We start from the raw sequence: 56,086 nt of genomic DNA, 5'->3' as shown, positions 1-56,086 counted from the left end.
GGTCAGGGTGAACAGTTGCCCCTCGGTCTCCAGCGAGCGGGAGTCGGTGCCCATCTTCAGATAGGGCCCATAACGACCGTTCTGCGCGGTGATCGGGACGCCGGTCTCCGGGTGCTGCCCGAGCGTGCGCGGCAGGGAGAGCAACTGCAAGGCGGTGTCGAGATCGACGCTCGCCAGGTCCATATCCTTCAGCAGCGAGGCGGTGCGCGGCTTTGGCGCCGCCGTCTTGCGGGTCGTGGTCGTCGCTGGCGCCTCGGGCAGGATCTCGGTGACATAGGGCCCGAAGCGCCCGGCCTTGGCGACGATCTCGTGGCCGGTGGCCGGGTCGACGCCCAGGCTGCGGCCGTCGTCGGCGGACATCGCGAGCAGACTGCGAGCCTTCTCCGGCGTCAGGTCCGCGGGCGCGATGTCGTCGGGGATCGAGGCGCGCTTGGGCGCGACCGCGGCGCCCTCGGTCATCTCGCCGGTCGCGGGGTCGACGCCCTCGGGGGCGACCTCCTCGACATACGGGCCGTAGCGGCCGACGCGCACGGCGAGACCATCACCGATCTCGATGGTGGAGATGGCGCGCGCGTCGATCTCGCCGAGGTCCTCGACCAGATCGCGCAGGCCTTCGGCGGAACTCGCCTCGTCGCCGAAGTAGAAGCGGCGCAGCCACTGCACCCGGTGGGCGTCGCCGCGGGCGATGTCGTCGAGGTCGGCCTCCATCGCCGCGGTGAAGTCGTAGTCGACCAGCCGGCCGAAGTGCTCCTCCATCAGCCGGGTGACGGCGAACGCCAACCAGGAGGGCACCAGCGCGCTGCCCTGGGTGGAGACATAGCCGCGGTCCTGGATCGTCCCCAGCGTCGACGCATAGGTCGACGGGCGGCCGATCTTCTTCTGTTCCAGGGCCTTGACCAGGGTGGCTTCCGTATACCGCGGCGGCGGGACGGTCTCGTGGCCTTCGGCCTCGACGCGGGCGACGTCCAGCCCATCGCCCTCGTGCAGCTGGGGCAGGCGGCGCTCTTCCTCGGCGGCGACCTTGGCCGCCTTGCGCCGGCGCGAGTCCTCCTCGTCGCGGCCTTCCTCATAGGCCGCGAGGAAGCCGCGGAAGGTGATCACCGTGCCGCTGGCACTGAACTCGGCAACGCGGCCGTCGGGCAGGGTGCCGGCGACCTTGACGGTCGCGGTCGACCCGGTGGCGTCGGCCATCTGGGAGGCGACGGTGCGCTTCCAGATCAACTCGTAGAGCGCGTATTCGGCGCCCCGCAGCTCACCGGAGACCTGCGCCGGTGTGCGGAAGACCTCGCCCGCCGGGCGGATCGCCTCGTGCGCCTCCTGGGCGCCGGCGTTGCTGGAGCGGTAGTGGCGCGGTGCGTCGGGGACGTAGGCCGCGCCATACATCTCGCGCGCCTGGCTGCGGGCCGCGCTCAGCGCGGCCTGCGAGAGCACCGTGGAGTCGGTGCGCATATAGGTGATGTAGCCGTTCTCGTAGAGCCGCTGCGCCACGCGCATCGACTCCTTGGCCGACATCCGCAGTTTGCGGGAGGCCTCCTGCTGCAAGGTGGAGGTGATGAAGGGCGCGGACGGCCGACGGGTGTAGGGCTTGTCCTGCACCGAGGTGACGCACACCGGCACCTGGGCGATCCCGTCCGCGACGAGTCGGGCACCGGCCTGGTCCAAGTGCACCGCCTTGGCATGGGTAAGCACGCCACGGTCGTCGAAGTCGCGGCCGGTCGCCACCCGGTGCTCGTCCAGCGCAGTCAGGCGGGCGGTGAACTCCTCGCCGGCGGTCGTCGCGAAGTCGGCCTCGACGTCCCAGTAGGACGCCGCCCGGAAGGCCATTCGCTCACGCTCACGCTCGACGACCATCCGGGTCGCCACGCTCTGCACGCGGCCGGCACTCAGGCCCGCGCGGACCTTGCGCCACAGCACCGGCGAGACCTCGTAGCCATAGAGCCGGTCGAGGATGCGCCGAGTCTCCTGGGCGTCGACGAGGTTGGTGTCGATCTGGCGGGTGTTGGCGGCGGCGCGCTGGATGGCGTCGCGGGTGATCTCGTTGAAGACCATCCGCTTGACCGGGACCTTCGGCTGGAGCGCCTCGAACAGGTGCCAGGCGATCGCCTCCCCCTCGCGGTCCTCATCGGTGGCGAGGTAGAGCTCGTCGGCGTTCTTGAGCAGGCGCTTGAGCTCGGCGACCTTCTTCTTCTTGTCTGCGTCGACGATGTAGTAGGGCTCGAAATCGTTGTCGACGTCGACCCCGAACTTGCCGAAGGGGCCCTTCTTGATCTCCGCCGGCATCTCCGAGGGCGTCGGGATGTCCCGGATGTGCCCGATCGAGGCCTCGACGTCGAACTCCGGTCCCAGATAGGCGGAGATGCTCTTGATCTTCGCCGGGGACTCCACAATGACGAGCTTGCGCCCGGCCACGCCCACCACAACCTTTCGACCCGGCCCGAAGGTGCCGGGCGCCACATATCGGGAGCACGGTATACCGAGCCCCCCGGCTCCCGTCGAACCGCACCGACCTCCCCCTACATAGTTGAATCTTAAACTTCAACTGCTATGCTGGGCGGTATGACCGATCGTGCCCCCGTCCTCTACCTCAGCCACGGCGCGCCGCCGCTTGCCGATGACGCCACTTGGAAGGCCGAACTGGCCTCGTGGTCAACACAATTGGCCCGGCCGAAGCAGATCTTGATGGTCTCGGCCCACTGGGAGGCAGCGCCCATCGCCGTCAGCGCCTCCGCGCGGAAGGTCCCCCTCCTTTATGACTTCTGGGGGTTCCCACAGAAGTACTACGAGGTGACCTACGACGCCCCCACCGCGCCCGACCTCGCAGCCGATGTCGACCGGTTGCTGGGCGGGGTGGTCCAGCGCGATGAGTCCCGCGGTCTTGATCACGGTGCCTATGTGCCGCTCGTGGAGATGTACCCCGACGCCGACATCCCGGTGCTGCAGCTCTCGATGCCGACGCTGGAGCCGCGGGCGTTGTTCGAGGTCGGTCGCGCGCTGGCACCCCTGCGCGACGCGGGGACGATGATCGTCGGCTCCGGCTTCACCACGCACAACCTGCGCTGGTTCAACCCGGGTGCGCCGGCCGACGCGCCCGCCCCCGCCGCGTCCGTCGAGTTCGACCACTGGGCGGCCGAGGCGATGGCCACCCAGGACGTCGACGCGCTTCTCGACACCGACCACCGCGCACCCGCTGCGCGGATCGCCCACCCCCGCACCGAGCACTGGGCGCCTCTCTACGTGGCGCTCGGGGCCGCCTATGCCGGCGGGTCGCTGGCCAGCACCAGCGTGGTGGACGGTTTCTGGTACGGCCTGTCTAAGCGGTCCTGGCAATTCGCGAACTGATCGAGCGCCCCGGCTCCTGACGTATCACGCGTGCCGGACCGGCCTCTCTTCGAGTGAGGCAGACCACCCCGGGCCGCTGGCCGGAGCGCCTCCCCGGCGGCCCGGCCGGGCAGGCCTACCATCGCCCCCATGGGGGTCATTCATCGATCGGCGCTCGCGGCTGCCGCGCTGGCGGTCGGCCTGGCGGCCTGCACCGGTGGGGGCAGCGGCAGTGGCGGCACCGCGGGGGCGCGCACACGGCATACGTCCTCGGGAATGGGGAGCGACGGACCGTCCGACACACCCACACCGAGCACACCGGAGCCCGTCTCAATCACGATCGGGGCGAGCGGCGACCTGTTGACGCATGTCGCCGTCCGCCGCAGCGCCGAGGCGTATGCCGGCCGCCCCGGCCACTACGACTTCAGCCCGATGTTCGCCAAGGTGGCGCCGCTGATCAAGGGGGCCGATCTCTCCTTGTGTCATCTGGAGACCCCGCTGACCTCGACGGACACCAACCTCTCCCGGCCCGGCATCTTGGTCTTCAACACCCCTCACGAGCTTGCGGACGGAGCCGTGGCCGCGGGCTATAAGGGGTGCGACTTCGCCTCCAACCACACCTGGGATCAGGGGCTTGCCGGCCTGAAGGACACCATCGGCGTCTTCACAAGCGTCGGCTTGGGGTATGCCGGGCCGGGGGCGAGCGCGAAAGACCCGATTGAGGTCGCGAGATATGACGTGGGTGGCGTCAAGGTCGCCCACCTCGGCTTCACCTACACGATCTACAACAACTGGGGACCCAACACCGATGTCCCTCCGGAAGCGCCCTGGCTGGCAGACGCCCTGTGGCCGGCGACCGGGGCCGAGGGCATCATCCGCGACGCCAAGCAGGCCCGCGCCGACGGCGCCGACATCGTCGTCGTCAGCCTGCACTGGGGCCAGGAGTATGTCGCCGAGCCCACACCCGACCAGAGCGAACTGGCCAAGGCGTTGTTGGACTCCCCCGAGGTCGACTTGATTCTCGGGACGCACGTCCACCGGGTTCAGCCCTGCCAGGTGATCAACGGCAAGTACGTCTTCTACGGGCTCGGGAACTTCCTGTCCAACCAGTCGCCGCAGGTGGATGCAAGCCTGCTCCCGCAGACCCAGGAGGGCATGTTTGCGCAGGTGACGATCACCCGGGACGCGGACGGCACGGTCACCTCCAGCGCCGCCTATCAGCCGACGCAGGTCAACCTGGCCGGGCATGTCATCGAGCCGGCGACCAAGGCCGGCAACCCGACGACCTTCGACCGGGTGACCAAGGTCTTGACCTCGCTCGGCGACTGCCCGCTAACGCCGTTGACCCCGTAACGTGCGTGCGGACCGGATGACTCAGCCGGTCGCGGCCACGATCAGCCCGTCGGCGATCCAGCCGCGCAGTCGCGGCGTCTGCTCGGCACGCACCTCGTCCGCGTCCAGGTCCAGGAGGGCGGCGATCGCCACCAGCGCGGCGCGGGCGCTCAGGTCGCCGTCGCACACGGACAACAGCGCCGCGCCGACGGTGTCGAGGCGATCCGTCACGCGCAGGCCGCCGCCCTGCCGGGCCACGATGACGCGCGGTTCGGCTTCACCCGGCCGGTAGTGGTGCTCGACGGTGACATCCTGCGCGACCGTCCACGTGGCGTCCAGGACCGCATCATCGTCGTGCTCGGCCAGCCACGACCGAGCCGCAATGCCACGCTCGATCACCGGGCCCATCGGCCCCGTCACGGGGCCGCGCGCGTCGGTGAGTTCGACGAAGGGCGCGCGCTCCACCGTGGGGCGGTGCAGCGTGACCACACCGAACGCGACCCCGCTCACCGAGCGGCTAGCGAAGTCATCGAGCCAACTGGCATACATCCGTGCGTAGTCGGCCGTGCCGCTCTGCTGGCCGCCGTCGCGCGCCCAGGTCTCGGCATACTGCCCGGGGTCCTGGATCTCGCGCAGCACCACCCAGGCGTCGACCCCGGCGCCCTGAGCCCAGGCCCCGATCCTATTGCGCCAGTCGCCGCTGTCGCTGACCTCCCAGTTGGCGAGGATCTGGGCGATGCCTCCGGGCTCGAGGTGCTCACCGAGGCCGGCAACGAGCGCCTGGACCGTGTCGTCACCGTGGCCGCCCGCATCGCGGTATTCGTAGGTCGGCACGTGCGCATCGCGCGGGGTGATCACGAAGGGCGGGTTGCTGACGATCAGCCCGAACCGTTCTCCCGCAACGGGTTCGAGCATCGACCCGGTCCGCAGTTCCCACTCCTGCTCGTTGAGCGCGGCATTGAACGCGGCATACGCCAAGGCCCGGGTGGAGAGGTCGGTCGCGACGACCCGGTCCGCGTGCCCGGCCAGGTGCAGGGCCTGGACCCCGCAGCCGGTGCCGAGGTCCAGGGCGCGGCTCACGCGGGGTCGAGGTGTCCAGGCGGCGAGAGTGGCTGAGGCGCCGCCGACGCCGAGGACGTGATCGGTCCGCAGCGGCGCGCGAGTGGCGATCTCGCCCTGATCCGAGGCGACCCACCAGTCGGTGTTCTCATCGCCGTATGGCTGCAGATCGCATGTCGCGATCAACGCGTCGCCCGCGATCCGCGCCAGCCCGAGCGCGATGGCACCGGCGCTGCCGAGCGATGGTAGCGCGCGATCGGCGTCGCGCAGATCGACTGGGTCACCGAGGATGAAGAGCCGGATGAGGACGGCGACCGGATCGGCGTGCGCACGGGTCGCCCGCTCGGCCGGCAACCGTTGCTCGCGGGCCAGCGCGCCGGCGGCCACCGCCTCGAGGACCTCGTCGCAGCGAGCCGCCGTATAGGGGGCGGCGCGCAGGTCGGCACGCAGGCGCGCGATGGCGTCGGAATCTAGGAGCAGGGGCATGGCCGAAACGCTATCTCTCGTGGCGCGCGAGGAGGATCCGCCTAGACCGGGGCCGGGTGACGAGCCTCGCCGACTGCCGTGGCGCGACGACGGGAGCGGGCGGACGCGCTCTCAGCGGGCGATGGCGAAGTCCGGCGACTCGGCCGTCTCAGCACTCCTCGAGGGGCCGGCCGGGTCAGCGTCGAGGGCAGACGCCGGTGTGTCGAGAGATCCCGGGCCGCTCGTCGGCGATGCCGGCGTCGAGGCGCGCGTGGGTTCAGCCACGGTGCGCGTCGGCCCCGAGCCGGGAGCGGAATCGGCGAGTTCGCCGATCAGCCCGAGCACACGCACGCCTAAGGCGGCGAGGAAGAGCGCGTCGGCGACCAGTTCGAGGCACTCCTCGATCGTCTGCTCCAGGCGTTCGACAGTCATCGGCATGGTCGCCGGGTCGATGGTGTCCATGCCGATGGCGATGGCCGCGGTGAGAGCCCCCAGGCAGAACAGCACCAGCGCGGTCTTGTCGGCGCGCAGCGCACGCAGGACGAAGGGCAGGAAGACCAGCCCGGCGATCGCGACAAAGAGCATCTGGAAGTCCCCGGGCGCCAACCAGCTCAGGCCCGGGATCCGGATGTCGCGTGGCGCGAGGACGCGGTCGCGGATCCGCTCGTGGACGGCGAAGCGGTCATCGAGCGCGAGATAGACCATTCCTGCCGCCAACAGCCAGTGCACGAGGCGCGCGCCCCGTGACCAGCCCCGAAGCCGCCCGACGACGGCGGCGAGGGCCGATGCCGAGGCGGCGAGCACGAGGAAGACCGTCTGGATCCACGTCATCGGCGTCAGTTCGGGCGCGATCCACACCCAATAGCGCGGGTATTGGGCCGCCGCGAGCACCGCAGGAACGAGGACCGAGAGGGCAAGCAGGGCGACGACCAGGCGGAATCGGGCTTTGGTGAGAGAGGGGGTCACGCTCTTCACCTTGCACTACCGGCGAGCTCAACCCGGGCAGCCACCACATCCACCGGCGCGCCGTCCGCAGCGGCCTGGATAGCGGTGGCGAACATGATTGCGCCCCGGGCGAGCACCTCGTCGCGCCACCAAGCGCTGTGGGCGGTTTGGATGATGCGGCCCTCGGCCAACAGCAGGCGATTGATCGGATCGTCGGCGTCGAAGGCGATCTCGTCGACGGCGTAGCCGCGCAGTCGATGCGTGAGCAGGGCGTCGCGCACGGCGCTCTGGTCGACCAGGACCGGGCGCCCGACGTTGACGACGAAGGCATCGGGGTGGAGCAGCGCGAACTCCTCCGCCCCGAGGATGGGCGGCACGCCCGGGCGAGTGGACGCGCATACGGCAACCAGGTCGGCCTCGGCGAGGGCGGAGCGCAGGCCGGCCATCTCGATGCCCTCCGCGCGCGCGACGGCCGCTGCGGACGGGTCGATGTCGACACCCACCACGCGCATCCCGAGGCCACGCGCGAGGCCGGCCAGCCGGGTTCCGATCCGGCCCACGCCGATGACAGCGAGCGTGCGCGAGGTGATCTCGACGCCGCGCAAGGAGACATCTGCCCGGACCCGCCCGCGCGCCTTCTCGTTCGCGAGGTGGACGCGGGTTGCGCTGGCGAAGATCAGTCCCAGGGCGTGCTCGGCGACGGCGTTGGTGGCGTATTCGGGCAGCGTCGTCACGCCGATCCCCCGCGCCGCGAGGGCAGAAAGATCGAGGTGTTCGTAGCCGGTGGCATAGAGCACGATGTGGCGCAGATCCGGCAGCGCGTCCAGGAACTCAGCGTCCAGGACGGGCAGGGTGACATTCGTGGTGGCGAGCACGTGCGCGCCCCGCAGCAAGGCGATCGCCTCCTCGTGGGAGGGGGCCGTATGCCGCTTGGCGAAGACGACCTCGTGCCGCACGCGCAGCGCTTTGGCGGATGCCGTTGGCAGGCTGGCCTCGCCGGCCCGGCTGATGATGACGACCTTCGTGCTCATTGCGGCATACCTCCCCGTATGCGGCCCGCTCGTCGGACTGCTTGTCCCTCCAGACGCGTCAGCCTCGAGAAGGGTTGTGCACATGTCGGCACAAGCTAGGCCCGGTGTGGGCTGCCTCTGGGGCAGCCCACACCGGGCCTGAGCGGATCGTTATCGGGGCGTTAACCGCAGGGCGTGCCTCGCACTGTGGCGGCGCGAAGAACGTCGTGGGATGGCCTAGTGGCGCTCGACGGGCTCGTTCGCGATGGCGTCGTCGGGGCTGATTCCGGCGTGGCCGGGTGCCTGCACCAACTCCGGAGCGACGTGCCGCGCCGGCGCGTTCTCGCCATCGCCACCGTCGGTGATGGAGATGCCGCGCCGCTTGGAGACGGCGACCGCGGCAACGACGATCAGGAAGGCCGTAGCGGCGATGCCGTAACGCACCGCGGCGTTCTCGCCGCCACCGATGGACAAGGTGACGATCGCCGGGGCGATGAGCACCGACACGAGGTTCATGACCTTGATCAGCGGGTTGATCGCCGGGCCGGCGGTGTCCTTGAACGGGTCGCCGACGGTGTCGCCGATGACCGTGGCCGCGTGAGCGTCGGTGCCCTTGCCGCCGTGGTGGCCGTCCTCGACGAGCTTCTTGGCGTTGTCCCAGGCGCCACCGGAGTTGGCGAGGAAGACCGCCATGAGCGCGCCGGTGCCGATGGCGCCGGCGAGGAAGCCCGCGAGGGCGCCGATGCCGAGACCGAACCCGACGGCGATCGGGGTCAAGGCGGCGAGCAGACCCGGGGTCGCCAGCTCACGCAGCGAGTCCTTGGTGCAGATGTCGACGACCTTGCCGTATTCGGGCTTGGCCGTGCCCTCCATGATCCCGGGGATCTCGCGGAACTGGCGACGAACCTCGAAAACGATGGCGCCGGCCGCCCGGGTGACGGCGTTGATGGCCAGACCGGAGAAGAGGAAGACGACGGCGGCACCGAGGATCAGACCGACCAGAGTGTTGGGCGAGGTGACCAGTGCACTCGCGTTGGCCAGCCACTTGGTGGCCTCTTCCTGCGTGGTGTTGCCGGGGTCGCTGATGTCGCGGACCGCGGTCTGCCAGGCGTCGGTATAGGAGCCGAAGAGCGCCGTCGCGGCGAGCACGGCCGTCGCGATCGCGATGCCCTTGGTGATCGCCTTGGTGGTGTTGCCCACCGCGTCGAGCTCGGTGAGGATCTGGGCGCCGTCGCCGTCGACGTCACCGGACATCTCGGCGATGCCCTGGGCGTTGTCCGAGACCGGCCCAAAGGTGTCCATGGCGACGATGACGCCGACCGTGGTCAGCAGACCGCAACCGGCCAAGGCGACGAGGAAGAGCGAGAGGGCCACCGCGCCACCGCCGAGGAGGTAGGCGAGGTAGACCGCGCCACCGATGATCGCGGCCGTGTAGACGGCCGATTCCAGGCCGACGCCGATACCCGAGAGCACAACGGTGGCCGGACCGGTGAGCGAGGTGCGGGCCACATCGCGGGTCGGCTTGTCCTCGGTGCCGGTGAAGTAGCCGGTCAGCCAGAGGATCACACCCGCCAGGGCGATGCCGATGACCACGGCGAGGATCGCCGTCATGCGGGGATTGCCGGTCAGCGCGGCGACCTCTTCGTTGGTCGAGCCGAGCTTGGCGTAGGTGTCCGGCAGGTAGAGGAAGGCGGCGACCGCCGACAGCGCCGCAGAGATGGCGGCGGCGATGTAGAAGCCACGGTTGATGGCCTTCAGGGCGTTCTCGCCGGGGCGCGCCTTGGTAATAAAGACGCCGAGGAGGGCGGTGATCGCGCCGATGGCGGGGACGATCAGCGGGAAGACCAGGCCGTAGGAGCCGAACGCGACCGAGCCGAGGATGAGCGCCGCAACGAGCATCACGGCATACGACTCGAAGAGGTCCGCAGCCATACCGGCGCAGTCGCCCACATTGTCGCCGACGTTGTCGGCGATCGTCGCCGCGTTGCGGGGGTCGTCCTCGGGGATGCCGGCCTCGACCTTGCCGACCAGGTCGGCGCCCACGTCGGCGGCCTTGGTGAAGATGCCGCCGCCGACCCGCATGAACATCGCGAGGAGCGCGGCGCCGAAGCCGAAGCCTTCGAGGACCTTGGGGGCGTCACCCTGGTAGAGCAGGACGACGACAGAGGCACCGAGCAGGCCGAGGCCCACCGTGGCCATACCGACGACACCACCGGTGCGGAAGGCGATCTTCATGCCTTCGTCGCGCTTGCCCTCACGGGCCGCCTCGGCGACGCGGACGTTGGCCTTGACCGCCAGACTCATCCCGAGGTAGCCGATGGCGGCAGAGAACAGGGCGCCGACGACGAAGAAGGCCGATCGGCCGATCTTGATGCCGGTGTCACCCGGCAGCAGGAAGAGGAGACCGAAGACGAGCACCACAAAGATGGCGAGCGTGCGGAACTGCCGAGAGAGGTAGGCCTTGGCGCCCTCTTCGACGGCCGAGCCGATGCTCTGCATATTCTCGGTGCCGGCGCTGTACGCGAGCACCTGACCGCGGAAGACCCAGCCCATGACCAGGGCAATCAGGGCGATGGCAAGAACCGCGATGGTCAGGGTGCGATTGCTGCCGCTCAACTCCAAAGTCGATCCGGCTGCAGGCAGCAGCGATACCAGGCCTGTCATGGGCCCATCCTCCTCGATGGTTTTACGTCAAGAAGTCCCCTGGCCGCAGGTGGAAGCGCCGGGGACACTGAGGTCAGGCTATACCGGTCTACGCACGCGCCAGAACGCGTGTGCCCGGTGTCACGTCACGCCGGCGAGGCGTCGAACGCGCTCAGGGCGCCCGCGACATCCTCGTGCACCGGGAGCACCAGATCGACGCCTGTGACCTTGATCATGCGAAGGATGCGGTCGCTTGCGGCGACCCGTAGGTGGCCGTTGCGGATGCGCAGTTCGCGCAGCCGGCCGACCAGCACCCCCAGGCCGGTCGAGTCCAGGAACGAGACGTCGGTCAGATCGGCGATGACACGATCGGACCCGTGGGCGATGACCGCGGTGAGGGCATCACGCAAGAGGTGAGCCGTGTGGAGATCGACCTCGCCTTCGGCGCGAACGACGGCCACGTCCCCGTGGTGGTCAGTCGTAACGACGAGCATGTGAACCGTTCGCTCCTGCGGTGAAAGTTGAAAGCGGAGCAAAATGCCCCGGAGCAGCGCTTACGGTAAACCACAGATGCCCAGGACACCAGACGACCACTACAGCCCCGAGGATGCGGTCGGGGCACTCGCGGCCGATGCGTCAATGGGGTCTTTGCGGCACTGCCGCACTCTTCCGGCCCGGGCGGCCGATTCTGCGGAGATCCCCGAGTGGGTCGACACGGCGCTGGCCATGGCGCTGCGCGGTGCCGGCATCGAGCGCCTGTGGAGCCACCAATCGTCGGCCGCGTCGCTCGCCCACGCGGGGGGCCACGTGGTCCTAGCGACAGGGACGGCCTCGGGAAAGAGCCTGGGGTATGTCCTGCCGGGCTTGACGGCGGTGATCGAAGGGACCCGAGCAGCCAACGGGCGGGGCGCCACCATGCTCTATCTCGCGCCGACCAAGGCGCTGGCCGCCGATCAGGCGGCCGCGATCGACCGGTTGGCCGTGCCTGGCGTGCGAGCCGCGGTCTATGACGGCGACACAGTGACCGAGGAGCGGCGATGGATTCGAGACCACGCCAATGTGGTGTTGAGCAACCCCGATCTGCTGCATCACTCCTTGCTGCCCGGGCATGCGCAATGGGCCTCCTTCCTGCGAGCCTTGCGCTTCGTCGTCATCGACGAGTGCCATGCGTACTCGGGGATATTCGGATCCAATGTCGCTCTTGTGCTGCGGCGCCTTCGACGTGTGCTGGAGCGCTATCGCGCGCAGCCGGTCTTCGTCCTGGCGTCCGCGACGGTCAGTTCGGCGGGTGCCCACGCGAGTGAGTTGACCGGGCTGCCGGTCAAGGAGATCTCCACCGACGGCTCGCCCCGGGGGCCGGTGACCTTTGCGTTGTGGGAACCGCCGACGTATGTCGATCGCTCGGGTCGCGAGCGTCGTCTCTCGGTCTCGACGGTCACCGCGCGCCTGCTCGGCGAGTTGGTCGGGTCGGGGATCCAGACACTGGCCTTCGCGCGCTCTCGGGCCGGCGTGGAGACGGTGGCCAGTGCGGCCAATCGCGCGCTCGAGGACGCGGGGTTTGCCCAACGGGTCTCGGCCTATCGCGGGGGCTATCTGCCCGAGGAGCGACGCGAGCTCGAGCGGGCGTTGCGATCGGGATCGCTGCGCGGGATCGCGGCGACGAACGCCCTGGAACTCGGGATCGACGTCAGCGGGCTCGACGCCGTCCTAATGGCCGGGTGGCCCGGGCGCCTGTCCTCCCTGTGGCAGCAGGCCGGCCGGGCCGGCCGTGGTGGCGGGCCGTCGCTGGCCCTGCTGGTCGGTGCGGACGATCCCCTGGACGCCTATGTCCTTGACCATCCGGAGGTCATCTTCGATGCGCCGGTCGAACGCACGATCATCTTTCCGACCAACCCACGGTTGCTGCCCCGGCAACTGGTGGCCGCGGCATACGAGCGGCCGATCACGGCAGCCGACGAGGCCTACTTCGGGCCGGCGCTGATGCCGACGCTTGACCAACTGGTGGCCGCGGGCGTGCTTCGGCGGCGCCCGACCGGTTGGTTCTGGCCCTCGGACTCCCGGCCCGATGACATCGGATCGCTGCGTAGCGGCGCCGAGGTCGTCGCGATCGTCGAGGGCGCCAGCGGGCGCGTGATCGGGACCGTCGACGCGGGCTCGGCACAACACCAGGTGCATACGGGGGCGGTGCACGTGCATCAAGGGGCAACTTTCGTCGTCACCGAACTGGACCTGGGGGCAGCCACGGCAACGGTGGTCCGCGGCGATCCCGGTTGGTCGACCTTCGCGCGGTCGACGTCCGTCTTCGAGTTGGGCACGCCGACTACCACGCGTTCCTACGGGCCGGTGAAGGTGCACATCGGCGAGGTCGTCGTGCGCCGGCAAGTGGTCTCCTTCGTCCGGCGGCTGCCCGGCGGGGAGGTGCTCGGTGAGCATCCGTTGGACCTGCCCGTCGGTGTGCTGCGGACCCAGGGGGTCTGGTGGACGATGGCGGCGGACGCCCTGGCTCGCGCGGGTATCGGCGAGGACGCACTGCCCGGCGCAGCGCACGCCGCCGAACACGCGGCCATCGGGATGCTGCCACTGTTTGCGACCTGCGACCGGTGGGACATCGGCGGGGTCTCGACCGCGGTGCATCCCCAGACCGGACTGCCGACGATCCTGGTCTACGACGGCTATCCCGGCGGCGCGGGATACGCGGCGCGCGGGCATGAGATCCTGACCCAATGGCTCGGCGCCACGCTGGCGGCGGTGCGGGACTGCCCCTGCGAGGCCGGTTGTCCGCGTTGCATCCAGTCCCCGAAGTGCGGGAACGGCAACAACCCCTTGGACAAGGGTGGCGCGATCGCCCTGCTCGACCTGGTGACCACGGCTCTCGAGACGCGGCCGAGCTGAGCTTTCCCCGGTCCGGCGCGCGAAGGCGGGTTACGGTAGATGTCGGCCCGCCGGACCGCGCGGCCAGGGACCGTGGCCGGCGCCCGCTGAATGTCAAGGAGTCTGTTACCCATGATCATCTTCGGTTTGCTTCTCCTTCTGGCGGTTGCCGGGGTCGGCACCTGGATCTATCTGGCCCTGAGCGACATGGCGAGCCCTCCGGTCAGTGACCTGAGCGCCCTCGGCGTCACCATCGGCTTCTCTCCCCTGGCGCTATTGGCGATCGGGTTCGGTTTGGCCCTGGCGCTGGCCATCGGTTATGGCCTGATTCGCGCCGGCATCGGCCGCAAGTCGCGCCAGCGCAAGGAGCGCAAGAGTCTCGAACGTGAGGCCCAAGAAAACCGCAAGGTCGCTGAGGAGGCCGCCGCCCGGCGCCTGGAGACCGAACGGAACGCGCCGCGCACCTTCACCGGGCCGGTCGACGACTCGACCGTCGGCTGGAAGACAACCGACGGCGGCACCGGCACCCCTCCCCCGCCGCCCCCGCCGCGCAGTTGACCCCTCCGTGCACGGTCGGCCAGCGAGCGAACCGAGTCAGTCGGCAAGGATGGGCCCGGCGCGCGAACTGGCACTCGCGATCCGGTGACCGAGGATCGGCAGGTCCACTGCGACATGGGCCGTGACGGTGGTCCGTCCGTCGGGCAGGATCAGGCAACCCGCCGGCGAGGCGCGGTTCCGGGTCACCAGGTCCGCGCCTCGGGCGCAACTGCGGGTGGCGTCCACGCCGTGGATGAAGCTGCCCGCGGCCGCGATCGCCCCGAGATCGGCCGCGGCGCGGGCGCGTTGATTGGCCTGGACTGCCGTGACGACAGCCAGCGCCAGAGGCAGCAGGATCAGCAAAGCACCGACAAGCACGACGGTCAGGACCGTGCCCGTCCCCGCCTCGGCGCGGCTTCGGCCGGCCGTAGCAGCCGGCTGGCCATGTCCGACCGACCTCGGTTCCTGACGAGAGAGCCGCAGCGTCGCGATCCGTTTCCCCTGTCGGGCGAGAGTTGAGCGTCCCTCCGACGCCGTGATTCGGGTCGACGGTGTGGCTTGGGTCGACGCTGGGATTCTGATTGACGCTGTGTTGTGGCCTGTTGACGCTGTGTTGTGGCCTGTTGACGCTGTGTTGTGGCCTGTTGACGCTGTGATGTGGACTGTTGACGCTGTGATGTGGACTGCCGTCGCACCCAAGGTGAGCCTCATCGTCCGGGTCATCGGTCCTCCATGGGTGCAACGGACCGGCCAACGGCAGCAACATCCCAGCCGAGTTCGGCGAAGGGTGCGCGGGCCGGCGCGCGGACGGTCACCGTCACGGTGGTGCCGTCGGCCTGGACGGAGACCCGCGAGCCGTCCGGTGCAACCGCAAGCGCGCCGCTGACGATCGCGTTGAGCGGCTCAGACCGAGCGGCCAGCCGAGCACCCACCCGGCTGGCCTCGGAGCACTGGACATGATCGACTCCGGTGGCGATCGCCGTGATGCTCAGCAGCAGAAGAAGGGCGAAACTGACCATGCCCAGGGCGAGTTCAAGGGTGACGATCCCGGCCTCGCGGGCCGCGCGCGGCCGCAGCCGGGAGCCCCCACCCGGCACGTCACGACGACCGTGTCGTCGCACGCGCCCGCGAGGCCAGGATCCGGTCATCCCTAGCCGCCCATCCCGAAGGCCTTGGTCAGGATCTTGCCGATCAGGCCGGCCCCGGTGCTGTTGAGGAAGGCCAGCGCGACCACGGCGAAGGCGCAGACGCAGAGCGTCACCAGAGCCCACTCGGCCGTGGCCATGCCGGCCTCGGCCTTGCGGTGCGCCTCGTCGGCCAGATGCGCCTTGGCCACCACATACCGGGCGGCGAGTTTGTTTGTCATACGGATCAACCCCTTGGTGTGTCGGACCGGCCCAGCGCCGGTCACAGGACCAATCTGTCCGAACCGGGACCGCGGCGAAAGGTCGGCGAAAAACCCTGTGGATCAAGGGATTTTGGCCGAAACGCCTGTGGACGGACCGTCACGAAACACAACCGCCGGGCGGACGTGCGTCGGCCGTCCTCGAAGCGCTTGACCAGGCACTCGCCCGCGCGGCGTGCGAGGGGATCAGGGGCTGGGTCGCCTGCCCGCGCGGCGTTTGACCGGGCACTCGCCCGTACAGTCTGCTGCGTCAGAGATAGGACTGAAATAGCACTCTCGACCGACCGACATTGACCCTGACACGCAAATAGCCAATTCCCCAGCACTGGGAGGTCAAGGCCCGCCCGGAGCCGCTCGACGGCGCGAGGGCGAGCGAGGGCCGTCGGGTCAACCGGCGTCGCGACGAGGTCAGCCGCTCGCGCCCCGGGGCACGAGCGCCATCGTCAGCGGGATCATCGTCGTCAGCGCGAAGGACGGCAAGAACATCACCGCCAGCGGGACCAGCAGAAAGGTCCCTGCGCGGCCGGCGGCGGCTTCGAGGCGGGCGCCCTCGGACGCAGCCAAGCGCTCCCCCGCAGCCGCCACCGCCTCGGCCGGGGCGGCCCCGTGCTCCAGGGCCAGCCCAAGTGCCGAGGCCAGCGGTTGCCAGGCGGGGTCGGCATAGGACCAGGCGTCGCGGTGCGAGCGGCCCCAGCGGTAGGCGGCCACGACGCGCCGCAGCTCGGTCCGGACGCGCGCGATGCTCACATCCGCCACGGCGGCGAGAGCCTCGACAACCCCCGCACCCGAGCGCAGCGACAAGGTCACCAACATCGCCGCGTCGGCGACGTCGTCATAGGTCGCCGACCCGTCGCCGGCGGCTCGCGCGAGCGCGCGCGGTCGCACCGCGCGCCGCAACATGCCGCGCGCCAGGATCAGACCGCCGCCGGCGAAGCAGACGCCGAGCACACAGGAGATGGCCGCGGCCAGCGAACCGTAGAGCTCCCGCGGAGTGACCCCGACCAACGCCCCGATCGGCAGCCCGGACAGCGGCAGGAGCAGCATCAGCCCCATCGAGGACTTCGCGCCGGCCGTGACCGCGTCGAGCCGCTCCTTGGCCGACCGTTTGGCCCGGACCTGCGCCACCGACCAGGTCATCGCCGGGCGCAGCGCCGACCCACTGGCCTCGGTCAGCGACCACGCGCCCGCGACCAACCGCAGAACCGGCAACTGCCGCGTATGCCGCACCCACACCTTCCCGGCCGGCTCACCTCGCGACAGCGCGCGGCGCACCTCCACCAGCACCGCGCTCAACTGCGGATGGGCGTCCCCGGCGCCCGGGCTTGCGCCTGCCGCCTCGATCACTGTCTCAATCGCCTGCAGCGGGGTCAGCCCGGCCTGGAGGCACATGGCCACCGACTCCAGTGCCCGCGCCACCGCCTCCTCGGAGTCCGCCCGCGCCAGGGGCCCGCGCCGGCTCGACGGCCTGCGCGGCCAGAGCACCGCCGCGAAGATCACGGCCAGCAGCAGCAGGAAGATCGCCCCGACGCGCGACATCGTCTAGAGCTCCTCGACGGCGGTGACCATTCGGCCGGCTGGGGTCCGGGCAACGTGCACGACGGTCTTGATCGCGGTGGCGACTTGAGCACGGACGGCGGCGGGCGACATACCGGCAAGGGCGCCGAGCGCTTCCAACCGGGCGGGCACGTCCGCGGGCCGGTTGGCGTGCAGCGTGCAGCAGCCGCCCTCGTGGCCGGTGTTCAGTGCCAGCAGCAACTCCCGGACCTCAGCACCGCGCACCTCGCCGACCACCAGCCGGTCGGGGCGCATCCGCAGCGCTTGGCGCACGAGGTCGACCAGCGTGACCAGCCCCTGCCCCTCGACGTTCGCCGGGCGGGCCTGCAGGCGCACGACATGCCCGGCATGCAAGGGCATCTCCAGGACGTCCTCGACCACCAGGATCCGCTCCGATTTCTCGACCTCACCGAGCAGCGCGGCCAGCAGCGTCGTCTTGCCGGCTCCCGTGCCGCCCGTCACGACGAAGGCCTCACGCTCGGCGACCATGCGGCGCAAGCGCTCGCTTTGCGCGGGCGAACACATCCCCACGCGCTCGAGGTCCTCGAGCCGAACGGTGCTGCGCCGCAACAACCGCAGGCTCACCGTCGTCCCGTCGCTGGCCAGCGGGGGCAGGATCGCGTGCAGCCGGATGGCCCCGGGCAACAGGCCGTCGACCCAGGGCATGGAGTCGTCCAAGCGGCGCCCGGCCAAACCCGCGAGCCGCACGGCGAACCGGCGCACCTCCTCCGGGTTCGCGAAGTCCCGCTCAGGCACCCGCTCCAGGCCTCGCCCACGGTCCAGCCAGGTCAGCCCGTCGCCGTTGACGAGGATGTCGGTCACGCCCGGTTCGGCGGCCACGGGGGCGAGCGGCCCGAGACCGGCGAGCTGCTCGGTCAGCCGACGCTCGGAGCGCCACACCCCGCGCGCGCCTAGTCGCTCGGCGGACGCGTCCACCACGGCGGCAATGCTCTGGCTGTCCGGCACCCGCCCGGACCGGATCGCCTCCTCGATCCCCTCACCGAAGCGCACGGCCGCGTCCTGCCCGAGCCGTATGCCTGCTCGGTTCCGTCGTCGCCGCCACCGTCACCAGCCGCTCAGCCAACCTCCGCAACGGCCCGCGCCGCACCGACCCGGGTGCGGTCCCCCGCCGCTCGGCGGCCCGCACCGAACGGTCGTCCTCGAGGACACCAAGCAAGGGCAGTCCCAGTCGCTCCCCTGTCGCCACGGCGAGCCGGTCGTCGACCTTGGGGGCCCGGGCGATGATGCCGGCGAGGTTGTCGCTGCCGTGCGTGCCCAGCCAGGCCTCGGCATCGGCCAGCCCGCGAGCGCTCAGCCCGACGACCAACAACCCGACTGCGCCGGGAGCGGGCGCGGACCGGCCCCAATCGACCACCACGAGATCGCAGGCGTCGTCGAGACCGGCGAGCACGTCACGCACAACGGGCTCGGGAATCCGTTCCGGGACAAGCGCATCCAGCACATGGCTCATTCGCCCGGCCGACAGCACCGGGCACCCGTCGCCCGCCGCAGGGAGACGCTCCAGCAAGCGCGCTCCATCGACCCGGCCCTCGACCTCGTTCAGGTGCCCCCACCGATGACCGGGCAGATGCTCGACACCGGCCGTGACCTGCAATCCACCCCCCGCAAAGTCCCCGTCAACGGCACAGGAGGCGAGCCCGCGCCGGGCCGCGACCACCCCGAGAGCCACCGACAGGGTGGATGTCCCCACTCCGCCGGAAGCGCCGGCCACGCCGAGAATCGTCATGCCGATCAGCCTTGCCCACGATGGTGATCCCGGCCACCCGATGCCGGCGGGCCTGTGGATAACTCGTAGGGTGGCCCCCGTGTCCGACCCGAATACCGCCCTGCGCGCCCTGACGGAGCACCCTCGCGTACAGGCGGCCAGCGAGCGCTCCCGCGCGGCCTGCACCGAGTTGCGCTGGCATCAGGCGCTGCGCCGCCGCATTCCCGAAGCCGCCGCCGAGTCCCGTATTCGCGGCGCCTGGGCGAGCGCCGAGCTCGACGGGGCCCGGAGCACGGTCGACATCGTGCGAGACCTCATGCGCGGTGCCCGGGCGCGCGCCACCGACCCCGATCCGACCGAGCGCATCATCCACGGCGCGATGGCCGCCACCGCCGAGACCGAGGCCCTGGCCGCGACGGCCCTGACCAGCCCCCGGCAAACGCTCGCCCGACTCCACCTCGCGGCAGCGGCCGAGTTGGTCGCACCGGACCAACTCGGCCGCCCCCGCACCAGCCCCACCAGCCCGGAGTTTGCCGACCTCGGCCCGGCGCCCGGACCCGAAGCGATCGCCGAGCGCCTGGCCCAGCTCGATCACATCCTCACCTCCGACGCCCCGGCCCTGCTCAAGCTGGCCCTCGCCCACGCCGAGATCGCCCACGTCCGACCCTTCGAGCGCGGCAACGGGCTGGTCGCCCGCGCGCTGGACCGGACGCTGCTGCGCGCCACCGGCCTGGACCCGACCGGGGTGGTCGTCCCCGAGGCCGGGCACGGAGCGAAGGGATCGGTGGCCTACCAGGGGGGGCTGCAGGCATACGGGCTGGGGCGTTTGGACGGCCTGCTGCTGTGGCTGGACCACTGCGCGGATGCGGTGGTCGCCGGCGCCGGCGAAGGGCGGCGGATCGCGGACGCCGTTCTCGCCGGCCGCCTGACCTGACTCGCCCTCAGGGCGCGATCACGGTGAGCAGGTCACCGGGCGTGCAGTGCAGGGCATCGCAAATGGCCGTCAGCGTCGAGAAGCGGATCGCCTTGGCGCGGTTGTTCTTCAGGATCGAGAGATTGGCCAGCGTCATGTCGACGCGCTTCGACAACTCGGTCAGCGTCATCTCGCGATCGGCCAGCAGCTGATCGAGATGGCACAGGATGCGGCCTTCGTCCTCGGGAGGCATCTCAGATCAGGCCCTCGAGCTCAGTGCGCATCGCCACGCCCCGCCGCCAGACCTCCGTCAACATCGCCAGCAGCACGCCACCGATGATCGGCAGAAAGCTGAAATGGAAGTCCAACGGCACGATGTCGGCGACCGCGGAGTTGTCCAGCAGCCAGCGCCGCACGAAGGCCCCGCCCCAGGAAACGAGCGTGCCACCGACGAGCACGAGGAAGGTCAGGGCCTGCAGCCGGCGCAGATTCGCCTTGTCGAAGGGGTCCTCCCTTCGGGCCGACCGGAGCATGACCAGGACGATGCCGAGACCGAAGGCCGAGAGCAGGGGGCCGGCCGCCTGCCAGATCGCCCAGGCCCAGCGCTGACCAGCGGTCGGCCCGTCGAACTCGACGGTCGCGGTGATGGGTCGTCCGACGGCTGCGGGCCGCTGGCCGGTGGCCGCGTCGACCGTTCCGGACGTGGTTTCGGTGGTCGTCGGTGCGCCCGTGATCGTCACGTCGGTGTCGAGTTCGGTCTCGACGGTCATCGCGTACTGTCCCGGGCCGATCAGTGGCCAGCTGGGTTTGCCGTGGACCAGGCCGGCGCCGTACGGCCCGATCAGGTAGCCGAGTCCGGTGAGTGCGGCCATGACGACGGCCAGGGCCACGATCGCCTCGACGACGACCTGGGTGAGGCGGTTGCTGCGAGCTGTTGAGCTCATGTTCACTCCTTATCGATTATCGACATATTGACTGTCGATGTATTGATAGTCGATAAGCGTCGCGGTGTCAAGAGGGACATGGCAACCCGCCGCCCGACCGAAATCCGGCCACCTGGTCAGAAAACCGCGCGCAACCGCGCGTCTTCGGTTGCGGATCGCGCTCGCCGGGTCCAACATTGGCACTAGGTCGCTCCCTTCGGGTCGAGCAACCGGCGTTTGGCGCTCACCCCCCGAGAGCACCAAGCGCTCGCGGCCCCGGCTGTTCCCCCCCAGCCGGGGCCGCACCATGTCGGTGGCCGCGTCTAAGGTCTGGTTGCCATGAACCGGTTCGACGTCCCAAGCGCGTTGGTCACGCTGGCCGCCATCGTGCTCGTATGGGGTGTCATCCGTCTCCAGGGCACCATCCGTGGCCGGCATCGCGGCTTCCTCAGCGACGCCGACCGCGCGACCTACGAAACTTTGCACACGGCCGCGCTCGCCGCTCGTCACCTTGACGGCGGCCTGTCCTCACGCAGCAGCGGCAAGGCCGCCAGACACCTGCGCACGCTGCTCGGCACACCGGCCCTGGCCCTGACCGATCTGACGCGCAGTGTGACCTGGGAAGGCACGGGCGGGCATCACGCCGACGTCGCGGCCACCTTGGCGGCGACCACGCTGACCGAGGGATCCATCGTCGTCCTCGACCACGGCGAGGTGACCTGCGCCGATCTCGACTGCCCGATCCGCGCTGCGGTCATCGCCCCCATCACGACGGAGGGGCGCGTCGTCGGTGCGCTCGCGGCATACGGACCGCAGGCCACCGCCGGGCTGGCCCGGGCGACCGCGGAGGTCGCCGGGTGGGTCTCGGCGCAGGTGGAGCTCGCCGAGCTGGGCAAGGAGCGCAGCCGCGCGACGGAGGCCGAGCTCGCCGCCCTGCGCGCGCAGATCTCGCCGCACTTCATCTACAACTCGCTCGGCGCGATCGCCTCCTTCGTGCGCACCGACCCCGACCGGGCCCGCGACCTGCTTCTGGAGTTTGCCGACTTCACCCGCTATGCCCTACGCAAGGGCGGCGCATTCACCACGCTTGCCGACGAGTTGCGCAATGTCGAACGCTATCTCGTGTTGGAGCAGGCCAGATTCGGCGAGCGGCTCCAGGTCTCGCTGCTCATCGCCCCCGAAGTGCTTGCGGTGACGGTCCCCTATCTGGCCATCCAGCCGCTGGTCGAGAACGCTGTCCGCCACGGCCTGGCGCAGAGCGAACGGCCCGGCACGGTCTCGATCACGGCGGCCGATCGCGGCGGCGAGGCCGAGATCGTCGTGGAGGACGACGGCGTGGGTGCCGACCCACGACGGATCCAAGCCGTTCTGGACGGCACCCACGAGAGCGACTCCCACGGGCTGGGCAATGTCGACGCCCGGCTGCGAACGATCTATGGCGATGAGATGGGCTTGGTTGTCGACACGGCAAAGGGAGCTGGCATGCGCGTCAGTTTCCGCGTGCCGAAGTTCCTGCCGGCGGCTCACGGCGCAGCCGACCACCTGCCCTAGGCTTCCAAACGATGACCAGGCTAGAGGAGGGCGGGCTGACCGCCCTGGTAGTCGACGACGAGGCGCCGGCGCGCTCGGAGTTGCGTTTCCTGCTGGAACAAGACGACCGGATCGGTGTCGTCCACGTCGCCGCCTCGGGCACCGACGCGCTGCGCACCCTCGAGAACGAACGCGTCGACGTCGTCTTCTCCGACATCTCGATGCCCGGCCTGGACGGGATGGAGTTGGCGCGCGTCCTCGCCCGCTTCGCCAGCCGGCCGGCCGTCGTCTTCGTCACGGCCTACGACCAGCATGCGGTCGATGCCTTCGCCGTCGACGCCATCGACTATGTGATGAAGCCGGTCCGGCCCGAACGGCTCGCGGAGGCGGTGCGCCGGGTCGTCGCCTCCGTGACGCCCGCGGGCGGGGAGCCGCGTGACGATGAGGAGAAAATCCCCGTCGAACTCGGCGGAGTGACGCGCTTCGTCACCCGCCGTGACATCCGCTATGTGACGGCACACGGGGACTACGCCCGGCTGCATACGGACACCGAGTCGCACCTCGTGCGCATTCCGCTCAACACCCTTGAAGAGCGTTGGGCCGCAGCGGGTTTCATGCGCATTCACCGAAGCACCCTGGTCTCGATGCATCACGTCAGCCAAGTGCGCATGGACCACGGCAAGTGCACGGTGCGGGTGGGCACGGTCGATCTGCAAGTCAGCCGCCGGCACATGCGCGACCTGCGTCAGCACTTGCTCAGCCGCCCTGCGGGTGCCGGATGACGACCGAGCCACGCGGCCCGCGGCACGCGCCCGAGCGCGTTCGGGTGACGGCGTCGCGGCGGCAAGCGCCACGGCATACGACCCGGCCGGTGGCCGAGGAACTGAGCGACCAGACGACCCTCGGCACGATCTATCTGCACGGGCTGATGCGCGCGCAGTTGCGGTTGGCGCTGAGCATCCTGATCGTCGGCACCCTGACAATCGGCATCGTGCCGCTGGCCTTTGCCTTGATCCCGGCCGCCCGCACCCTGCCCGTCGGCCCGCTGCCGCTGCCCTGGCTCGTGCTCGGCCTGGCCGTCTATCCCGCGGCCGTCCTCGCGGCTCGCTTCTATGTGCGGGCGGCCGAAAGGCTCGAGTCCGCCTTCGTCGACGTCGTCAATCGGTCCTGATGCACCCAGCCAGCCTCGTCGCCATCGTGCTGGTCTGCCTCGCGACCCTCAGCGTGGGCAGCCTGGGGTTGCGCATGTCGCGGGCCACCTCGGATTTCTATGTCGCCGGGCGAGCGGTCACGCCGTGGCGCAACGCGAGCGCCATCGGCGGCGAATACCTCTCTGCCGCATCCTTTCTCGGCGTCGCTGGGCTCGTTTACGACCGTGGGCCGAGCATGCTGTGGTTCCCGATCGGCTACACGGTCGGGTATCTCGTGCTCCTGGTCCTGGTGGCCGCACCATTGCGCCGGTCGGGCGCCTACACGCTCTCCGACTTCGCCGAGTTGCGGCTGGAGTCGCCCCGGATCCGGTCGGCGTCCTCGCTGCTGACCATTGCCATCGGCATTCTTTACCTGGTGCCCCAGTTCCAGGCCGCCGGCCTGGCCCTGCGCCAGGCCACCGGTTGGCCGGCATGGGCGGGCAGCGTCGTCCTGGCGGTCGTGGTGTATGCCGGCGTGGCCACTGGCGGGATGCGCTCGATCACGCTCATCCAGGCGATGCAGTACTGGATCAAGTTGTGCGCCATCGCCATCCCCGCGTTCGTGCTGTTGGCGATCTGGCACCGGGAATCCGCGAGCACCCCGTTGGCCTTTCCCGCCTTCGAGGCGCCCGGCGCCACCACCAGTCAGGGGCTCTACTCGACCTACTCGACGCTGCTGGCCCTCTCGCTCGGGACGATGGGTTTGCCGCATGTCCTCGTCCGCTTCTACACCAACCCCGATGGTCGCGACGCGCGGCGCACCACGGTGTCGGTCCTGGGGCTGCTCGGAATCTTCTACCTCTTTCCCCCGGTCTACGCGATCCTCGGACAGAGCTATGCGCCCACCCTGCCGGCGGGGATGCGCGTGGACTCCCTCGTCCTGCGCCTGCCCCAGCTCGTCGCCGATGACACCCTCGCCACGGTCCTCGGGGCGATGCTGGCGGGCGGGGCCTTTGCGGCCTTCCTCAGCACCGCCTCCGGGCTGGTCATCTCCATCTCGGGGGTCCTCGACCAGGACGTCCTGCGGCCCTACCTGCGACGGCTCACCGGCGATGACGCCTTTGGTGTGACGGGTTTCCGGATCGCGGCGATCGCGGCGGTCGTGGTCCCCCTGGTGATCGCGCCCCTACTGCGCCCCGTGGGCCTGGCGACCATGGTCGGCCTGGCCTTCGCCGTGGCCGCCTCGACCTTCGCGCCGCTGCTCGTGCTGGGGGTGTGGTGGCCGCGGCTGACGACCGCCGGCGCCGCAGCGGGGTTGGCGGTCGGAGTCACCGCCGCGGTGGCCGCTATCACCACGGCCTTCCGGGCCGGCGATACGGCAGGCTGGATCGGCCTGCTGCTCACCCAACCGGCGGCCTGGTCGGCGCCCCTGGCATTCACAACCATGGTCGTCGTCTCGCGGCTGACCCCGGAGCGGACGCCGGCGCATACGACCCGAACGCTGGGCCGCCTGCATACGCCAGAGGCCCTGCTTCCCCCGTGACGGGTCACCCCGTCGACGGGGCCCCTCCCGATGCCCGGTGGCACCCGCGGCGTCGACGCACCACCACCCATGACCTGGGGATTCGACCGTTGAGCGCGCTCAAACGACCGCCTGGCGACGCCCGCGAACCCGCCCGGCGAGCACGAGACCCGCCTAGCGAGCGACGGCGTGCCGTCTGTGGCGCCGGCGCCGGGGCAGGCGTGAGGCTGGGCAAACCCAACGGCGGGTGCGCGCTGCCCGCCACCGCACGTCCGATTGAAGAAGGTGACCGTGGCGACCCAGCCTCAGACCGCCGGCGATACCTATATCGCCGTACAACAGACGCCAGAATTCCAGGCGCTCCGGCGCAAGTTCCGCGGCTTCGTCTTCCCGATGACCGCGTTCTTCCTCGCCTGGTACTTCCTCTATGTCCTCTTGTCGATCTTCGCCTCGAGCTTCATGAACAAGATCCTCTTCGGCAAGATCACCGTCGGCCTGATCTTCGGGCTGCTGCAGTTCGTGACGACCTTCGCGATCACCTTCATCTACGCGCGCTGGGCCAACCGCGAACTCGACCCCGCCGCCGAGGCCGTCAGCGCCACCATCGCGCACGAGGCGGGCCGCTGACATGGCATCGCTCACCGCCCTCGCGGCCGCCACGACGGTCGGCAACCCCAAGCTCAACATCACGATCTTCGTCATCTTCGTCCTGGTCACCTTGACAATCGTCATCAAGGTCGCCGGCGGCAAAAAGACCGCCGAGCAGTACTACACGGCCGGCGGCGCCTTCTCCGGCCGCCAGAATGGCATCGCCATCGCCGGCGACTACCTGTCCGCGGCGTCCTTCCTTGGCATCGCGGGAGCCATCGCCCTCTCGGGTATGGACGGCTTCCTCTACTCCATCGGCTTCCTCGTCGCCTGGCTGGTCGCGCTCCTTCTCGTCGCGGAACTGATGCGCAACACCGGCCGCTTCACGATGGCCGATGTGCTCGCCTACCGGCTCAAGCAGCGCCCGATCCGCATCGCGGTGTCGGTCTCGGTCCTGTGCGTCTCGCTCTTCTACCTCCTGGCCCAGATGGCTGGCGCCGGCGCCCTCGTCTCGCTGCTCCTCGGTGTCACGGGCAACACCGCGCAGAACCTCGTCATCGCCGTCGTCGGCGCCGTCATGGTCACCTATGTCCTCATCGGCGGGATGAAGGGCACGACCTGGGTGCAGATCATCAAGGCCATCCTGCTCATCTCCGCGGCGGCGATCATGACCGTATGGGTGCTCGGCAAGGCCGGCGGCAGCCTCTCCGGCCTGTTCGGTGACGCCATCACGAAGTCCGCCGAATCGCAGACGACCGCCAAGGCGGTGGCCGCGGCGGCCAAGGCCGGCACCACGACGACCCCGGACGCGGTCGCGGGCAGCCTGCTGCACTATGGCGCGAAATACGGCAAGACGACGACGAGCAAGATCGACTTCATCTCCCTCTCGATGGCTCTCGTCCTCGGGACCGCCGGCCTGCCGCACGTGCTGCAGCGCTTCTATACGGTCCCGACGAGCAAGCAGGCACGCAAGTCGGTGGAGTGGGCGATCTGGCTGATCGGTGGCTTCTACCTGCTGACCTTGATTATCGGCTTCGGCGCCGGCGCCCTGGTAGGCCCGGACGAGATCAACGGCGCTCCGGGCAAGGCCAACTCGGCCGCCCCGCTGCTGGCCTTCCACCTCGGCGGGTCGTGGATGTTGGGCATCGTCTCCGGCATCGCCTTCGCGACCATCCTCGCGGTGGTCGCCGGCCTGACGATCACCGCGTCGGCGACCTTCGCCCACGACCTCTACAAGGAAGTCTTCAAGAAGGGCGTCAGCACCCAGGATCAAGAGGTCAAGATGGCGCGCATCGCCGCCATCGCCATCGGCATCGTCGCGATCTTCGGCGGCATGCTGGCCAAGAGTCAGAACATCGCCTTCCTCGTGGCCCTGGCCTTCGCGGTCGCCGCGTCGGCGAACCTGCCGACGATCCTCTACTCGCTGTTCTGGAAGGGCTTCAACACCCGGGGCGCACTCTGGTCGATCTACGGCGGTCTGATCTCGTCGATCGTGCTGATCATCTTCAGCCCCGTGGTCTCGGGCAAGCCCGGCGTCCCCACCAAGCTCGCCGACGGCACCACGGTGACCCTGAGCCCGTCGATGTTCACCGACCCGACCGTCGACTTCCATTGGTTCCCGCTGGACAACCCGGGCCTGATCTCGATCCCGCTCGCGTTCTTCCTCGGCTGGCTGGGCAGCAAGCTGTCCACGGAGCACAACGCCGAGAAGTACGCCGAGATGGAGGTGCGCGCCCTGACCGGCCACGGCGTCGCCGAGGCCATCAACCACTGACCGCTCGCGTCAGGTCTGCGTTGGACGCAGGCAATGGACAGGCCCCCCGCCCGGACTTTCGGGCGGGGGGCCTGCCAGGTGGTCACCAGTTGTGAGCGATGTCGATGATCAGGCGGGAGGTGCCGGCGTCGGTCAGTTTGGTCACCCGGAAGGGCGTCCGGGCGCGGACGCCGACGCCGAACTCGCTGGTGCCTTCGAAGGAGCCGAGCCAGCGCACCTGGCGTAGGGCGGCGTAGCCGGTGACATTGACGGCTTCCTTGGGGTTGGCCGGTTGGTAGACGATCTGGCCGTTCCCGTCATACGACGGGGCGTTGACGGTGATCTTGATCTTGGCGCCACCGCGCACCGGGACGATCGTGCCGGAGCCGTCCTGGATGATCTGGTCGACATACTCGACGCGATAGCCCGGCGCACTGCCGCGCACGTCCACGACGAGCCGGTCGAAGCAGGTGTGCTTGCCCGCGCGAAGGTTGGTCAGCGGCCCGGCCACCATCGTGGCGGAGACCTTCGGCAGGGATCCCCAGCCGTAGTGGCACAGCGCCGACGTTCCGGCGGCCGGAGCCGAAGCCGGGGCTGCCGTGGCCGAGGCGCCGGCGAGGGCGGAGACGGCGAGCGCGGCGGCTGCGCCGAGGGTGGTGATGCGGCGGGTGATGGTGGTCATGTCGGCTTCCCCGATCTTGCGCGTATGCGGTGTGGTCGCCTCATCCACGCGCGTACCCATCATCCGGTTGACACGCCCGCGTTTAGGCCCGTCGAGAGGCCGGTTCAGGCCCGTCGAAAGGCCGGTTCCGGCCCGTCGACGTAGGGCGGAGCCGCTCAGCCGGCCAGGCGGGTGAGGGCAGCCGCGGCGTCCAGGAGGGCGGCGTGGGGTGCGGCCAGGCTGCCGTTGAGGGTCACGACATCGGCCACACCGGCATACCGCTCGTGGATGGCGGCTGCGCACGTGGCGGGGTCACCGACCACAGCGAGCGCGTGCAGGAGCTCGTCGTCGACCAGCGCGGCCATCTCCCGCCACTGGCCCCGCACAGAGAGCGCGTGCAACTGTGGGCCCACATCGGCCCGGCCGTGGTGGGCGAGCACGCCGAGATAGGCCGGCGTGCTGCCGTAGAACGCGATTCGCCCCCTCACCGCCGCCGTCGCCTCGGCGATCTCGGCGTCATCGCGACCGGTCGCGATCAATACACCCGCATCCACCGAGAACGGCCGAGCCGTATGCCGTGCCCCCGCCTCCACGGCCGCTGCCCGCGCCCGCTCGATGATGGGCAGCACCTCGGCGCGAAGGTAGGACGCGGAGCCGAAGGGGTGCGTGGCCAGGCCGTCCGCGACCGACCCGGCGACCTCGCACATCTTCGGGCCCACGGCGGCGAGCTGGATGGGCGGCGGGCCTGCTGCCAATGCGGGCGGCACGAAGAGGGGGTTCATCAGGGTGTGCGCATAGAAGTCACCCCGGTAGTTCAGCCTGGCCCCGTCCTGCCAGGCCGCCCAGATCGCCCGCGTGGCCAGGATGAAGTCCCGCATCCGCGCGGCCGGCGCCGACCACGGCATCGCGAACCGGCGCTCGATGTGCGCCTGGATCTGCGATCCCAAGCCGATCACGGAGCGCCCGCCAGCGACGTCCTGGAGCGACCACGCGGCATACGCCAAGGTCATCGGAGTGCGGGCGAAGGCGATCGCCACGCCGGTGGCGAGTTCGACATCGGGGGCGGCCGGCGCGGCATACGCCAATTGGACGAAGGGGTCGGCGCCGGTCTCGGCGACCGTGAGCCGGCCGATGCCGCGGGCCTGGCACTGCGCCGCCGCCTCTCGAATCTCGGCGGCACTGCCGGCCGCCGCAATCGCCACGCGCATCGTCAGCTCACTCCATTCGTCGGGTCGGTCACCGGGCGGCCTCGTACACCGCCCGCGCGACCGCGGGGATCGGGCGGGGCCGCCGGGTGACCCGGTCGACATAAACATGGACCCAGCGGCCGACGGCGGCGACGAGATCTTCGGGACCCGCTCCCGCGGCGTAGAGGGCGAGCGCGAAGGTCACCGACGAGCCACCGACGCGATCGGCGCGGATGCCAACGACCAGGTCAGCGGGATAGGCGAGCTCGCCGACATAACGGCAACCGGACTCCGCGACCAGCGGGATCGCCGCATCCGTCATCGGGTCGGCGTCGATCTCGCGGGCCAGCCAGGCGTTGATGGCGCTATCCCAGAGGGCGTAGTAGACCGAATTGTTCAGGTGTCCGAACATGTCATTGTCCGTCCACCGGGTCGCCACCGGCCAGGCCACGGGAAACTCCCGCACCTGCGGCACGTGCCGCTCGGCCGCTTCGGTCATGCCCGCGAACCTATCGCGCGGCCGCGCCAGCCTCGCCGATGGTCCGATCGAAGAAGCCGAGCAGGTCCGCGGTCACCTCGTCGCGATTGGTCTCGTTCAGGATCTCGTGCCGCGCCTGCGGGTAGAGGTGCACCTCGACATCGCGCACGCCGGCATCGCGATAGCGCTGGCCAACCAACTCGATCAACGCCCCGCCCCCGGCGAGCGGGTCCATATCGCCGGACGCGAGATAGATCGGCAGGTCCGGCCGCACCTTGGCGACCTGGTCGGGCGCGCTCGCCGCAGTCGGCCCCTCCTTGAAGCCGCGCATCGACCCGGCATGCAGTCCGAACCCGCACGCCGGGTCCGCAACATACGTGTCGACCTCGGCCTCGTCGCGGCTGAGCCACTCGTAGCCCGTCCGGTGCTCGAAGGCTCCATTGAATCCGGACAGATCGGGCTCGGCGTCCGGGTCGAGGTCGGCGAGGGCGATGTCCACGGCCGTCGTGCCGGACAGCGCGGCCGCGTCGATGTCGGCGCTGTGGTCGATGAGGTACTGCTGCAAGGCCATCGAGCCCATGCTGTGCCCAAAGATCGCCACCGGAAGTGCCGGGTATTCAGCCCGCGCTCGGGCGACCACCAGCCCGAGGTCGCCGACCAATGCCTCCCAGCCGCCCACCCCGAAATCGCCGTATGCCGCCGGGTCACCCGCCGTGCGACCGTGCCCGCGGTGGTCGGGTGCGTAAGCCACATAGCCGGCATCGACGAGTGCCTGACCGAAGCGCTGGTAGCGCGCCGAGTGCTCGCCCATGCCGTGGGCGACGATGACGACCGCTTTGGGATCGGCCCCGCCGGACCATTTGTCGGTCACAATCTCGGTTCCATCGCCGGAGCGCAGGGTGAAGGTCGTGATGTCCACGGGCGTGGTCCTCTCAGTCGGCGCCGCGCGTCATGGCGGCGATGTCCAAGGCAGCGTCGAGGTCGGCCTCCGTCAGTTCCCCGCGCTCGAGGTAGCCCAACGCCACGACACTGTCGCGGATCGTACGCCCGTGGGCCAGCGCATCCTTGGCGACCCTGGCCGCAGCCTCGTAGCCGATCAGCGGCGCGAGGGGGGTGACGATGGCGGGTGAGGACGCGGCATACGCGCGCATCCGGTCGGGGTGCGGGGTGATGCCGTCGACGCACCGCCCGGCCAGGACGCGAGAAGCGTTGCCCAGCAACCGGATCGAGTCGATCAGGTTGCGCGCGATCACCGGCATCATGACGTTGAGTTCGAAGTTGCCGGCCGCGCCGGCCCAGGCGATCGCGGCGTCATTGCCGATGACTTGGGCGCAGACCATCAGCGTCGCTTCGGGCAGGACCGGGTTGACCTTGCCCGGCATGATGCTCGACCCCGGCTGCAAATCGGGCAGGGCGATCTCGCCGAGCCCGGCGCTCGGTCCGCTGCCGAGCCAGCGCAGGTCGGTGCAGATCTTGGTCAGGCTCACGGCGACCACGCGTAGTTGCCCGGACAGCTCGACGAGGGCATCGCGCCCGCCCTGCGCTTCGAAGTGGTTCGAGGCCTCGGTCAGCGGCAAACCGGTCTCGTGCGCGAGATCGGCGATCACGGCCGCGGCGAAGCCGGCCGGTGCGTTGATGCCCGTCCCGACGGCCGTGCCGCCGAGCGGCAACGCCCCAACCCGCCCGTATGCCGATTCCACCCGTTCGATGCCCAAGCCCACCGCGGCCGCATAGCCTCCGAACTCCTGTCCCAGCGTCACGGGCGTCGCATCCATTAGGTGAGTGCGGCCCGACTTGACCAGGTCGGCAAATTCGATCGCCTTGCGGGACAACGCATCCCGGAGCGCTTCCAGGCCTGGGATCAGGACATCGCGGCACTGCACGAGCGCGGCGAGGTGAATCGCCGACGGGAAGGCGTCATTGCTCGACTGGCCGGCGTTGACCGTGTCATTGGGGTGGGCCTCGGCGCCCGCGCGGGCGGCGAGTTCGGCGAGCACCTCGTTGACATTCATATTGGTCGAGGTGCCCGAGCCAGTCTGGAAGACGTCGATCGGGAAGTGCTCGTCATAGCGCCCGGCGACCACATCGGCGGCAGCGGCAGCGATCGCGGCCGCCGCATCCGCATCGATCACCTTCAGCCGCACGTTCACCCGGGCCGCCGCGCCCTTGATCCGGGCCAAGGCATGGACCACGGGCATGGGCACCGGACCACCGCCGATGGGGAAGTTCTCCACCGCGCGCTGGGTCTGCGCGCGCCAGAGGGCGCCAGAGGGGACGCGCACCTCCCCCATCGAGTCGTGCTCGACGCGAGTCCGGCCGGCACCCTGGCCGGCCATCAGGCGGGCCCCGGGCGCACGGCGAAGACGGGGACCGGACTGTCGAGCAGCAGGCGCTGGGACGTGCTGCCCATGATCAGTTTGCCCACGGGAGTGCGCCGGCGCAGCCCCAGGACGAGCAGGTCCGCCCCCGCGCGCTCGACCTCGGCGAGCACGAGGTCCACCACATCCGGACCGGTCGGCTGGACGATCGAGTGCTCGATGCCCGCCGCGCCGAGCACCTCATCGACGTCGCGCACCTCACCGGAGCCGGCCAGCCGCGGATCGATGCGCGCCACGCCGCGGGTGGCGTTCACGACGATCAGATCCGTCCCGCGCAGCTTGGCCTCGGCGATGCCCCAGTCGAGCGCGGACTGACCCGCGGGGTCCGGGGTATAGGCGACAACGATGCTCATCCGCCCACGATAAACACTCGGCAACTCCCCAAACATCTTGTGCCCCACCTACTCAGCGACCGCCGCTCGTCGCACGATGGGGCGCGTTCGCGGCATACGGACACCGTCGCGCTTGCTCAGCGGGGCGCGGAGGGGAAGTCTTGACCCAACGCCCCGGAACGAAGGAGTTCTTGTGTCCACCGAAAGCCTCTCCCACGGCCATCCGACCTTCCCGCCCGACCCCGCTCTGACCGCGCAGGCCAATGGGACCGAGGCGATGTATGCCGCGGCAGCCGACGATCACGAGGGCTTCTGGGCCGAGCAGGCCCGCAAATACCTCTCTTGGGCAACGGACTTCACCCAGACGCTGGACTGGTCGGGCGCACCCTTCGCCTCGTGGTTTGTCGGCGGCGAACTCAACGCGGCCTACAACTGCGTCGACCGCCACGTCGAGGCCGGCCATGGCGACCGGGTCGCCATTCACTTCGAGGGCGAGCCGGGCGACTCCCGGACGATCACCTATGCCGACCTGCAGCGCGAGGTCAGCAAGGCCGCCAACGCGCTGGAGTCGCTCGGTGTGGGTAAGGGCGACACCGTCGCGATCTACCTGCCGATGATCCCCGAGGCCGCCATCGCGATGCTCGCGTGCGCCCGGATCGGCGCCCCGCACTCGGTGGTCTTCGGCGGCTTCTCGGCCGAGGCCCTCAATACGCGCATCAATGATGCCCAGTGCAAGGTGGTCATCACCGCCGACGGCGGCTACCGCCGCGGCGCCCCGAGCGCACTCAAGCCGGCCGTCGACGCCGCGCTCGATCACGCGGACACGACCGTGGAGAAGGTGCTGGTCGTCAAGCGGACCGGCCAGGACACGCCGTGGAACGCCGACCGCGACCTGTGGTGGTCCGATGTCGTGGACGCCGCGAGCGAGGAGCACACGCCCGTCCCACACGACGCCGAGCACCCGCTCTTCATCCTCTATACCTCCGGGACCACCGGCAAGCCCAAGGGCATCTTCCACACCACCGGTGGCTATTTGACGCAGTGCGCCTACACCAACGCCGTGGTCCACGACGTCCACCCCGAGAGCGACGTCTACTGGTGCACCGCCGACATCGGGTGGGTGACCGGCCACTCCTACATCGTCTACGGACCGTTGGCGCTCGGCGCCACCCAAGTCATGTATGAGGGCACGCCGGACACTCCGCACCAGGGCCGGTGGTGGGAGATCATCCAGAAGTACAAGGTGACCATCCTCTACACCGCGCCGACCGCCGTGCGGACCTTCATGAAGTGGGGCCACGACATCCCCGAGAAGTTCGACCTGTCCTCGCTGCGGGTGCTCGGCTCGGTCGGTGAGCCGATCAATCCCGAGGCCTGGCTCTGGTATCGCAAGTATATCGGCGGCGACCGCTGCCCGATCGTCGACACCTGGTGGCAGACCGAGACCGGCGCCATCATGATCTCCCCGCTCCCCGGCGTCACCACGCTCGAACCCGGGTCGGCTCAAAAGCCCATTCCCGGCATCTGCGCCGAGATCCTCGACGATGAAGGTATGCCGTTCGCCGAGGCGGACAAGGTCGGCTACCTCGTGCTGACCAAGCCGTGGCCGGCCATGCTGCGCGGCATCTGGGGCGACCCGGAGCGCTACAAGCAGACCTACTGGAGCCGGTTCGGCGAGAAGTACTACTTCGCCGGCGATGGCGCAAAGTACGACGCCGACGGCAACATCTGGTTGCTCGGCCGGGTCGACGATGTCATGAACGTCTCCGGTCACCGACTCTCCACCGCCGAGATCGAATCCGCCCTCGTCTCACACCCGGCCGTCGCCGAGGCGGCCGTGGTCGGCGCGTCCGACGAGACCACCGGCCAGGCGGTGTGCGCCTTCGTCATCGTGCGTTCCGAGCACGCCGACGAGGTGGCCGCCGATGAGAAAGCGATGATCGCCGAGTTGCGCAATCACGTGGCCAAGGAGATCGGCCCGATCGCCAAGCCGCGCACGATCATGATCGTCACGGAGTTGCCCAAGACCCGCTCGGGCAAGATCATGCGGCGCCTGCTCAAGGACGTGGCCGAGGGCCGCGAGATCGGGGACGTGACGACCCTGGCCGACTCCTCCGTCATGGGCGTCATCAAGCAGGGCCTCGGATCGGACTAGGCCGCACGCAATCGAGCGGCCCAGACGGCCCTGGCCCGCGCTGAGCGCGGGCCAGGGTCCATCTGCGGTGGAACCCGACTGCGCCAACGGGATCCATGGGAGCCGGGGTGCGTCACACTCAGGACACACCCGTCGAAAGGGGTAGCAGCCATGTGGTTCGCACTCGACGCGTTGCTCTTCGTGATCCTGGCGCTCGGCGCGGTCACCGCTCGGCGTCGCCGAGACGGGATCGAAGGCACAAGGTCCGGCGAAGCCGGTGTCGACATCGCGATGAGTCAGGCCGGTGCCCTCCGGAGCAATCGCTCCGGCGAAAGCGCCAGCGGATTCTGACAAGAATGGGCACATTGACCATCGGCCATCCCGAAAGACTCATCGATTCTGCGCCAATTGCCCTAGGCTACTGGGCACACTAGCCAGCCCCGTGCCCTTCGTGGTGTCCTGAGGTCACACCACGGATGGTGCCGGACAAGGTCGTCCGGCCACGCGAAAGGGGCCCGCGATGTTCGACGAAGGCCAGCTCTACTCACCGGTGACCGAACACGCCGATGGCCGGGTCGAGGTGCATCTCGGCGCGGATCACCCCGGCTTCACCGATGCGGCGTATCGCGGGCGCCGCGGCGAGATCGCGGCAGCCGCCCTCGCCTGGACGCCCGGGACGCCGATCCCGGTCATCGACTACACCGATGCCGAGAACGAGGTCTGGCGGATTGCCAGCGCCGAACTCGCCCCCAAGCACGCCGTGCGTGCCCACTCCGAATACCTCGCCGCGAAGGCCGCCCTCGACCTGCCGGCCGACCGCGTCCCCCAACTCTCGGAGGTCAGTGCTCGCCTGCAGCCCCTCACCGGCTGGACGTATGCCTGCGCCCCCGGCCTGGTCGCCCTGCGCGAGTTCTACGGGTCGCTGGGGGCGCGCGTGTTCCACTCCACGCAATACCTGCGCCACCCCTCGCAGCCGCTCTACACCCCCGAGCCGGACATCATCCACGAAGTGATCGGCCACGCGAACCAGTTGGCCTCACCGCGCTTCGCCCGTCTCACCGAGGCCGCCGGCCGGGCGTCCTTGCGCGTCCAGACCGATGCCGCGATGAAGGTCATCGCTGACGTCTTCTGGTTCAGCATGGAGTTTGGTGTCATGCGCGAACAGGGCGAGCTCAAGGCGTATGGTGCGGGCATTCTGTCCAGCTATGGCGAGATGGATGCCTTCTCGCACATGGAGATCCGGCCGCTCGATATCGCGGCGATGGCCCGCGTCGACTACGACATCACGACCTACCAGTCGACGCTCTTCTGCGCCGAATCGCTCGATGAGCTCGAGGACGTCGTCGGCGTCTTCTTCGAAACAGTCGACGACGACTCACCGGACCGGATCGATGCCGCCTGGGCTCGCGACCTCGCCAGTCACTAACGGCCCGGCGGCGTCCCCGGTCAGCTCTGCCCGCCTGCGGTCAGCACGCGCCCAGGTGCCATTTAGGCGGTGCTACAAAAACCACGGACGGGGTCCCCGCGACGTAGTGGAGTTGGGTCCCACGCTCTGCGTGGGCAAACGTCGTGGGGTGTCCTAGTCGTGCCCGCCGCCGAACACCCACCCTCAGCAATGCACCTCCCCGTCGCCTGGTCGCACGCGCGGCATCCGGTCCACCGACATGCCGCTCTTCTCCTCGCCGCCGGCGCCGAGCAGCGCCCGCGACAACCGCTCGCCGTCCGCGAGGATCTCGCTCGTCGCTTCGTGCAGGTGCCGGTCGGCCGGAGCCACGCCATCCTTGGCCGCATGGAGCACCGCCCTGCGGATCAACTCCCGGCTGAAGGACGCCGGCGTGCCGCTCGTGCGGTGTGCCGTGTCGGCCAAGACGTCCTCACTGAACGCCCCCTCGGGGGCATACAAGCGCAACAGCGCCAGCCGGCCCGCGGTGTCCGGCAACGGGACTTCGACGGCTAGGTCCACCCGGCCCGGTCGCTGGGTCAAGGCGCGCTCCATGGCGTCGACCCGGTTCGTCGTCAGCACGAAGGTGACATCGGCGTCGGCGTCCAGTCCGTCCATCGCATCGAGCACCTCGAAGAGCAGCGGCTTGGCGCCATAGCTCATGTCGCGGTCCTCGGCGATCAGGTCGCAGTCCTCCAGCACCACGAGCGCCGGTTGCATGGCGCGGGCCAGCTTGGCCGCCAGACCGACGAATCGCAGCGTCTCACCGGCGAGCAGGACGACCGTGTGGTCGGGCGTCACCCCGAGCAGATAGCGCACCGTATGCGTCTTGCCCGACCCGGGCGGCCCGTAGAGCAGCAGTCCGCGCTTGAGGTGCTGCCCCAGCCGCTTGAGCTCGGGGGCGTGCGCGGCGATCCCCGCGACATGATCGACCACGCGCTCCAACACGCCCTCCGGCAGGACCACCTGGTCCGCCCGCAACTCGGGCCGGGCGATGAAGGTCAGCCCCTCCTCGGTCATCTCGTAACGAGGAGGCAAGGCTGACGACCGCGCCCCGAAGCACACTGCGGGTCAGCGATTCGCGGACCTCCTCCAACAAAGCCGCGGAGACGGTGCGGTCGGCACAGAGCACCTCCACCGTGGCCAGGCTCCGCCCCCGGCCAGGCAGGGCCCGGCGCACGAGGACGGCGACGGGCACGCAGGCATACGCAAAGCGGCGGATGCCCATGGCGATCGCCGCGCGCTCGCTGTCCGGACCGGTTGCGACATTGGCGTAGTCGACCTGAGCGACGGGGAATCGCCCATATCCACCGCCCGGCTGGATCATGTCGGGCAGGTTGACGTGATAGCGCGACTCGCCGCCACCGATCCCGATCACGTCATTGGCCGGGTCCCGACTGGCGATCTCGTCCAGCGCGATGTCGTAGTCGACGAAGCGGTGGTTCTGCACCTCCTCGCTCAGCACCGCCATCTCGTGCGGCGGCCCGCCGAGGTGCTCCGCGAGCGCAGTGGCCAGCGGCGTGCGGGCACTGGCCGGCTGGTGCTGGAGGAGCAGGTTGAGCAATTCCTTGAGCCGGTCCAGAGGCGCGTCAGTAGCATCAGGCGAGGTGTCCATCCCTTGACCGTAGACACCCGCACCGACAACGACCAAGGGACCCGTCCGGGCAGGCTCACCCGAGGTCAGCGCGCGAGCGCCCCGGCGCGATCCAGACTGTCCACGACGGCCTGGGCGAGGAGCCGGTGCCCGACCTCATTGGGGTGGTTGCCGTCCGGCGCGAGCGCGAAGGTCGCGTCCCTCGTGCCGTCGCCCTTGAACGGCGTCACGGTGTCGGCGTAGATCGCGCCACCGGCCTTGGCGACATCCTCGACCACATCATTGAAGGCGTCGGTCAGCTTCGCGCTGGCCGCGACATAGGTCGCGCCCCGGGAGGCACCCACCTGCCCGTCGCGAAAGACATTCCAATAGCCCATCAAGACGATGCGGGCATCCGCCGACCGTTGCTGGGCGGCAATGGCCCCGGTGATCCGGTCAAGGACGTCCTTCGTCTCTGCCAGGGCGGGACCGTCGCAGGCGGCGGTCAGCGGGTCGGCGCAGTCGGGCGAATCGGCCAAGTCCTCATCGAAGTCGTTGGCGCCGATCTCGACGATGACGACATCGGCCCGCCGGAGCCGAGCGATCACGTCGGGATCGCGGAGTTCATCCAGCACATCGGCCGAGGTCTGACCGCCAGCGGCGAGATTGTCGACGGCAGCCTGCCGCCCCGTGCGTTCGGCGAGCAAGGGCCCGGTGAGCTCGGGAAAGGGATCGCACGCACATCCCGCACCGGACGGCACCGAGTCGCCGAGCGCCACGATCCGCAGCGTGCCGCTCCCCGCCGCCAGCACGGGGGTCTCATCCGTGGCCGACGAGCTTGCCGTATGACCGCCAGTTCCCCTTGTGATGCTCGCCGCGCCGCCGCTGGACGCACTGGCGCCGGTCGCGACGCTTGTGGTGGCCGCACTGACGCTGGGCGCACCCTCACCCGTCCCGGTCGGCCGAGTCGCACCCGCCGACGACATGCCACTGCAGCCGGCTAGCACGAGGGCGAGCGACGCGACGACGGCGGCCACGGCATACGGGCGGGTGGCGGGGGTGGACGGGTGGCCGGACCGGACGGCATCCGGCTGGACGGCATCTGGCTCAGGCATGCGGCGCGAACCCGGGCAGCGTCTTGACCAGCCAACTCACCATGGCTGCCTCGGTGGGCGGGATTGTGGCGACATTGTGTCCTCCATGGTGCAGCACGTGGGCGGTCACTGACAGCGGCGGGCGAGCGGCTTTGAGCAGGGCGACCAGGGCGGCATACGCGCTGTGGTCCTCTTTGCTCGCCATCAGCCACAGGGCGATGGGCGGCGGATGATGACCGGCCACGGAGACCAGCTGATAGGTCTTCAGGCCGGCGGGGTCGCTCTTGAACGGCACGTAGGCCGGGTAGAACTCGGGGCTGTTGTAGCCCATGAAGGACACCGCGCCGCCGAAGGTCGCCGGGTAATGCAGGCCGACATTCGCGGCACACCAGCCGCCATAGGACGCGCCAAGCACCAGCCACGACGTGCGCCGGTCGGCGACCCGGAAATGCTTTCCGATCCACGTCGGAATGTCCTGACCGAGCCAGCTCATCGTCTGTGGCCCTTGGCCGGGCGGGGCATTCACGCACTCGGTGTCCAGGGTCAGGGGGATATTGATCTGCGGCATCACCACGATCGGTGGGGCGACCCGGTGGGCATCGACGAGACTCTGAAAGGTCGTGTCGAGGTTGAGCTCGTGGTTGACCGCCGTCGGCCCACCGGGCCACCCGTGCAGAGCCTCGATGACCGGGTAGCGAACTCCCGCGTTCGGATCGTAGCCCTTGGGCAAATAGACAAGCACCTGTCCGACGAGGCCCGTGCGCGCGCCTTTGACGGTGTAGGTCTGCCATTGCTGACCGGGTGCGGGCAGCGGAGCCAGCACCGCCGTGGCGGGCGCGACCGTGACGGACGGGGGCAGCGTGTCGGCGACGGCGGGCAGCGCACCCCGGCTGACTATCGTCGACGCGGAGGAACCGTTGTCCCGGACATCGGTCCAGGTGACGAAGAAGAGGTAGTGGTCGTTCAGAACGACCGCGCAGGTCGCAACCACGGCGGCGCACATGCTCACGGCCGCCGTCGCGCGGCCGAGGATGCCGGCGACGCCGCCTCGTCGCGGCCGGCCAGCCACGATCACGACGAACAAAGCCAGCGCCACCAGGGCCAACAGGCTCGGCAACGCCCACCCCGTCAGGGACACAATGGACCACCTCCGTGGTCATCGTCGGACCGCCGGCTGCTGGTCGGCTGATCGCCGGCTGCGCATCGCCTGGGAGGGTGCACCTGGACCGGTCCGGTAAGATGGCTGTTCTGGCGCGCCGGGAAGTCTGGTCGGCAATGTCCGTGACCGACCCCGAAGCGAAGGCAGTTGATGACCCTTTCGCCGTTGCGCCGCCGTGCGCTCGCACGTCCATCTTGGGCCGAGGCCCAGACCATCCGCGCCGCCCTGCGCACCGAGACCGTCGGTGGCGGCCTCCTGCTCGGCGCCGCACTCCTCGCCCTGATCTGGGCGAACAGCCCCTGGCGCGAGTCATATGCCGCGCTGCGCGACCTCAAGGTCGGCGTCGATTGGGGTCGCCTGCGGCTGAGTCTGGGGCACTGGGCCGCCGACGGCCTGCTGGCCGTCTTCTTCTTCGTCGCCGGCCTGGAACTCAAGCGCGAGTTGCTCGTGGGCGACCTACGCGACCCGGCCAAGGCCGCCGTGCCCGTGGTCGCGGCAAACTGCGGCGTCGTGATCCCCGTGCTCGTCTATATCGGCGTGGTCGTCCTCGGCGGCGGCGACGCCGTGGCGATCGGCGGGTGGGCCATCCCGGCGGCCACCGATATCGCCTTCGCCCTGGCCGTCCTGGCGGTGCTGGGCTCGCACCTACCGTCGGCGCTGCGGGCCTTCCTCCTGACCTTGGCGGTCGTCGACGACCTGATCGCCATCGTCATCATCGCCGCCTTCTACACCGCGGACTTCCAGATCTGGCCCCTGCTGCTCGCGCTCGTCCCGATTGCTGCCTTCGGCGCGCTCGCGCAGCGACGCATGACGTATGCCGTGGCTCTCGTCCCGCTCGCCGCCCTCGCGTGGGCGCTGGTCCACGCCTCCGGTGTGCACGCCACCGTTGCCGGAGTGCTGCTCGCGCTCACCGTCCCGGTCAAGCCCCGCGCATCGGTGCCGGCCCTGAGCAAGCACTCGCGCACGAGCGACATCGCCCACCGGATGGAGCACCGCTTGCGGCCGCTCTCGGCCGGTGTGGCCGTGCCGGTCTTCGCCTTCTTCGCGGCCGGGGTGACCGTCGTCGGTGGTGGCCTGGGCGGGGCGCTGCGCGACCCGATCACCTATGGCGTGATCGCCGGCCTGGTCGCGGGGAAGTTCATCGGCGTGCTGGCCGGGACGTATGTGACCGCGCGGTTCACCCGGGCGGATCTCGATGAGTCACTCGCGTGGATCGATGTCTGCGCGGTCGCCCTGCTCACCGGAATCGGATTCACGGTCTCCTTGCTCGTGGGCGAGTTGGCCTTCGGCGCCGGCCACGAGCGCGACGACCATGTCAAGGTCGGTGTGCTTGCCGGCTCGCTGTTGGCCGCTCTGTTGGCCGGGGTCCTGCTGCGACGGCGCAACGCGCACTACCGTGAGGTGGAGAAGCGGGAGACCGCGGACGAGGACGGGGACGGCACGCCGGACCTCTACCAACAGGCTTGAGCCTTCCGTGATGTATTCCGGTTGCGGGGATCACGGTCGTCGCCCCCACGGGCGGCTAAGGTGAGCGACGTGGGAAGCTCACCGCTGGACAACCGGCCGCTCGACATCGATGGCGAACGCACCATCGGGCAACTCGTCGCTGACGCGAGCCGCGAGATGTCGACCTTGGTTCGCAGCGAGATCGCGCTGGCCAAGGCCGAAGTGACCGGCGGCCTCAAGATCGGCGGCAAGGGTGCCGGGCTGCTCGGCGGCGCCGCCTTCATGGGCCTGCTGGGCGTGATCTTCTTGCTGCACACGTTGGCGCAGGTGCTCGACATCTGGCTGCCGGCGTCCGCGGCCTATGCGATCGTCACCGTGCTGCTCTTCCTGGTCGCCGCAGTCCTGGGCCTGCTGGGCAAGAAGGCGTTGTCGCAGGCCAAGCCCAAGCCCGAGAAGGCCATCGCCGAGGCCGGGAAGACGATCGCCGCGGTCAAGTCCGCGGCCTGACGTCTGCGACGCCGCTGCCCGGCGCGCGAGGCGAGGGCTTCACGCAGCTATCGGCCCAAAGGGGCTCTTCCCAGATGAGGGTGTAGGTCGGCCGGGCGCGTCGGTCCGCAGATAGACGTCGAGGTCTCCCGACGATGGAGGTTCCTACGCCATCCATCCGAAAGACCTCGACGTGACCGACGCTACCCCGCCGGCCGGCTTCGGCCGCCCTGACCTGACCGCCTTCGCGTCTCATCCCAATCGACCCTGATCGAGTCTGCTGACCCCCTCGACGAGAACGCAGCGACATCACAGCCACCCAACCCCGACCGTCCGGGAAGCCGGGACACGTCACATGGCCTGTGCTGCGGGCGTGTCGAGTGGGTCGTCCAGGGGCGACGCAGGAGCGTCGACGCGACGTGCTGAGAGGTGGTTCCAGTCGAGCACTAGGACACCGGCTACAGGCATGGCGATAGGTCAGGAACGGCGTCGCTCCCTACGCAGGAGGGAGCGCAGAGTCTCGGCGTTCGCGTAGCCGACCCGTCGCGCGATCTCGGCGGAGGTAAGGTCCGTGGTTGCTGAGAGGTGCCGAGCTCGTTCGATGCGAAGCCGTTGGACGAAGCCGAGCGGAGTGAGGTTGAGCGCCGCACGGACTCGTCGTTCGAGGGTGCGCCGGCTGGTGCCGAGCGACTGCGCGACGAAGGCGACGTTGAACGGTTCGTCCAGGCGGGCGCGCACGAAGCGTTCGAACTCGACGACGATCGGGTCCTCGTGCCGGAGATGTTCGTAGGCGACGAAGGCCGCCTGCGACGGACGCTCGTCGATGATGAGGAGCTTGGCGACATGTTGGGCCAGGTCGGGGCTGATCGATCGCACGAGTGAGAGCGCGAGGTCGATGTGGGCGAACGCGGCGCCGGCGGTGACGAGGTTCCCGTCGACCACGACCATGGTGTCGAGATCGAGGGCGACGGTCGGATAGCGCTTCAGGAACTCCGGCCCCAGGAACCAGCTGGTCGTCGCCCGCCGATGATGCATCCGTCCGGTCTCGGCGACAGCGAACACGCCGGTGCACGCCGCGGCGATCCGGGTGGTCGCGTCGTCGAGGCGCCCGAGCGAGGCGATGACCGAACGAGCATCTCGGCTCTGGAGGGCGTCGTTGGTAGCGGCGGCCGTGAGGGTTCCAAGCGCAGGGACGACGACCACGTCGAACTCTGCGGACTCCGACAGCGGGTGGTCCACCGACAGGGTCATCGATGCCGTCGTGGACACTCTCCGTTTCGGTCCGAGGATGGCGAGTTCGATCGGGTCGATCCGCGGGTCGACATCGCCGCGGGCTCCGTCGGCCACCCGCACGATGTCGATGACCGACGCGACAGCCGAACCGAAGCAGCCGTCGATCGCGATCAGTCCGATACGCATGGCGCGAACAATAGCAATACTGCCGTATACGCCACTTCTCACACGCTCTTGCTCGTCATACGCTGGACTCGCTTCACCAAGAAACCTCGACACCTAGGAGAACCCCTCATGTCCACACCCGCATCACTTCCGTATGCCTTCGTCGCCAAGATCGTCGCGGCCGATGGACAGCACGACGCGCTCGCCGATCTGCTCGCCGGCGCTGTCGCGCTCGCCAACGAAGAAGTAGGAACGATTGTCTGGTTCGCGGTCAGGACCCACGCCGACACCTTCTGGATCTTCGATGCATTCCCCGACGAGGCCGCTCGCGACGCCCACGCCAACGGCGCCATCGTCGCAGCCCTGATGGCCAACCAGCACCTCCTCGGCGCAGCACCCGAGATCCTGGCGGCCGACGTCCTCGCGTCCAAGCTCCCGTAGTCCGCCAACGCACGAGACGATCGCGCCCCGCCGAGCCGTCGCCAGGTAGCGACGCAACGCCACGCTGCGTTGCCGAGCGGTGCGAGGCCTATCGGCACACGGACAGGATGCCGGCCGCGAGCGCTCAGCCGGCGAGGGGTCCGTCGCAGAGGAGAGCGACGTCGGTGTCGGGCAGAGCCGTGAGGCCAGCGCATCGCGCGACCACAGCTCAGCGCGGGCGGCGCATGATCGCGTCCAGCACGTGCGCCGGCAGCGGTCTGCGCGCGCGCTCGTCCCAGGGCCGCGACAGGCCGGCCAGATCCAGGGTGACGTCGAGCAACTTCGCAGTGAAACCCCACACGAAGAGCCCGCGCACGTCGAACCCCGGGCTGACATAACCGATCGCCGTGTCCACCAGGAAGCGATTGGCCGGATCGGTGAGCTCGGCGATCGGGACTCTAACCACCCGCTCGACCTCGATCGGGCTGAGCACCGAGACGGCCGACGGCGTGTGCCACCAAGCCCCGATCGGGGTCACGGCATTCTGGCTCGGCGTCAGATAGAGCGGCGGCAACTCGAAGACCACGTCGACGCCCGCCGGATCGACGCCGACCTCCTCCTCGGCCTCTCGCAACGCCGCACCGATCGCCCCGTCGTCCTCGGGGTCGAGGCGACCGCCGGGGAAGGAGACCTGGCTGGCGTGGGCGCGCAACTGCGCGCCGCGTTCGGTGAGCAGCACGTCCGGGCCACCATCGGGCCCTTCGCCGAAGAGCATCAGCACAGCCGAATGCCGCTCGACGTTCGGGGGCGGGGCGAACTCGCGAAACCAGTCGGCGTCCACCCCGGCCAGTCGATCGGGGATGCTGCGCAGCCAATCGGGGGCGGGCGTCATACGGTCTCCGGGTCGGCGGCGGTCGCCACGGGACTTGCCGGCGATCCGGCGATTCCGGGGCCCGCAGACGGAACGGGCGCCGCCACGGCTAACTCCGACGGCGCGGCAGGCGCCGACGGCGCGGCCAACACCGACGGCGCGGAAGCAGCCGACGGCGCGGAAGCGGCCGGCGGTGCGGCGCCGGGAGCGAGCTCGAACGTGAGCAACGTGCGGGCCTTAGCGGGGTCGGTCTCGCCGATCCCGTAGGAGGGGCACAGCCGCGCGATCGGGCACGCCCCGCAAGCGGGCCGTTTGGCATGGCAGATGCGCCGGCCGTGGAAGATCACGACGTGCGAGAGCATCGTCCAGTCGCGCTTGGGGATGAGGGCACCGACCGCGGCCTCGACCTTGACCGGGTCCTCCTCCTGGGTCCAGTGCCACCGCCGCACCAACCGGCCGAAGTGGGTGTCGACCGTGATGCCCGGCACGCCGAAGGCGTTGCCTAGCACGACATTCGCGGTCTTGCGGCCGACTCCGGGCAGGGTCACCAGCTGCGCCATCCGGCGCGGGACCTCGCCGCCGAAGTTCTCCACGAGCGCGTCACCGAGTTTGATCAGGGAATCGGCCTTGGCCCGGAAGAAGCCGGTCGGTTTGATGAGCGCTTCGAGCTGCTCGCGATCGGCGCCGGCCAGCGCCGCAGCGTCGGGGTAGCGCGCGAAGAGGTCGGGCGTGACCTTGTTGACCCCGACATCCGTCGTCTGGGCGGACAGGATCGTGGCGACGAGGAGTTGGAGGGGCGTCGCGAAATCGAGTTCGCAATGGGCATACGGATAGAACGCGGCGAGGTCGCGGTAGATCTTGCGAGCGCGGCGGACCCGGCTCAAGGCGTCATCGACCACCGTGCCATCGCTCCTTTCCCGGTCTGCGGCCGTCTCGAATGGCGCACACCGACTCTCGGCGCGGCTGCCGGCCGGCAGCCCGTCCGCGCGCTGCCAATCTAGCCGGGGCCACCGACAAGCCCACGCAGACCGCAGGCTCCACCGTCGCTCGGGCTACTGTGCGCTACGCCCATGGCAGAATGCGGCCCGTGGACCTCGACGTATTGCGCCGTTCGCCCCTGTTCGCTGGGCTTGATGAGCAGGCGACGAGTGACCTGCTCTCCTCGATGACGCCGCTCCATATGGAGCGCAGCGACATCCTCTTCCACGAGGGCGACCCCGGTGATCGGCTCTATGTCATCACCGAGGGCAAGGTCAAGCTCGGTCGCACCAGCTCCGATGGTCGCGAGAACCTCCTGGCGATCCTGGGCCCGGGCGAGATGTTCGGTGAGCTGAGCCTGTTCGATCCCGGCCCGCGCACCGCGACCGCGACGGCCGTGGCCGAGACCCAACTCGTCGGGCTGACCACCGATGCGCTGCACACCTACCTGGTCGCCCGCCCGCAGGTGTCCTTTACTCTGCTCGCCGCCTTGGCCCGCCGGCTGCGGCGCACCAACGAATCCCTCGCCGACCTGGTCTTCACCGATGTGCCCGGCCGCGTCGCCAAGGCCCTCCTGGAGCTCTCGCAGCGCTTCGGCCGTCCCGTCGAGGACGGCATCCTCGTCGGGCACGACCTGACTCAGGAGGAGTTGGCCCAACTGGTCGGCGCCTCCCGCGAGACCGTGAACAAGGCCCTCGCCGACTTCGCGACCCGCGGCTGGATCAAGCTCGAAGCGCGCGCCGTGCTGCTGATGAACCTCGAGCGCCTGCACAAGCGCGCCGGCGCCTGACCGCAGACGCTCCAGGCGTCACTGCCGCTCCGCCAGATAGGCCAGTTGCGCCGCGATCGAGAGGCGGGCGGCCGGCCATACGTCGCGGGGCACATCGGCATAGACGCGTTCCAGGACACCGTCGACACCGTCGGCCCCATCGGCGAGGGCCTGGCGGACCTGCTCCAGTCGCTCCGCGCGATGCGCCCGGTAGTACGCGACCAGAGCCGAGGCATCCGGGACCACCGGGCCGTGACCGGGCAAGATGGTCGCGACGCCGGCGCCGGTGAGCGCCTGCAGCCGTTCCAGGCTGTCGAGATAGGCCGCGAGTTCGCCGTCCGGGTGCGCGACCACCGTCGTGCCGCGCCCCAGGACGGTGTCCCCCGTCAGCAGCGCGTGGTCGGCGTCGAGGACGAAGGACAGCGAATCGGCCGTATGCCCGGGCGTCGCCACCACGCGCAACTCCACCCCCGCGGCCCGCACCACCGATCCATCGGCCAGGTCGGCGTGTCCGCGCCCAATGGGGCGCACGACCGACCCTGTGAGTTCGGCGAAGCGTGGCGCGCCGGCGCTGTGGTCGAGGTGGGCGTGGGTGAGGATCGTGGTCGTCACCCGGGCCCCGCGGTCGGCGACCACACGGCATACGGACTGGAGGTGGCTTTCATCGTCCGGGCCGGGGTCGATGACCAGGGCCGCCGTGCTCCCGGGCGCCATCACGATCCACGTATTAGTGCCGTCGAGCGTCATCGGGCCCGGGTTCGGCGCGAGCACGCACGTGGCGTGGGGGGTGATCTCGCCCCCGGCCCAGGGCGTCACGGCAGGTCCGCCCGCATCGCCCAGCCCCGGTCGGTGAGCACGGGCACCGGCATCACGGTGGGCACCGGCTGCCGGGCGGCGACGAAGGCGGCGGCCGACGGTGCGGCCGCGATGGCTTCGAGGCAGACCCGGGTCGGCGGCATGAGGCTGTCGGTGCCCTCCTGCAGGATGTCGCAAGCGAGCACCCAGTCGGCGATCTCGGCTTCAGTGGTCTCGGCGTCTGCCGCCTGACCGGGCGGCACCAGGGCGCTGAAGAAGTAGGTGTCGTATCGACGCGGTTCGATCTCGGGGGTGATCCAGTGCGCGTGAAAGCCGAGCAGATCGGTGCGAGCGACCAACTCGTGCTCGGTCAGCACCTGCGCGAGCGACCGTTCCCGGGTGAGCAACTGCCCGCGGGCGCGCACCAGGTCGGCGGTGTTCGTCGCCTCGATTGCCGTATGCCCGCGCACCCCCGCCAGCAGCACACCCGCCTCCTCGAAGAGCTCGCGGATAGCTGCGGTCACCACAGCTGCGGCGGTCGCGAAGGCGCTCACCTCGGCCTCGTCACCGGCTGGATCGCCCTCGTGGCGATCGCCGGCCTGGTCCAACTCACCACCGGGCGCCGGCGCGAGGACCGACGCCCACTCCGTGGGGCTCGGCCCGGCCCAGGGCAGCGGCTGGTAGTCCGTCGCGTCGACGCTGCCGCCGGGGAAGACCGTCATGCGCGGCGCGAAGGCCATGGTCGAGACCCGCCGCTGCACAAAGACCTCGACACCGTCGACTCCGTCGCGCACGAGGATTACGGTCGCGGCGGGCTTGGTGGGTGGCGAGACTCCGGGGTCGGCCACCCAGGCCGAGCAGCGGTCGGCGAGCCCGCGCGAGGCGGGCATCACGAAGTCACGAGGGCTCATGGTTCGGGAGATGTCGTGGGGAGGACGCCGCGCGCGACTGACCGCCAGGGGCGGTCGTCAGTCGAGCGCGACGATGATTTCGACCTCGACGGGCGCGTCCAGCGGCAAGGCAGCCACGCCGACGGCCGAGCGCGCGTGCACGCCGGCCTCGCCGAAGGCCTTGCCGAGCAACTCGCTCGCGCCGTTGACGACACCCGGCTGACCGGTGAAGTCGGGGTGGCTAGCCACGAAGCCGACCACCTTGACCACCCGGGCCACCTGATCGAGGTCGCCGATCAGCGCCTTGACGGCGGCGATCGCATTCAGCGCACACGCCTGGGCGAGTTCCTTGGCAACGTCGGGGGCGACCAAGCCGGCACCCTCGCCGACCTTGCCGGTCGCCGCCATCGAGCCACCGGCCATCGGCAGTTGGCCGGAGGTGAACACCAGATTCCCCTGGCGCACGGCCGGCACATAGGCGGCGACGGGTGGGACGACCTCGGGGACGCTCAGGCCCAGTTCGGCCAGGCGGTCTTCGACAGCGGACATGGCTCTCCTTTTAGTCCTTGGGACGCTTGAGGTAGGCAACCAGGCCGTTGCCATCCGGACCCGTGACGACCTGGACGAGTTCCCACCCGTCGGCGCCCCACTGGTCGAGGATCTGCTTGGTGGCGTGGACGATCAGCGGGACCGTCGCATATTCCCATCGGGTCATGGCGGCGACTCTATCCCCGACGGTGCTGCGGGTGCCCGGCCGTGGGTGAGGCTCGTCACACACCCGTGCTCCGGCCAGGGTGCCACCCACTCACGACGGCGACCGGCCGACGCCCGCGCTACTCGGCGGCGTCGAAGGTGCCTAGGGTGATCCGGTGACCCCCCGTTCCACGCCCACGCACCCGGCAACGGCCGGCGTGCGCCTGCACATCGTCACCGGCAAGGGCGGGACCGGCAAGACGACGGTCGCCGCCGCCCTCGCCATCGCGATCGCCCGCCAGGGCAAGAAGGTGCTGCTCGCCGAAGTAGAGGACCGTCAAGGCATCAGCCAGATCTTCGACATTGCCCCCCTGGCGCACGCCGAGACGCTGATCTTCAATGACCCGTCCGGGGGCAGCCTGTGGGGATTGGCCGTCGAGCCCAAGGCGGCCCTGCTGGAGTACCTCCACAAGTTCTACAAGCTCGGGCGCGCCGGCAGCCTGCTGGAAAAGCTCGGCGCCGTCGACTTCGCCACCACCATCGCTCCCGGGCTGCGCGACGTCCTGCTGATCGGCAAGGTCTACGAGGCCGTCGGCAGGCGCACCGGCCGCGGCCGCTCGGCTGCCCCTGTCTATGACGCGGTCGTCCTCGATGCCCCGCCGACCGGCCGCATCGGCCGCTTCCTGGGCGTCAACGAGGAGGTCGCCGAGATTGCCAAGGTCGGCCCGATCCGGGCCCAGGCCGATTCGATCACCGCGCTTCTGCAGAGCCGGATCACGGCCGTGCACGTCGTCACCCTGCTGGAGGAGATGCCGGTGCAGGAGTGCATCGACGCACTGGCCGAACTCACAGCCAAGCGGATGCCCCTCGGCGGCATCGTCGTCAACCAGGTCCGCGACCCGATCCTGTCCGACGCCGATCTCGACGACCTCGCGGGCGGCGCGTCCCCGCAGCTCCGTGCGGCTATCGCCGACGATTTGACCCACGCGGGCGTGGCGCAACCCAACACCACGGCCGACACCCTCCTCGCCGAAGCCGCCGAACACCTCGAACGCCTCGATCTCCAAGGAGAGCAGGACCAGCGCATCCAGGCCCAGGGCCGCGCCGTGTTCTACCTGCCCGCTCTCGCTGACGGTCTGCAATCGGGCGGCATCACCGTGCTCGCCGACGAACTCCATGCTCAAGGAATGGTGTGATGGCCCGCCCTACTGATTCACCCTCGCTGCGCCTCGATGACCTGATCGCCGATCCGCAGACCCGGATCGTCGTCTGCTGCGGATCGGGCGGGGTGGGCAAGACCACCACCGCCGCCGCTCTGGGCGTGCGCGCGGCCGAGCAGGGCCGCCGCGTCGTCGTGCTGACGATCGACCCCGCGCTGCGGCTGGCCCAGTCGCTCGGCCTGTCCGCCCTCGACAATACCCCCCGCCCGGTCACCGGGATCGACACCGCGTCTGGCGGCTCGCTGGACGCGATGATGCTGGATATGAAGCGGACCTTCGATGAGGTCGTGGAGCAGCACGCCACCCCCGAGAAGGCTGCTCAGATTCTCGCCAACCCGTTCTATATCGCGGTCTCCTCCTCCTTCGCCGGCACCCAGGAGTACATGGCGATGGAGAAGCTCGGCCAACTGCGCGAGCAGGCCCGGCGCGAGGACCGCTGGGACCTCATCGTCGTCGACACCCCGCCCTCGCGCTCGGCCCTGGATTTCCTCGACGCCCCCAAGCGCCTCGGGTCCTTCCTCGATGGTCGCTTCATCCGCATCCTCGTCGCTCCCGCGAAGGCTGGCGGCAAGGCCTATTTCAAGGCTCTCGGTGCAACCGTGACGGTCGCGGTCGGCGTGATGACGAAGGTCCTCGGCGGCGATTTGCTGCGGGATGTCCAGACCTTCGTCGCCGCCCTCGACACGATGTTCGGTGGCTTCCGCGAGCGCGCCGACGCCACGTATGCCCTGCTCCAAGACGCCGAGACCGCCTTCGTCGTGGTCGCCTCACCCGATCGCGACGCGCTGCGCGAGGCGAGCTTCTTCGTCGAACGCCTCGGCCAGGAACGGATGCCGCTGGCCGGCGTCGTCGTCAATCGCGTCCAGACCCTCGCCGGCAACCTCAGCCGTAGCCGCGCCGAGGACGCGGCGGCCGCCCTGGACGAGGCAACACCGAGATCCTCGGCCAGCGCCGACCTGCTGCGCCTGCATGCCGATCTGGCCACCATGGCCGAGCGCCATCAAGCGCAGATCGGACGCTTCCGATCCGGGAACCCGGGCATCGCCGTAACCCAGGTCCCGGCAGCGGCCCGCGACATCCACGACCTCGAGGGTCTGCGCGAGGTCGGCGTAACGCTGGCGGGCTGATCGCGCTCTCGCAGGCTGACCTGAAGTCATGGCGCCCTGACCCTGACGGGCGGAGGGGGAACCCGCCAGGGCGGATCAGGCGCGACCTAACCGGCCCGGGTCCCCCCGCGGGCGATGCCGAGCAGCAGGTCGTACCACGACGTCACGTCGGGGCGACGGCGCAGCAAGGCGCGGCGTTCGCGCTCGGTGAGGCCACCCCATACGCCGAATTCGACGTGATTGTCGAGCGCCTCCGCGAGGCATTGAAGCGCGACCGGGCAGGTGCGGCATACCTTCTTGGCCTCGTTCTGCGCCTTGCCGCGCACGAAAAGTCGGTCGATGTCCTCATTCGCGCACGCGGATCGTCGCGCCCAGTGCGCTCGGTCCTCGGCGTCGTCCGCTGCGCCTCGTCGGGCCATCCCCGCCTCCTTCAGATGAAGTTCTGTCAGAGGTGAGAGCGGGGCCGGGGGGCTGTGATACCTCCCGATCGGCATCAGTTTTGGTGTGACGTGCCGACCCGGTGCGCGGCCGTCGTCAGACTCGTCATTTACCCTGCCACCATGGCTGTTCGTCCGGACCGTGCGTCGATGCCGCACCTGATGTCCTTGCTCGCGGCATTCGTCGCCGTCAGCGTCGCCATGGGTGTGTTGGCGGCCGGGCTGCTGATGCCTGCGGTCGGCGCGGCCGGCTCGCTGAGCAACAAGTCCATCAACGCCTTCGACAATATCGACAAGACCTGGACGACCACGGCGCTCGCGCAGCAGTCGAAGGTCCTCGACGCGGACAACAAGGTCATCGCCACGCCGTATGACCAGAACCGCATCATCGTCAAGCTCTCCAAGGTCGCCCCGATCATGCAGCAGGCGCAGGTGGCGATCGAGGACAGCCGGTTCTTCGATCACGGGGCGCTCGACATCCGCGGCACGGCGCGGGCCTTCTTCAACAATGCGGCCGGCAACTCCACCCAGGGTGGGTCGTCGCTGACCCAGCAGTTCGTGAAGATGACGCTGCAATACGAGGCCTTGAAGAAGGGCGACGAACAGGCCGCGCTGGACGCCATCGACGTCAACTATGGGCGCAAGCTGCGCGAGATGGCCCTGGCCATGCAGGTCGAGAAGGAGATGACCAAGAGACAGATCCTGCAGGGTTATCTCAACCTGGCCTACTACGGCGACCAGGCCTATGGCATCGAGGCCGCCGCGCTGCACTACTTCGATGTGCACGCGAGCCAGCTCAATCTGACCCAATCAGCGACGCTGGCCGGTGTCGTGCAGAGCCCGAGCAATAGCGACCCGCACAACTACCCCGAGGCCGCGCAAAAGCGGCGCGATGTGGTGCTCGACCGGATGGCGCAACTTGGCATCATCAGCGCGGCCGAGAGTGCCGCGGCCAAAAAGCCGTCGATCAAGAGCCTGCTGCGCATCCGCGACTCCGAGGGCGGCACGTGCGATCGCAGTTCGCAGCCCTACTTCTGCAACTACGTCATCGCCTACCTCAAGACCTTGAAGGTGCTCGGCAAGAATGAGGACGAGCGCACCCTCGCGATCAACCGCGGTGGACTGACCATCAAGACGACGATCAAGAGCGACTGGCAACAGCAGATCCTCGTCGACCTGCGCAGCCGCGTGCCCGCCGGCGATCCTTCCGGCATCGGCGCGGCCGCCGCTGTTGTCGAACCGGGCACCGGCAAGGTGCTCGCGATGGTGCAGACCTCCGAATACGGCCTGACCAAGGACAAAAAGTCGTCGGTGGCCAAGACCACGCAGTCCTGGGTCGTCCCCATCGCTTATGGCGGCACGCTCGGCTTCCCGATCGGCTCGACCGCCAAAGTCTTCACCTTGTTGACAGCGCTGGAATCGGGCATCCCCGTCAACGGCACCGTCCCGGCACCTGCCGCCGGCATCGGCCTGCGCAATGCACACGCCTTCCCGCCCACTGTCTACAAGGACGGTTGCGGCAGCCCCGACACCTGGTACGTCAGCAACGACTTCCAGACCAAGGGGCCGACGGAGACGTTCCGCTACGCGACGGCCCAGTCGATCAACTCGGCCTTCGCGGCGACGATGATCTCGCTCGGCGGCTGCAAGGTCCGCGACATGTGGAACCGCCTCGGCGCCGTCGATGGGAATGGCAAGGAGGTCTACCCGACTCCGTCGAACCTGACTCTCGGGTCCGCATCGGTGGCGCCGTTGACGCTGGCGAACGTCTACGCGACATTGGCGGCCGACGGCAAGTGGTGCCCGACCACGCCCATCGAATCCATCAAGACGGCCGACGGGAAATTCCTCAAGTTGCCCGCCCCGAAGTGCAAGCAGGTGCTCCAGCCTGACATCGTGGCCGGCGCGGACGAACTATTGAAGGGCGTCATCGCGACGGGCACGGGGACCGCCGCTGCCATCGGCCGCCCGGCTGCGGGCAAGACCGGCACCCACGAAGGCCACCAGCAGTCCTGGTTCGTCGGCTACACCCCCCAACTCGCCACGGCCGTTTATGTGGGCACCCCCATCACCGCCCACGAGATGGACGGTGCCGGCGCCTGTGTCGGAGGTCGGTGCTACGGACATATCTTCGGCGGCACCATCGCTGCGCCCCTGTGGGGCCAGATCATGGGGCAGATCACCCAAGGCATGCCCTACCAGAACTTCCCCGCACCGAGCTACAAGATCCTCAACGGCGACCTGGTCAGCGTCCCGTATGTCGTGGGCCGCTCCGTCGGGGACGCCACGGCGATCCTGCAGGCAGCCGGCTTCAGTGCGGTCGTCGGGGGAACGGTTCAGTCGACCGTGCCGGCCGGCCTGGTGGGTGCAACCGCGCCGACTGGCAGCGCGGCGAGGGGGACCACGATCACCTTGCTGACCTCGACCGGCTATGTCCCGCCCCCGGTGACCCAGAAGCCGCCGCCCAACACCGCGACGACGCCGGCCAACACCGCGACCAAGCCAGCCAATACCGCCACCAAACCACCGGGCAACACGCTCACCTCCCAGAAGCCCTGACCCCACCCCCGCCTCTGGGCTCCCCACGCTCTGCGTCGAGAGGCCGCTTCAGCCCCGTCGAGAGGCCGCTTCAGCCCCGTCGACAGGCCGATTCAGGGTCATCCAAGGGCCGGCTTTCCCGGTGCGGGGCCCCGTGATCGTCGAGCGGGTCAGCGGGTGAGCGCCTCCCTCACCGCCGCCGCGACGGCCTTCCCGTCCGCCCGGCCGGCGACCTTGGCCTGGACCGCCTTCATGACCGGGCCCATCTGGGCCATGCCGCTCGCACCGGTCTCCGCGATGGCCTCACCGATGATCTCGGCGACGGCCGCGTCGTCCAGTTGCGCGGGCAGGTAGCCCTCCAGGATCGCCAACTCGGCATTCTCCGTCGACGCAAGCTCCGGCCGGTCCGCGTGCTCGTATGCCGCCGACGCCTCCCGCCGCTTCTTCGCCTCGCGCGCCAGCACCTTGAGCACGTCGTCGTCGCTGACCTCGTGGTGGGCGCCTGAGGTTTCTTCGGTGGTGATGGCCGTCAGCACCATCCGCAGCGTCCCCGCCCGCACCTGATCGCGCGCGCGGATGGCCTCGGTGAGGTCGGACTGCAGGCTGGCCTTGGACACGCTCATACGCCCATCCTCGCAGGGCCCAGGCAAGAGCTTTTCCGCCCGATGCCGGAACCTGCTCGTTCGCACGGGAAACTTCCCCCGAGTATGTTCCCGCGCGAACCCCGGCACCGAAGACGACCTAGCGACGGTCGCCCAGGTTACTGGGACAATGGAACGATGCATCCGCTGCTTCGCGCTGCCGGCGCCCTGACCGCCACAGGCCTCGCCGGTCTGGGGTACGCCTCGCTGATCGAGCGCAATGCCTTCACGCTGCGGCGGTTCACCCTGCCGATCCTGCCGACGGGTGCCGACCCGATCCGCGTGGTCACCATGAGCGATATGCACCTAGTGCCGCGGCAGACCCGCAAGATCGAATGGGTACGCCGGCTGGCCGACCTTAAGCCCGACCTCGTCGTCAACACCGGCGACAACCTCGGTCATATGGAGGCCGTCCCCGCGGCAGTGCGCGCGCTCGAGCCGCTCTACGGCATACCCGGGGTTTTTGCGCTTGGGTCGAACGACTACCTCGCGCCCACCGCCAAGAACCCCGCCCGCTACCTGCTGCCCGACTCGCGCACGCCGGTGGTCGACCGGGCTCTGCTGCCGGTCGGTGAGTTGATCGATTCCTTCGAGCGTGACGCCGGGTGGCTCAATCTCAACAATGCGCGCGGGGGGCTGCACGTCAAGGGCCTCGACGTCGAGTTCGTCGGCGTCGACGACCCGCACCTCGACCGCGACACGTATGCCGCGGTGGCCGGCCCCCGCGCCAGCGACACCAACCTCTTCCTCGGGGTGCTCCACGCCCCCTACACCCGGGTGCTCGATGCGATGGCGCGCGACGGCGTGGACGCGATCATCGCCGGCCATACGCACGGCGGACAGCTCTGCGTGCCCGGCTTCGGCGCGCTGGTGACCAACTGCGACCTCGACCGGCACCGGGCGAAAGGCGTCTCGCGCTGGTGGGAGGGGGCGAACGGCATACCGTCCCGGGAGGCGCCGGCGGATGCACCGTGGATGCATGTCTCGGCCGGCCTGGGCACCTCGCCCTTCGCGCCAGTGCGCTTCGCTTGCCGCCCAGAAGCCAGCCTGTTGACGATGGTCCCGCGCGCTTGACTCGATGTCGTGCAGAAGGTGCGCTCGGCTGCACCTTCTGCACGACATCCCGGTGGTCCCCAGAGACTGGAGCAGGCCCCTTGTCCAGGCCTGGGAATGGATTTCGAGCGGCGCCGCGCCCTGGGTTATCCTGTGTCGTCGCCGTCCGTCTCGGGTGGCGACGCTCCGTGCCAGACACGGACCAGCCACGGGGTGTGGCGCAGCTTGGTAGCGCGCTTCGTTCGGGACGAAGAGGCCGCAGGTTCAAATCCTGTCACCCCGACCAGTTGACTTTGGGGCTCTGACCTGCGGAAACGCGGTCAGGGCCCTTCTGTAATTGTCGCCCGCGGGCACAAGTGGGGCATAAGGGCACTGGTCGCGAACAGGTAAGACCCCCGCGAGGCGGCAACCTCCGGGGGTCGGACGACAGCAGTTCGAGGTGCTGACGTGACGTCAATGGTAGCCGTGGACGCTCCGCCCGTGAAGGGTGCTGAGCACCTGGTCGCTGTGCGTCCTGTCCCCTCGCGTCGTCGCTTGTGTCCCTCTGCCCTGGCGTTTAGGTGTGGTCACCTTCTCTGGCCCCGGGTAGGCCGCTGATCGTCGCGAATGTCGGCCCCATCTCGGTGGTCGCGGTGGCCCGTTGTTCGGGTGGGTGTGTCGTCGCGAATATTGGCCCCACCCGTG

At 69.6% G+C, this 56,086-nt stretch carries 54 protein-coding genes and 1 tRNA gene (1 of these 55 cut by a window edge); 23 read left to right on the top strand and 32 right to left on the bottom strand.

Annotated features, from left to right (window positions below; genetic code table 11):
- Window positions 1-2,418: the 5' portion of a type I DNA topoisomerase gene (topA, locus tag ABD209_RS10250; RefSeq protein ID WP_425564649.1), read on the bottom strand. The gene continues 375 nt to the left of window position 1, outside the view; 2,418 of the gene's 2,793 nt are visible here — the first part of the coding sequence; the start codon lies at window positions 2,416-2,418; its stop codon lies off the left edge, out of view.
- A gap of 138 nt (window positions 2,419-2,556) precedes the next feature.
- On the opposite strand from topA, the gene ABD209_RS10245 reads away from it, so the two are divergent.
- Complete coding sequence (locus ABD209_RS10245) at window positions 2,557-3,339, top strand: dioxygenase family protein (RefSeq protein WP_344065681.1); 783 nt, start codon at window positions 2,557-2,559, stop codon at window positions 3,337-3,339.
- Window positions 3,340-3,468: 129 nt separating this feature from the next.
- Window positions 3,469-4,671, top strand: a complete 1,203-nt coding sequence (locus ABD209_RS10240; RefSeq protein ID WP_344065678.1) for a CapA family protein — start codon at window positions 3,469-3,471, stop codon at window positions 4,669-4,671.
- A gap of 21 nt (window positions 4,672-4,692) precedes the next feature.
- Here the strand turns inward: ABD209_RS10240 and ABD209_RS10235 are convergent, their stop codons facing one another.
- From ABD209_RS10235 to ABD209_RS10215, 5 genes are all read right to left on the bottom strand, one after another.
- Entirely contained in the window at window positions 4,693-6,195 is a 1,503-nt protein-coding gene (locus tag ABD209_RS10235) for a DUF7059 domain-containing protein (protein ID WP_344065675.1), read from the bottom strand.
- A 111-nt stretch (window positions 6,196-6,306) separates the two neighbouring features.
- Entirely contained in the window at window positions 6,307-7,140 is an 834-nt protein-coding gene (locus tag ABD209_RS10230) for a hypothetical protein (protein ID WP_344065672.1), read from the bottom strand.
- Window positions 7,141-7,145: 5 nt separating this feature from the next.
- Entirely contained in the window at window positions 7,146-8,150 is a 1,005-nt protein-coding gene (locus ABD209_RS10225) for a 2-hydroxyacid dehydrogenase (RefSeq protein WP_344065670.1), read from the bottom strand.
- Window positions 8,151-8,366: 216 nt separating this feature from the next.
- Window positions 8,367-10,793, bottom strand: a complete 2,427-nt coding sequence (locus ABD209_RS10220) for a sodium-translocating pyrophosphatase (RefSeq protein ID WP_344065665.1) — start codon at window positions 10,791-10,793, stop codon at window positions 8,367-8,369.
- 125 nt (window positions 10,794-10,918) lie between these two features.
- The gene (locus ABD209_RS10215) at window positions 10,919-11,233 is read right to left on the bottom strand and encodes an anti-sigma factor antagonist (RefSeq protein WP_344065662.1); all 315 of its coding nucleotides are present in this window, start codon (window positions 11,231-11,233) and stop codon (window positions 10,919-10,921) included.
- Between the two features lie 109 nt (window positions 11,234-11,342).
- Between ABD209_RS10215 and ABD209_RS10210 the strand changes: the two genes are divergently transcribed.
- Together ABD209_RS10210 and ABD209_RS10205 are read left to right on the top strand one after the other, a co-directional pair.
- On the top strand, window positions 11,343-13,664 hold the full coding sequence (locus ABD209_RS10210; RefSeq protein WP_344065659.1) for a DEAD/DEAH box helicase: 2,322 nt from the start codon (window positions 11,343-11,345) through the stop codon (window positions 13,662-13,664).
- 111 nt (window positions 13,665-13,775) lie between these two features.
- Window positions 13,776-14,201 carry a hypothetical protein gene (locus ABD209_RS10205; RefSeq protein ID WP_344065656.1) on the top strand — a complete coding sequence of 142 codons (426 nt, stop codon included), beginning with the start codon at window positions 13,776-13,778 and terminating at the stop codon, window positions 14,199-14,201.
- A 36-nt stretch (window positions 14,202-14,237) separates the two neighbouring features.
- On the opposite strand, the gene ABD209_RS10200 is transcribed toward ABD209_RS10205, so the two are convergent.
- The 6 genes from ABD209_RS10200 to ABD209_RS10175 all read right to left on the bottom strand — a co-directional run bounded on the left by ABD209_RS10200 (window position 14,238) and on the right by ABD209_RS10175 (window position 18,886).
- Window positions 14,238-14,891: an Rv3654c family TadE-like protein gene (locus tag ABD209_RS10200; protein WP_344065872.1), complete on the bottom strand. Its 654-nt coding sequence runs from the start codon at window positions 14,889-14,891 to the stop codon at window positions 14,238-14,240.
- A gap of 8 nt (window positions 14,892-14,899) precedes the next feature.
- Window positions 14,900-15,277 carry a TadE family type IV pilus minor pilin gene (locus ABD209_RS10195; RefSeq protein ID WP_344065653.1) on the bottom strand — a complete coding sequence of 126 codons (378 nt, stop codon included), beginning with the start codon at window positions 15,275-15,277 and terminating at the stop codon, window positions 14,900-14,902.
- Between the two features lie 53 nt (window positions 15,278-15,330).
- Window positions 15,331-15,546, bottom strand: coding sequence for a DUF4244 domain-containing protein (locus ABD209_RS10190; protein ID WP_324386784.1), 216 nt, complete (start codon window positions 15,544-15,546; stop codon window positions 15,331-15,333).
- 447 nt (window positions 15,547-15,993) lie between these two features.
- Window positions 15,994-17,121: a type II secretion system F family protein gene (locus tag ABD209_RS10185; RefSeq protein ID WP_344065648.1), complete on the bottom strand. Its 1,128-nt coding sequence runs from the start codon at window positions 17,119-17,121 to the stop codon at window positions 15,994-15,996.
- Between the two features lie 3 nt (window positions 17,122-17,124).
- A complete protein-coding gene (locus tag ABD209_RS10180; RefSeq protein ID WP_324385801.1) occupies window positions 17,125-18,150 on the bottom strand; it encodes a TadA family conjugal transfer-associated ATPase in 1,026 nt (341 codons plus the stop codon).
- Window positions 18,137-18,886: a CpaE-like family protein gene (locus ABD209_RS10175; RefSeq protein ID WP_344065645.1), complete on the bottom strand. Its 750-nt coding sequence runs from the start codon at window positions 18,884-18,886 to the stop codon at window positions 18,137-18,139. The genes ABD209_RS10180 and ABD209_RS10175 overlap by 14 nt, the downstream gene beginning before the upstream one ends.
- Before the next feature lie 79 nt (window positions 18,887-18,965).
- Between ABD209_RS10175 and ABD209_RS10170 the strand changes: the two genes are divergently transcribed.
- Complete coding sequence (locus tag ABD209_RS10170) at window positions 18,966-19,799, top strand: Fic family protein (protein WP_344065642.1); 834 nt, start codon at window positions 18,966-18,968, stop codon at window positions 19,797-19,799.
- A 7-nt stretch (window positions 19,800-19,806) separates the two neighbouring features.
- Here ABD209_RS10170 and ABD209_RS10165 read toward each other — a convergent pair whose 3' ends face one another.
- Window positions 19,807-20,031, bottom strand: coding sequence for a helix-turn-helix domain-containing protein (locus ABD209_RS10165; RefSeq protein ID WP_324385804.1), 225 nt, complete (start codon window positions 20,029-20,031; stop codon window positions 19,807-19,809).
- Between the two features lies 1 nt (window position 20,032).
- The gene (locus ABD209_RS10160) at window positions 20,033-20,722 is read right to left on the bottom strand and encodes a DUF2975 domain-containing protein (RefSeq protein ID WP_344065639.1); all 690 of its coding nucleotides are present in this window, start codon (window positions 20,720-20,722) and stop codon (window positions 20,033-20,035) included.
- A gap of 318 nt (window positions 20,723-21,040) precedes the next feature.
- Here ABD209_RS10160 and ABD209_RS10155 point away from each other — a divergent pair, with 318 nt between their 5' ends.
- The 6 genes from ABD209_RS10155 to ABD209_RS10130 all read left to right on the top strand — a co-directional run bounded on the left by ABD209_RS10155 (window position 21,041) and on the right by ABD209_RS10130 (window position 27,245).
- Window positions 21,041-22,252 (top strand): sensor histidine kinase, encoded by a 1,212-nt coding sequence (locus ABD209_RS10155; RefSeq protein ID WP_324385806.1) that lies wholly within the window; start codon window positions 21,041-21,043, stop codon window positions 22,250-22,252.
- A gap of 11 nt (window positions 22,253-22,263) precedes the next feature.
- Complete coding sequence (locus ABD209_RS10150; RefSeq protein WP_344065636.1) at window positions 22,264-23,013, top strand: LytR/AlgR family response regulator transcription factor; 750 nt, start codon at window positions 22,264-22,266, stop codon at window positions 23,011-23,013.
- Window positions 23,010-23,402 (top strand): hypothetical protein, encoded by a 393-nt coding sequence (locus ABD209_RS10145; RefSeq protein ID WP_344065633.1) that lies wholly within the window; start codon window positions 23,010-23,012, stop codon window positions 23,400-23,402. Before ABD209_RS10150 ends, ABD209_RS10145 begins: the two co-directional genes overlap by 4 nt.
- Entirely contained in the window at window positions 23,402-24,904 is a 1,503-nt protein-coding gene (locus ABD209_RS10140) for a sodium/solute symporter (RefSeq protein WP_344065630.1), read from the top strand. The genes ABD209_RS10145 and ABD209_RS10140 overlap by 1 nt, the downstream gene beginning before the upstream one ends.
- Before the next feature lie 264 nt (window positions 24,905-25,168).
- Window positions 25,169-25,510 (top strand): DUF485 domain-containing protein, encoded by a 342-nt coding sequence (locus tag ABD209_RS10135; protein WP_425564644.1) that lies wholly within the window; start codon window positions 25,169-25,171, stop codon window positions 25,508-25,510.
- A 1-nt stretch (window position 25,511) separates the two neighbouring features.
- Window positions 25,512-27,245 carry a solute symporter family protein gene (locus ABD209_RS10130; RefSeq protein ID WP_344065627.1) on the top strand — a complete coding sequence of 578 codons (1,734 nt, stop codon included), beginning with the start codon at window positions 25,512-25,514 and terminating at the stop codon, window positions 27,243-27,245.
- Window positions 27,246-27,327: 82 nt separating this feature from the next.
- Here ABD209_RS10130 and ABD209_RS10125 read toward each other — a convergent pair whose 3' ends face one another.
- The 6 genes from ABD209_RS10125 to ABD209_RS10100 form a co-directional block, all read right to left on the bottom strand.
- Entirely contained in the window at window positions 27,328-27,954 is a 627-nt protein-coding gene (locus ABD209_RS10125; protein WP_344065624.1) for an AMIN-like domain-containing (lipo)protein, read from the bottom strand.
- 107 nt (window positions 27,955-28,061) lie between these two features.
- Entirely contained in the window at window positions 28,062-29,093 is a 1,032-nt protein-coding gene (locus tag ABD209_RS10120; protein ID WP_344065621.1) for a TIGR03617 family F420-dependent LLM class oxidoreductase, read from the bottom strand.
- Between the two features lie 28 nt (window positions 29,094-29,121).
- Entirely contained in the window at window positions 29,122-29,571 is a 450-nt protein-coding gene (locus ABD209_RS10115) for an acyl-CoA thioesterase (RefSeq protein ID WP_324385814.1), read from the bottom strand.
- A 10-nt stretch (window positions 29,572-29,581) separates the two neighbouring features.
- Window positions 29,582-30,469 (bottom strand): alpha/beta fold hydrolase, encoded by an 888-nt coding sequence (locus ABD209_RS10110; protein ID WP_344065617.1) that lies wholly within the window; start codon window positions 30,467-30,469, stop codon window positions 29,582-29,584.
- Between the two features lie 13 nt (window positions 30,470-30,482).
- The gene (locus tag ABD209_RS10105) at window positions 30,483-31,886 is read right to left on the bottom strand and encodes a class II fumarate hydratase (RefSeq protein ID WP_344065614.1); all 1,404 of its coding nucleotides are present in this window, start codon (window positions 31,884-31,886) and stop codon (window positions 30,483-30,485) included.
- Window positions 31,886-32,281 carry a universal stress protein gene (locus tag ABD209_RS10100; protein ID WP_344065611.1) on the bottom strand — a complete coding sequence of 132 codons (396 nt, stop codon included), beginning with the start codon at window positions 32,279-32,281 and terminating at the stop codon, window positions 31,886-31,888. Before ABD209_RS10100 ends, ABD209_RS10105 begins: the two co-directional genes overlap by 1 nt.
- Before the next feature lie 76 nt (window positions 32,282-32,357).
- On the opposite strand from ABD209_RS10100, the gene acs reads away from it, so the two are divergent.
- The 3 genes from acs to ABD209_RS10085 all read left to right on the top strand — a co-directional run bounded on the left by acs (window position 32,358) and on the right by ABD209_RS10085 (window position 35,820).
- On the top strand, window positions 32,358-34,415 hold the full coding sequence (gene acs / locus ABD209_RS10095; RefSeq protein WP_425564643.1) for an acetate--CoA ligase: 2,058 nt from the start codon (window positions 32,358-32,360) through the stop codon (window positions 34,413-34,415).
- A gap of 150 nt (window positions 34,416-34,565) precedes the next feature.
- A complete protein-coding gene (locus ABD209_RS10090) occupies window positions 34,566-34,745 on the top strand; it encodes a hypothetical protein (RefSeq protein ID WP_344065607.1) in 180 nt (59 codons plus the stop codon).
- Window positions 34,746-34,914: 169 nt separating this feature from the next.
- Window positions 34,915-35,820 carry a phenylalanine 4-monooxygenase gene (locus ABD209_RS10085; protein WP_344065604.1) on the top strand — a complete coding sequence of 302 codons (906 nt, stop codon included), beginning with the start codon at window positions 34,915-34,917 and terminating at the stop codon, window positions 35,818-35,820.
- 183 nt (window positions 35,821-36,003) lie between these two features.
- On the opposite strand, the gene ABD209_RS10080 is transcribed toward ABD209_RS10085, so the two are convergent.
- The 3 genes from ABD209_RS10080 to ABD209_RS10070 all read right to left on the bottom strand — a co-directional run bounded on the left by ABD209_RS10080 (window position 36,004) and on the right by ABD209_RS10070 (window position 39,640).
- Window positions 36,004-36,855: an AAA family ATPase gene (locus ABD209_RS10080; RefSeq protein ID WP_344065601.1), complete on the bottom strand. Its 852-nt coding sequence runs from the start codon at window positions 36,853-36,855 to the stop codon at window positions 36,004-36,006.
- 660 nt (window positions 36,856-37,515) lie between these two features.
- A complete protein-coding gene (locus ABD209_RS10075; protein ID WP_344065598.1) occupies window positions 37,516-38,523 on the bottom strand; it encodes an SGNH/GDSL hydrolase family protein in 1,008 nt (335 codons plus the stop codon).
- Window positions 38,516-39,640: an alpha/beta hydrolase gene (locus tag ABD209_RS10070; protein ID WP_344065595.1), complete on the bottom strand. Its 1,125-nt coding sequence runs from the start codon at window positions 39,638-39,640 to the stop codon at window positions 38,516-38,518. Before ABD209_RS10070 ends, ABD209_RS10075 begins: the two co-directional genes overlap by 8 nt.
- 171 nt (window positions 39,641-39,811) lie before the next feature.
- Between ABD209_RS10070 and nhaA the strand changes: the two genes are divergently transcribed.
- Window positions 39,812-41,128 carry a Na+/H+ antiporter NhaA gene (nhaA, locus tag ABD209_RS10065; protein ID WP_344065592.1) on the top strand — a complete coding sequence of 439 codons (1,317 nt, stop codon included), beginning with the start codon at window positions 39,812-39,814 and terminating at the stop codon, window positions 41,126-41,128.
- A gap of 69 nt (window positions 41,129-41,197) precedes the next feature.
- Complete coding sequence (locus ABD209_RS10060) at window positions 41,198-41,614, top strand: phage holin family protein (RefSeq protein ID WP_344065589.1); 417 nt, start codon at window positions 41,198-41,200, stop codon at window positions 41,612-41,614.
- 456 nt (window positions 41,615-42,070) lie between these two features.
- Here ABD209_RS10060 and ABD209_RS10055 read toward each other — a convergent pair whose 3' ends face one another.
- The gene (locus ABD209_RS10055; RefSeq protein ID WP_344065586.1) at window positions 42,071-43,012 is read right to left on the bottom strand and encodes a GlxA family transcriptional regulator; all 942 of its coding nucleotides are present in this window, start codon (window positions 43,010-43,012) and stop codon (window positions 42,071-42,073) included.
- A 108-nt stretch (window positions 43,013-43,120) separates the two neighbouring features.
- Here ABD209_RS10055 and ABD209_RS10050 point away from each other — a divergent pair, with 108 nt between their 5' ends.
- A complete protein-coding gene (locus ABD209_RS10050; RefSeq protein ID WP_003941073.1) occupies window positions 43,121-43,432 on the top strand; it encodes a putative quinol monooxygenase in 312 nt (103 codons plus the stop codon).
- Window positions 43,433-43,640: 208 nt separating this feature from the next.
- On the opposite strand, the gene ABD209_RS10045 is transcribed toward ABD209_RS10050, so the two are convergent.
- Both ABD209_RS10045 and nth read right to left on the bottom strand, forming a co-directional pair.
- The gene (locus ABD209_RS10045) at window positions 43,641-44,303 is read right to left on the bottom strand and encodes an NUDIX hydrolase (protein ID WP_344065553.1); all 663 of its coding nucleotides are present in this window, start codon (window positions 44,301-44,303) and stop codon (window positions 43,641-43,643) included.
- Window positions 44,300-45,181, bottom strand: a complete 882-nt coding sequence (gene nth, locus ABD209_RS10040; protein ID WP_344065550.1) for an endonuclease III — start codon at window positions 45,179-45,181, stop codon at window positions 44,300-44,302. Before nth ends, ABD209_RS10045 begins: the two co-directional genes overlap by 4 nt.
- Before the next feature lie 188 nt (window positions 45,182-45,369).
- Here nth and ABD209_RS10035 point away from each other — a divergent pair, with 188 nt between their 5' ends.
- Entirely contained in the window at window positions 45,370-46,050 is a 681-nt protein-coding gene (locus ABD209_RS10035; protein ID WP_344065547.1) for a Crp/Fnr family transcriptional regulator, read from the top strand.
- 18 nt (window positions 46,051-46,068) lie between these two features.
- Here ABD209_RS10035 and ABD209_RS10030 read toward each other — a convergent pair whose 3' ends face one another.
- The 4 genes from ABD209_RS10030 to sp36 are packed head-to-tail and all read right to left on the bottom strand — an operon-like array spanning window position 46,069 to window position 48,429.
- Window positions 46,069-46,845 carry an MBL fold metallo-hydrolase gene (locus tag ABD209_RS10030; protein ID WP_425564641.1) on the bottom strand — a complete coding sequence of 259 codons (777 nt, stop codon included), beginning with the start codon at window positions 46,843-46,845 and terminating at the stop codon, window positions 46,069-46,071.
- On the bottom strand, window positions 46,842-47,735 hold the full coding sequence (locus ABD209_RS10025) for an NUDIX hydrolase (RefSeq protein ID WP_344065544.1): 894 nt from the start codon (window positions 47,733-47,735) through the stop codon (window positions 46,842-46,844). The genes ABD209_RS10030 and ABD209_RS10025 overlap by 4 nt, the downstream gene beginning before the upstream one ends.
- 57 nt (window positions 47,736-47,792) lie before the next feature.
- Window positions 47,793-48,263, bottom strand: coding sequence for a RidA family protein (locus ABD209_RS10020; protein ID WP_344065541.1), 471 nt, complete (start codon window positions 48,261-48,263; stop codon window positions 47,793-47,795).
- A 10-nt stretch (window positions 48,264-48,273) separates the two neighbouring features.
- Window positions 48,274-48,429 carry a Sp36 family protein gene (sp36, locus tag ABD209_RS10015; protein WP_324387034.1) on the bottom strand — a complete coding sequence of 52 codons (156 nt, stop codon included), beginning with the start codon at window positions 48,427-48,429 and terminating at the stop codon, window positions 48,274-48,276.
- 154 nt (window positions 48,430-48,583) lie between these two features.
- On the opposite strand from sp36, the gene bagA reads away from it, so the two are divergent.
- Window positions 48,584-49,603, top strand: coding sequence for an ATPase BagA (bagA, locus tag ABD209_RS10010; protein WP_344065537.1), 1,020 nt, complete (start codon window positions 48,584-48,586; stop codon window positions 49,601-49,603).
- Window positions 49,603-50,754 (top strand): ArsA family ATPase, encoded by a 1,152-nt coding sequence (gene bagB / locus ABD209_RS10005; protein ID WP_344065534.1) that lies wholly within the window; start codon window positions 49,603-49,605, stop codon window positions 50,752-50,754. Before bagA ends, bagB begins: the two co-directional genes overlap by 1 nt.
- Window positions 50,755-50,840: 86 nt before the next feature.
- On the opposite strand, the gene ABD209_RS10000 is transcribed toward bagB, so the two are convergent.
- Complete coding sequence (locus ABD209_RS10000) at window positions 50,841-51,152, bottom strand: WhiB family transcriptional regulator (protein WP_344065531.1); 312 nt, start codon at window positions 51,150-51,152, stop codon at window positions 50,841-50,843.
- Between the two features lie 141 nt (window positions 51,153-51,293).
- Between ABD209_RS10000 and ABD209_RS09995 the strand changes: the two genes are divergently transcribed.
- The gene (locus ABD209_RS09995; protein WP_344065528.1) at window positions 51,294-53,729 is read left to right on the top strand and encodes a transglycosylase domain-containing protein; all 2,436 of its coding nucleotides are present in this window, start codon (window positions 51,294-51,296) and stop codon (window positions 53,727-53,729) included.
- A 149-nt stretch (window positions 53,730-53,878) separates the two neighbouring features.
- Here the strand turns inward: ABD209_RS09995 and ABD209_RS09990 are convergent, their stop codons facing one another.
- Entirely contained in the window at window positions 53,879-54,331 is a 453-nt protein-coding gene (locus ABD209_RS09990) for a GatB/YqeY domain-containing protein (RefSeq protein ID WP_344065525.1), read from the bottom strand.
- A 156-nt stretch (window positions 54,332-54,487) separates the two neighbouring features.
- Between ABD209_RS09990 and ABD209_RS09985 the strand changes: the two genes are divergently transcribed.
- Window positions 54,488-55,423, top strand: a complete 936-nt coding sequence (locus ABD209_RS09985) for a metallophosphoesterase (protein ID WP_344065522.1) — start codon at window positions 54,488-54,490, stop codon at window positions 55,421-55,423.
- A gap of 188 nt (window positions 55,424-55,611) precedes the next feature.
- A tRNA-Pro gene (locus ABD209_RS09980) sits at window positions 55,612-55,688 on the top strand.
- The last annotated feature ends 398 nt before the right edge of the window (window positions 55,689-56,086 follow it).

The organism is Nostocoides vanveenii, from assembly GCF_039531165.1.
In the GTDB taxonomy this organism is placed as follows: domain Bacteria; phylum Actinomycetota; class Actinomycetes; order Actinomycetales; family Dermatophilaceae; genus Nostocoides_A; species Nostocoides_A vanveenii.
The sequence above is the reverse complement of the archived record's forward strand: the minus strand, read 5'-3'. Positions and strand labels throughout refer to the sequence as shown.

What these genes read in the sequence shown, in the direction of transcription:
- ABD209_RS10090 (WP_344065607.1), top strand. Translation starts at nt 34,566, where the DNA reads ATGTGGTTCGCACTCGACGCGTTGCTCTTCGTGATCCTGGCGCTCGGC.
- ABD209_RS10210 (WP_344065659.1), top strand. Translation starts at nt 11,343, where the DNA reads ATGCCCAGGACACCAGACGACCACTACAGCCCCGAGGATGCGGTCGGG.
- ABD209_RS10155 (WP_324385806.1), top strand. Translation starts at nt 21,041, where the DNA reads ATGAACCGGTTCGACGTCCCAAGCGCGTTGGTCACGCTGGCCGCCATC.
- ABD209_RS10185 (WP_344065648.1), bottom strand. Translation starts at nt 17,121, where the DNA reads ATGTCGCGCGTCGGGGCGATCTTCCTGCTGCTGCTGGCCGTGATCTTC.
- ABD209_RS09995 (WP_344065528.1), top strand. Translation starts at nt 51,294, where the DNA reads ATGGCTGTTCGTCCGGACCGTGCGTCGATGCCGCACCTGATGTCCTTG.
- ABD209_RS10080 (WP_344065601.1), bottom strand. Translation starts at nt 36,855, where the DNA reads ATGACCGAGGAGGGGCTGACCTTCATCGCCCGGCCCGAGTTGCGGGCG.
- ABD209_RS10105 (WP_344065614.1), bottom strand. Translation starts at nt 31,886, where the DNA reads ATGGCCGGCCAGGGTGCCGGCCGGACTCGCGTCGAGCACGACTCGATG.
- ABD209_RS10160 (WP_344065639.1), bottom strand. Translation starts at nt 20,722, where the DNA reads ATGAGCTCAACAGCTCGCAGCAACCGCCTCACCCAGGTCGTCGTCGAG.
- acs (WP_425564643.1), top strand. Translation starts at nt 32,358, where the DNA reads ATGGGGCGCGTTCGCGGCATACGGACACCGTCGCGCTTGCTCAGCGGG.
- ABD209_RS10000 (WP_344065531.1), bottom strand. Translation starts at nt 51,152, where the DNA reads ATGGCCCGACGAGGCGCAGCGGACGACGCCGAGGACCGAGCGCACTGG.
- ABD209_RS10115 (WP_324385814.1), bottom strand. Translation starts at nt 29,571, where the DNA reads ATGACCGAAGCGGCCGAGCGGCACGTGCCGCAGGTGCGGGAGTTTCCC.
- ABD209_RS10100 (WP_344065611.1), bottom strand. Translation starts at nt 32,281, where the DNA reads ATGAGCATCGTTGTCGCCTATACCCCGGACCCCGCGGGTCAGTCCGCG.
- ABD209_RS10165 (WP_324385804.1), bottom strand. Translation starts at nt 20,031, where the DNA reads ATGCCTCCCGAGGACGAAGGCCGCATCCTGTGCCATCTCGATCAGCTG.
- ABD209_RS10175 (WP_344065645.1), bottom strand. Translation starts at nt 18,886, where the DNA reads ATGACGATTCTCGGCGTGGCCGGCGCTTCCGGCGGAGTGGGGACATCC.
- ABD209_RS10200 (WP_344065872.1), bottom strand. Translation starts at nt 14,891, where the DNA reads ATGAGGCTCACCTTGGGTGCGACGGCAGTCCACATCACAGCGTCAACA.
- ABD209_RS10235 (WP_344065675.1), bottom strand. Translation starts at nt 6,195, where the DNA reads ATGCCCCTGCTCCTAGATTCCGACGCCATCGCGCGCCTGCGTGCCGAC.
- ABD209_RS10150 (WP_344065636.1), top strand. Translation starts at nt 22,264, where the DNA reads ATGACCAGGCTAGAGGAGGGCGGGCTGACCGCCCTGGTAGTCGACGAC.
- ABD209_RS10120 (WP_344065621.1), bottom strand. Translation starts at nt 29,093, where the DNA reads ATGCGCGTGGCGATTGCGGCGGCCGGCAGTGCCGCCGAGATTCGAGAG.
- ABD209_RS10220 (WP_344065665.1), bottom strand. Translation starts at nt 10,793, where the DNA reads ATGACAGGCCTGGTATCGCTGCTGCCTGCAGCCGGATCGACTTTGGAG.
- ABD209_RS10190 (WP_324386784.1), bottom strand. Translation starts at nt 15,546, where the DNA reads ATGACAAACAAACTCGCCGCCCGGTATGTGGTGGCCAAGGCGCATCTG.
- ABD209_RS10205 (WP_344065656.1), top strand. Translation starts at nt 13,776, where the DNA reads ATGATCATCTTCGGTTTGCTTCTCCTTCTGGCGGTTGCCGGGGTCGGC.
- ABD209_RS10085 (WP_344065604.1), top strand. Translation starts at nt 34,915, where the DNA reads ATGTTCGACGAAGGCCAGCTCTACTCACCGGTGACCGAACACGCCGAT.
- nhaA (WP_344065592.1), top strand. Translation starts at nt 39,812, where the DNA reads ATGACCCTTTCGCCGTTGCGCCGCCGTGCGCTCGCACGTCCATCTTGG.
- ABD209_RS10020 (WP_344065541.1), bottom strand. Translation starts at nt 48,263, where the DNA reads ATGTCCGCTGTCGAAGACCGCCTGGCCGAACTGGGCCTGAGCGTCCCC.
- ABD209_RS10075 (WP_344065598.1), bottom strand. Translation starts at nt 38,523, where the DNA reads ATGCCTGAGCCAGATGCCGTCCAGCCGGATGCCGTCCGGTCCGGCCAC.
- ABD209_RS09990 (WP_344065525.1), bottom strand. Translation starts at nt 54,331, where the DNA reads ATGAGCGTGTCCAAGGCCAGCCTGCAGTCCGACCTCACCGAGGCCATC.
- ABD209_RS10055 (WP_344065586.1), bottom strand. Translation starts at nt 43,012, where the DNA reads ATGCGTATCGGACTGATCGCGATCGACGGCTGCTTCGGTTCGGCTGTC.
- ABD209_RS10140 (WP_344065630.1), top strand. Translation starts at nt 23,402, where the DNA reads ATGCACCCAGCCAGCCTCGTCGCCATCGTGCTGGTCTGCCTCGCGACC.
- ABD209_RS10050 (WP_003941073.1), top strand. Translation starts at nt 43,121, where the DNA reads ATGTCCACACCCGCATCACTTCCGTATGCCTTCGTCGCCAAGATCGTC.
- ABD209_RS10130 (WP_344065627.1), top strand. Translation starts at nt 25,512, where the DNA reads ATGGCATCGCTCACCGCCCTCGCGGCCGCCACGACGGTCGGCAACCCC.
- bagB (WP_344065534.1), top strand. Translation starts at nt 49,603, where the DNA reads ATGGCCCGCCCTACTGATTCACCCTCGCTGCGCCTCGATGACCTGATC.
- sp36 (WP_324387034.1), bottom strand. Translation starts at nt 48,429, where the DNA reads ATGACCCGATGGGAATATGCGACGGTCCCGCTGATCGTCCACGCCACC.
- ABD209_RS09985 (WP_344065522.1), top strand. Translation starts at nt 54,488, where the DNA reads ATGCATCCGCTGCTTCGCGCTGCCGGCGCCCTGACCGCCACAGGCCTC.
- ABD209_RS10240 (WP_344065678.1), top strand. Translation starts at nt 3,469, where the DNA reads ATGGGGGTCATTCATCGATCGGCGCTCGCGGCTGCCGCGCTGGCGGTC.
- ABD209_RS10245 (WP_344065681.1), top strand. Translation starts at nt 2,557, where the DNA reads ATGACCGATCGTGCCCCCGTCCTCTACCTCAGCCACGGCGCGCCGCCG.
- ABD209_RS10145 (WP_344065633.1), top strand. Translation starts at nt 23,010, where the DNA reads ATGACGACCGAGCCACGCGGCCCGCGGCACGCGCCCGAGCGCGTTCGG.
- ABD209_RS10225 (WP_344065670.1), bottom strand. Translation starts at nt 8,150, where the DNA reads ATGAGCACGAAGGTCGTCATCATCAGCCGGGCCGGCGAGGCCAGCCTG.
- ABD209_RS10045 (WP_344065553.1), bottom strand. Translation starts at nt 44,303, where the DNA reads ATGACGCCCGCCCCCGATTGGCTGCGCAGCATCCCCGATCGACTGGCC.
- ABD209_RS10025 (WP_344065544.1), bottom strand. Translation starts at nt 47,735, where the DNA reads ATGAGCCCTCGTGACTTCGTGATGCCCGCCTCGCGCGGGCTCGCCGAC.